The sequence below is a fragment of the Sporosarcina sp. P32b genome (genome assembly GCF_002743335.1).
Classification (GTDB): domain Bacteria; phylum Bacillota; class Bacilli; order Bacillales_A; family Planococcaceae; genus Sporosarcina.
Map to the genome: position 1 here is coordinate 1 of NZ_PDZB01000019.1, position 57,671 is coordinate 57,671.

Annotated in this window: 54 protein-coding genes and 1 other annotated feature (1 of these 55 running past the window's edge); of the genes, 22 read left to right on the plus strand and 32 right to left on the minus strand. The window is 41.5% G+C overall.

Annotated elements, in window-relative coordinates; translation table 11 throughout:
* The first annotated feature begins 590 nt into the window (after nt 1-590).
* Both CSV64_RS12465 and mscL read left to right on the plus strand, forming a co-directional pair.
* Nucleotides 591-1,220: a phosphatase PAP2 family protein gene (locus tag CSV64_RS12465; RefSeq protein ID WP_158233043.1), complete on the plus strand. Its 630-nt coding sequence runs from the start codon at nt 591-593 to the stop codon at nt 1,218-1,220.
* 46 nt (nt 1,221-1,266) lie between these two features.
* Nucleotides 1,267-1,653, plus strand: a complete 387-nt coding sequence (mscL, locus tag CSV64_RS12470) for a large conductance mechanosensitive channel protein MscL (RefSeq protein WP_099634911.1) — start codon at nt 1,267-1,269, stop codon at nt 1,651-1,653.
* A 285-nt stretch (nt 1,654-1,938) separates the two neighbouring features.
* On the opposite strand, the gene CSV64_RS12475 is transcribed toward mscL, so the two are convergent.
* From CSV64_RS12475 to CSV64_RS12535, 13 genes are all read right to left on the minus strand, one after another.
* Nucleotides 1,939-2,631 (minus strand): ABC transporter ATP-binding protein, encoded by a 693-nt coding sequence (locus CSV64_RS12475; protein WP_099634912.1) that lies wholly within the window; start codon nt 2,629-2,631, stop codon nt 1,939-1,941.
* Entirely contained in the window at nt 2,624-2,992 is a 369-nt protein-coding gene (locus tag CSV64_RS12480) for a GntR family transcriptional regulator (RefSeq protein WP_099634913.1), read from the minus strand. Before CSV64_RS12480 ends, CSV64_RS12475 begins: the two co-directional genes overlap by 8 nt.
* A 2-nt stretch (nt 2,993-2,994) precedes the next feature.
* Nucleotides 2,995-3,792, minus strand: coding sequence for a hypothetical protein (locus CSV64_RS12485; RefSeq protein WP_099634914.1), 798 nt, complete (start codon nt 3,790-3,792; stop codon nt 2,995-2,997).
* A 129-nt stretch (nt 3,793-3,921) separates the two neighbouring features.
* Nucleotides 3,922-4,401, minus strand: coding sequence for an acyl-CoA thioesterase (locus tag CSV64_RS12490; RefSeq protein WP_099634915.1), 480 nt, complete (start codon nt 4,399-4,401; stop codon nt 3,922-3,924).
* 90 nt (nt 4,402-4,491) lie between these two features.
* Entirely contained in the window at nt 4,492-5,376 is an 885-nt protein-coding gene (locus CSV64_RS12495; protein WP_158233044.1) for a C40 family peptidase, read from the minus strand.
* Nucleotides 5,369-6,478, minus strand: coding sequence for a mandelate racemase/muconate lactonizing enzyme family protein (locus tag CSV64_RS12500; protein WP_099634917.1), 1,110 nt, complete (start codon nt 6,476-6,478; stop codon nt 5,369-5,371). Before CSV64_RS12500 ends, CSV64_RS12495 begins: the two co-directional genes overlap by 8 nt.
* Nucleotides 6,479-7,408 (minus strand): S66 peptidase family protein, encoded by a 930-nt coding sequence (locus CSV64_RS12505; RefSeq protein ID WP_099634918.1) that lies wholly within the window; start codon nt 7,406-7,408, stop codon nt 6,479-6,481.
* 254 nt (nt 7,409-7,662) lie between these two features.
* Nucleotides 7,663-8,454 carry a tryptophan synthase subunit alpha gene (gene trpA / locus CSV64_RS12510; protein WP_099634919.1) on the minus strand — a complete coding sequence of 264 codons (792 nt, stop codon included), beginning with the start codon at nt 8,452-8,454 and terminating at the stop codon, nt 7,663-7,665.
* On the minus strand, nt 8,451-9,641 hold the full coding sequence (trpB, locus tag CSV64_RS12515) for a tryptophan synthase subunit beta (protein ID WP_099634920.1): 1,191 nt from the start codon (nt 9,639-9,641) through the stop codon (nt 8,451-8,453). The genes trpA and trpB overlap by 4 nt, the downstream gene beginning before the upstream one ends.
* On the minus strand, nt 9,625-10,257 hold the full coding sequence (locus CSV64_RS12520) for a phosphoribosylanthranilate isomerase (protein ID WP_099634921.1): 633 nt from the start codon (nt 10,255-10,257) through the stop codon (nt 9,625-9,627). The genes trpB and CSV64_RS12520 overlap by 17 nt, the downstream gene beginning before the upstream one ends.
* Nucleotides 10,254-11,042 carry an indole-3-glycerol phosphate synthase TrpC gene (trpC, locus tag CSV64_RS12525; RefSeq protein WP_099634922.1) on the minus strand — a complete coding sequence of 263 codons (789 nt, stop codon included), beginning with the start codon at nt 11,040-11,042 and terminating at the stop codon, nt 10,254-10,256. Before trpC ends, CSV64_RS12520 begins: the two co-directional genes overlap by 4 nt.
* Entirely contained in the window at nt 11,039-12,070 is a 1,032-nt protein-coding gene (trpD, locus tag CSV64_RS12530; RefSeq protein ID WP_369823532.1) for an anthranilate phosphoribosyltransferase, read from the minus strand. Before trpD ends, trpC begins: the two co-directional genes overlap by 4 nt.
* Before the next feature lie 64 nt (nt 12,071-12,134).
* Entirely contained in the window at nt 12,135-13,517 is a 1,383-nt protein-coding gene (locus CSV64_RS12535; protein ID WP_233190462.1) for an anthranilate synthase component I family protein, read from the minus strand.
* Between the two features lie 88 nt (nt 13,518-13,605).
* Nucleotides 13,606-13,825: a binding site (T-box leader), on the minus strand.
* Nucleotides 13,826-13,999: 174 nt separating this feature from the next.
* Here CSV64_RS12535 and CSV64_RS12540 point away from each other — a divergent pair.
* The 3 genes from CSV64_RS12540 (at nt 14,000) to CSV64_RS12550 (ending at nt 18,856) form a co-directional block, all read left to right on the plus strand.
* Nucleotides 14,000-14,704, plus strand: coding sequence for a pseudouridine synthase (locus CSV64_RS12540; protein ID WP_099634925.1), 705 nt, complete (start codon nt 14,000-14,002; stop codon nt 14,702-14,704).
* A gap of 255 nt (nt 14,705-14,959) precedes the next feature.
* Entirely contained in the window at nt 14,960-17,377 is a 2,418-nt protein-coding gene (locus tag CSV64_RS12545; RefSeq protein WP_099634926.1) for an EAL domain-containing protein, read from the plus strand.
* Between the two features lie 177 nt (nt 17,378-17,554).
* Nucleotides 17,555-18,856, plus strand: coding sequence for a uracil/xanthine transporter (locus CSV64_RS12550; RefSeq protein ID WP_233190463.1), 1,302 nt, complete (start codon nt 17,555-17,557; stop codon nt 18,854-18,856).
* 27 nt (nt 18,857-18,883) lie between these two features.
* On the opposite strand, the gene CSV64_RS12555 is transcribed toward CSV64_RS12550, so the two are convergent.
* From CSV64_RS12555 to CSV64_RS12585, 7 genes are all read right to left on the minus strand, one after another.
* Nucleotides 18,884-19,495, minus strand: a complete 612-nt coding sequence (locus CSV64_RS12555) for an SAM-dependent methyltransferase (protein WP_099634927.1) — start codon at nt 19,493-19,495, stop codon at nt 18,884-18,886.
* 49 nt (nt 19,496-19,544) lie between these two features.
* Nucleotides 19,545-21,116, minus strand: coding sequence for a sensor domain-containing diguanylate cyclase (locus CSV64_RS12560; RefSeq protein WP_099634928.1), 1,572 nt, complete (start codon nt 21,114-21,116; stop codon nt 19,545-19,547).
* A 137-nt stretch (nt 21,117-21,253) separates the two neighbouring features.
* Nucleotides 21,254-21,871 (minus strand): NAD(P)-dependent oxidoreductase, encoded by a 618-nt coding sequence (locus CSV64_RS12565; protein ID WP_099634929.1) that lies wholly within the window; start codon nt 21,869-21,871, stop codon nt 21,254-21,256.
* Between the two features lie 112 nt (nt 21,872-21,983).
* Nucleotides 21,984-23,432 (minus strand): phospholipase D family protein, encoded by a 1,449-nt coding sequence (locus CSV64_RS12570; protein ID WP_099634930.1) that lies wholly within the window; start codon nt 23,430-23,432, stop codon nt 21,984-21,986.
* Nucleotides 23,433-23,551: 119 nt separating this feature from the next.
* Complete coding sequence (locus CSV64_RS12575; protein WP_233190464.1) at nt 23,552-24,328, minus strand: ABC transporter ATP-binding protein; 777 nt, start codon at nt 24,326-24,328, stop codon at nt 23,552-23,554.
* A 64-nt stretch (nt 24,329-24,392) separates the two neighbouring features.
* Entirely contained in the window at nt 24,393-26,078 is a 1,686-nt protein-coding gene (locus tag CSV64_RS12580) for a BCCT family transporter (protein ID WP_099634932.1), read from the minus strand.
* Between the two features lie 184 nt (nt 26,079-26,262).
* Nucleotides 26,263-27,510 (minus strand): EAL and HDOD domain-containing protein, encoded by a 1,248-nt coding sequence (locus CSV64_RS12585; RefSeq protein WP_099634933.1) that lies wholly within the window; start codon nt 27,508-27,510, stop codon nt 26,263-26,265.
* Between the two features lie 282 nt (nt 27,511-27,792).
* Between CSV64_RS12585 and CSV64_RS12590 the strand changes: the two genes are divergently transcribed.
* The 5 genes from CSV64_RS12590 to CSV64_RS12610 all read left to right on the plus strand — a co-directional run bounded on the left by CSV64_RS12590 (nt 27,793) and on the right by CSV64_RS12610 (nt 32,789).
* Nucleotides 27,793-28,008: a spore coat associated protein CotJA gene (locus CSV64_RS12590; RefSeq protein ID WP_085427534.1), complete on the plus strand. Its 216-nt coding sequence runs from the start codon at nt 27,793-27,795 to the stop codon at nt 28,006-28,008.
* Nucleotides 28,008-28,271 carry a spore coat protein CotJB gene (locus CSV64_RS12595; protein ID WP_099634934.1) on the plus strand — a complete coding sequence of 88 codons (264 nt, stop codon included), beginning with the start codon at nt 28,008-28,010 and terminating at the stop codon, nt 28,269-28,271. The genes CSV64_RS12590 and CSV64_RS12595 overlap by 1 nt, the downstream gene beginning before the upstream one ends.
* A 36-nt stretch (nt 28,272-28,307) precedes the next feature.
* Nucleotides 28,308-28,877 (plus strand): manganese catalase family protein, encoded by a 570-nt coding sequence (locus CSV64_RS12600; protein ID WP_099624866.1) that lies wholly within the window; start codon nt 28,308-28,310, stop codon nt 28,875-28,877.
* Between the two features lie 106 nt (nt 28,878-28,983).
* Nucleotides 28,984-30,660, plus strand: coding sequence for an ABC1 kinase family protein (locus CSV64_RS12605; RefSeq protein WP_233190469.1), 1,677 nt, complete (start codon nt 28,984-28,986; stop codon nt 30,658-30,660).
* A gap of 71 nt (nt 30,661-30,731) precedes the next feature.
* A complete protein-coding gene (locus CSV64_RS12610) occupies nt 30,732-32,789 on the plus strand; it encodes a catalase (protein WP_099634936.1) in 2,058 nt (685 codons plus the stop codon).
* A gap of 169 nt (nt 32,790-32,958) precedes the next feature.
* On the opposite strand, the gene CSV64_RS12615 is transcribed toward CSV64_RS12610, so the two are convergent.
* A complete protein-coding gene (locus CSV64_RS12615) occupies nt 32,959-33,843 on the minus strand; it encodes a LysR family transcriptional regulator (protein ID WP_099634937.1) in 885 nt (294 codons plus the stop codon).
* 112 nt (nt 33,844-33,955) lie between these two features.
* On the opposite strand from CSV64_RS12615, the gene CSV64_RS12620 reads away from it, so the two are divergent.
* From CSV64_RS12620 to CSV64_RS12630, 3 genes are all read left to right on the plus strand, one after another.
* Nucleotides 33,956-35,146: a coenzyme F420-0:L-glutamate ligase gene (locus CSV64_RS12620; protein ID WP_099634938.1), complete on the plus strand. Its 1,191-nt coding sequence runs from the start codon at nt 33,956-33,958 to the stop codon at nt 35,144-35,146.
* Nucleotides 35,147-35,273: 127 nt separating this feature from the next.
* Entirely contained in the window at nt 35,274-36,086 is an 813-nt protein-coding gene (locus tag CSV64_RS12625; RefSeq protein WP_099634939.1) for an alpha/beta fold hydrolase, read from the plus strand.
* Between the two features lie 3 nt (nt 36,087-36,089).
* Nucleotides 36,090-37,034 carry a GGDEF domain-containing protein gene (locus tag CSV64_RS12630; RefSeq protein ID WP_099634940.1) on the plus strand — a complete coding sequence of 315 codons (945 nt, stop codon included), beginning with the start codon at nt 36,090-36,092 and terminating at the stop codon, nt 37,032-37,034.
* Between the two features lie 44 nt (nt 37,035-37,078).
* Here the strand turns inward: CSV64_RS12630 and CSV64_RS12635 are convergent, their stop codons facing one another.
* On the minus strand, nt 37,079-38,266 hold the full coding sequence (locus CSV64_RS12635) for an MFS transporter (protein WP_099634941.1): 1,188 nt from the start codon (nt 38,264-38,266) through the stop codon (nt 37,079-37,081).
* 12 nt (nt 38,267-38,278) lie between these two features.
* The gene (locus tag CSV64_RS12640; RefSeq protein ID WP_158233045.1) at nt 38,279-38,698 is read right to left on the minus strand and encodes a MarR family winged helix-turn-helix transcriptional regulator; all 420 of its coding nucleotides are present in this window, start codon (nt 38,696-38,698) and stop codon (nt 38,279-38,281) included.
* 185 nt (nt 38,699-38,883) lie between these two features.
* Here CSV64_RS12640 and CSV64_RS12645 point away from each other — a divergent pair, with 185 nt between their 5' ends.
* Complete coding sequence (locus CSV64_RS12645) at nt 38,884-40,116, plus strand: dicarboxylate/amino acid:cation symporter (protein WP_233190465.1); 1,233 nt, start codon at nt 38,884-38,886, stop codon at nt 40,114-40,116.
* 102 nt (nt 40,117-40,218) lie between these two features.
* On the opposite strand, the gene CSV64_RS12650 is transcribed toward CSV64_RS12645, so the two are convergent.
* The 4 genes from CSV64_RS12650 to kynU all read right to left on the minus strand — a co-directional run bounded on the left by CSV64_RS12650 (nt 40,219) and on the right by kynU (nt 44,633).
* The gene (locus CSV64_RS12650) at nt 40,219-41,850 is read right to left on the minus strand and encodes an S-layer homology domain-containing protein (protein ID WP_099634943.1); all 1,632 of its coding nucleotides are present in this window, start codon (nt 41,848-41,850) and stop codon (nt 40,219-40,221) included.
* A 67-nt stretch (nt 41,851-41,917) separates the two neighbouring features.
* On the minus strand, nt 41,918-42,736 hold the full coding sequence (kynA, locus tag CSV64_RS12655) for a tryptophan 2,3-dioxygenase (protein WP_099634944.1): 819 nt from the start codon (nt 42,734-42,736) through the stop codon (nt 41,918-41,920).
* Entirely contained in the window at nt 42,733-43,365 is a 633-nt protein-coding gene (gene kynB, locus CSV64_RS12660; protein ID WP_099634945.1) for an arylformamidase, read from the minus strand. Before kynB ends, kynA begins: the two co-directional genes overlap by 4 nt.
* On the minus strand, nt 43,362-44,633 hold the full coding sequence (gene kynU, locus CSV64_RS12665; RefSeq protein ID WP_099634946.1) for a kynureninase: 1,272 nt from the start codon (nt 44,631-44,633) through the stop codon (nt 43,362-43,364). Before kynU ends, kynB begins: the two co-directional genes overlap by 4 nt.
* 123 nt (nt 44,634-44,756) lie before the next feature.
* Between kynU and CSV64_RS12670 the strand changes: the two genes are divergently transcribed.
* On the plus strand, nt 44,757-45,071 hold the full coding sequence (locus CSV64_RS12670) for an MGMT family protein (RefSeq protein ID WP_099634947.1): 315 nt from the start codon (nt 44,757-44,759) through the stop codon (nt 45,069-45,071).
* Nucleotides 45,072-45,295: 224 nt separating this feature from the next.
* Here the strand turns inward: CSV64_RS12670 and CSV64_RS12675 are convergent, their stop codons facing one another.
* Genes CSV64_RS12675 through CSV64_RS12685 form a run of 3 tightly spaced genes read right to left on the minus strand, consistent with a single transcriptional unit; the run spans nt 45,296 to nt 47,557 of the window.
* Nucleotides 45,296-46,033 carry an amino acid ABC transporter ATP-binding protein gene (locus CSV64_RS12675; RefSeq protein ID WP_099634948.1) on the minus strand — a complete coding sequence of 246 codons (738 nt, stop codon included), beginning with the start codon at nt 46,031-46,033 and terminating at the stop codon, nt 45,296-45,298.
* Nucleotides 46,030-46,746, minus strand: a complete 717-nt coding sequence (locus CSV64_RS12680) for an amino acid ABC transporter permease (protein ID WP_099634949.1) — start codon at nt 46,744-46,746, stop codon at nt 46,030-46,032. Before CSV64_RS12680 ends, CSV64_RS12675 begins: the two co-directional genes overlap by 4 nt.
* Nucleotides 46,736-47,557, minus strand: coding sequence for an amino acid ABC transporter substrate-binding protein (locus CSV64_RS12685; protein WP_099634950.1), 822 nt, complete (start codon nt 47,555-47,557; stop codon nt 46,736-46,738). The genes CSV64_RS12680 and CSV64_RS12685 overlap by 11 nt, the downstream gene beginning before the upstream one ends.
* A 235-nt stretch (nt 47,558-47,792) precedes the next feature.
* Between CSV64_RS12685 and CSV64_RS12690 the strand changes: the two genes are divergently transcribed.
* Nucleotides 47,793-49,304: an APC family permease gene (locus CSV64_RS12690; protein ID WP_099634951.1), complete on the plus strand. Its 1,512-nt coding sequence runs from the start codon at nt 47,793-47,795 to the stop codon at nt 49,302-49,304.
* 107 nt (nt 49,305-49,411) lie between these two features.
* Here CSV64_RS12690 and CSV64_RS12695 read toward each other — a convergent pair whose 3' ends face one another.
* Entirely contained in the window at nt 49,412-50,908 is a 1,497-nt protein-coding gene (locus tag CSV64_RS12695) for a DASS family sodium-coupled anion symporter (protein WP_233190466.1), read from the minus strand.
* A gap of 600 nt (nt 50,909-51,508) precedes the next feature.
* Between CSV64_RS12695 and nhaC the strand changes: the two genes are divergently transcribed.
* A complete protein-coding gene (gene nhaC / locus CSV64_RS12700; RefSeq protein ID WP_099634953.1) occupies nt 51,509-52,888 on the plus strand; it encodes a Na+/H+ antiporter NhaC in 1,380 nt (459 codons plus the stop codon).
* 6 nt (nt 52,889-52,894) lie between these two features.
* Here nhaC and CSV64_RS12705 read toward each other — a convergent pair whose 3' ends face one another.
* Nucleotides 52,895-53,845, minus strand: a complete 951-nt coding sequence (locus tag CSV64_RS12705; RefSeq protein WP_099634954.1) for a hypothetical protein — start codon at nt 53,843-53,845, stop codon at nt 52,895-52,897.
* Nucleotides 53,846-53,962: 117 nt separating this feature from the next.
* On the opposite strand from CSV64_RS12705, the gene CSV64_RS12710 reads away from it, so the two are divergent.
* From CSV64_RS12710 to CSV64_RS12730, 5 genes are all read left to right on the plus strand, one after another.
* On the plus strand, nt 53,963-54,577 hold the full coding sequence (locus CSV64_RS12710) for a DUF421 domain-containing protein (protein ID WP_099634955.1): 615 nt from the start codon (nt 53,963-53,965) through the stop codon (nt 54,575-54,577).
* A gap of 407 nt (nt 54,578-54,984) precedes the next feature.
* Complete coding sequence (locus CSV64_RS12715) at nt 54,985-55,581, plus strand: N-acetyltransferase (protein ID WP_099634956.1); 597 nt, start codon at nt 54,985-54,987, stop codon at nt 55,579-55,581.
* 149 nt (nt 55,582-55,730) lie between these two features.
* Nucleotides 55,731-56,831, plus strand: a complete 1,101-nt coding sequence (locus tag CSV64_RS12720) for a helix-turn-helix domain-containing protein (RefSeq protein WP_099634957.1) — start codon at nt 55,731-55,733, stop codon at nt 56,829-56,831.
* Nucleotides 56,828-57,055 (plus strand): PLDc N-terminal domain-containing protein, encoded by a 228-nt coding sequence (locus CSV64_RS12725; RefSeq protein WP_233190467.1) that lies wholly within the window; start codon nt 56,828-56,830, stop codon nt 57,053-57,055. The genes CSV64_RS12720 and CSV64_RS12725 overlap by 4 nt, the downstream gene beginning before the upstream one ends.
* A protein-coding gene (locus CSV64_RS12730) for an ABC transporter ATP-binding protein (RefSeq protein ID WP_099634958.1) crosses the window boundary here: on the plus strand, nt 57,039-57,671 show its 5' portion. The gene runs 264 nt beyond the window's last position; only the first 633 of its 897 coding nucleotides appear in the window; it begins with the start codon at nt 57,039-57,041; its stop codon lies beyond the right edge, outside the window. The genes CSV64_RS12725 and CSV64_RS12730 overlap by 17 nt, the downstream gene beginning before the upstream one ends.

A 57,671-nucleotide genomic window follows, 5' to 3' on the forward strand; every position in this document is an offset into this window, starting at 1 on the left:
TGGCTCCTCGCGAAAGCCATCCACCAGCGCCGTAGTGGGGACAATGGACTTGCCACTTACACTGTCAGCTAAACCACAACCTCCTGGATTAAACAGGAACAGAAAAAGCACGTGCAAGAACCACAACTCAGTGCCGCTTATTACGTACTTTAAACAGAAACGTAATCCGACAGCACTTCAACAAGTAAAAACAACTACTCGAACTGCCATACACCCAATCCAACGAAGGCGCCTGCTGTGGTAGGCGTAGCGAGGAGACAAAGACAGGCGAACTTCCTGTCTCTGGCTCCTCGCGAAAGCCATCCACCAGCGCCGTAGTGGGGACAATGGACTCGCCACTTACACCGCCAGCTAAACCACAACCTCCTGATTAAACAGGAAAAAGAAAATGCACGTGCAAGAACTACAACCCAATGCCGCTTCTTACGCACTCTTAATAGAAATGTAATCCATGGTCACTTACGCACTAATTCCTTTTGAAAAAGCTACCCGAACTGTCCTACACCCAATCCGACGAAAACCCCTACATTTCACTGTACATTCTTTTTACAATCGTTCAGAATATACAACTATAGAAAGGAATGTATACCGTGCGTGAATTATCATTTCGTTTATTATCCGTTTGGATTATTTGTATTTTATTTACCGGCTTTTTTGCCTATATTGCCAGATCCATTCACTTGCAAACAATCTCTAGTTTTGATGAACCCATTATAGACTTCGTGCAAAGCGCAGAATCCCCAGGACTGACGTCTATTATGAAACTGTTTACTACCATCGGTTCTACAACATCGGTTACTCTATTGGCCATACTGACGCTCGGAGTTCTGTTATGGAAGAAACATCGTGCGCAAGCAGTACTATTCGGCATAGCACTGGCTGGGACAGGCATTCTTAATCAAGTACTCAAGTTCATCTTCAAACGAGAACGTCCTGATTTTAATCGGCTGATCGACATTGGTGGCTATAGTTTTCCTAGCGGACACACGATGATGGCGTTCAGTTTCTATACGATACTTGCTTACATCATATGGAGAAATTTAAAGACTACAGGAAGCCGAATCGCTATCACCATTCTTGCAGTTATAATGATTGCAATGATTGCAGTCAGTAGAATCTATTTGGGTGTTCATTTCCCAAGCGATATAGTCGGTGGCGTACTAGCTAGCTCAGTCTGGTTGTTCGCATCTATTGCCTTATACCAGCGTTTACAGCGCTAATAACTGGGTAAAAGACATAGAAAGATGAATAAAGGAGGTTATGTGAATGTGGAAGGATTTTAAGGAGTTTGCGTTTAAAGGGAATATTTTCGACTTGGCAATCGGTGTCGTAATTGGTGCGGCATTCGGCACGATCGTTTCTTCTTTAGTTGAAAATATCATGACACCACTTATTGGAATCTTATTAGGTGGTCTGGACTTCTCTACATTAAGTTATACAATTGGTGATGCTGCAATCAAATACGGTCTATTTATTCAATCTATCATTGATTTCTTGATTGTTGCAGGTTCGATTTTCGTCTTCTTACGAGTACTAATGAAGTTGAAAATGAAGCCAGCAGATATAGTTGAAGAAGAAGAGGAAGAAAAACCCTTAGATATAAAAGAGGAATTACTTACTGAAATTCGTGATTTATTAAAAAGCGAACGATAAAATTGCGAACACTCATTCATCTGGTCGTCCAGCCGCCACAGTTGTCTTACAAAGTCCATTGCAACGCGCCTGTCAAGGTGTTACAATTATAGGCAGGATACTGATCAAAGGAGTGGATATTCATGTGGTTCGTCTATATCATGTATGCATTGTTTGCATTTATTCTTGGTGGAACAGTACTTGGACTAGTCCGTACGTTCAGCAGTAATAACTAATACAACTTAACAGCAGTGAATGAGCGGGCTATGGCCTATTCATCCACTGCTGTTTTTATATACATGGGCATCACTGACGAAACAGAGAAATCATCCACGAGGTTGCATCTATTCCATATACATCGCGAATCTCATCGATTTCTTTATGGGCAAGAACTTGACCTTCTTTTAATACAATCAACTCATCCAACAACGGCTCTACTTCCTTGATCTCGTGAGTGGAGAGTAAAATAGTTTGCCACTCAGTATCCGTAAAACGAATGAGACCTCTCGCTATATCTTCCCGTACCATTGGATCCAATCCCGAAAACGGCTCATCTAGCAAATAATAGGCTGCATTTCTTCCAAGCGTTGCAGCAATCTTCACTCGACCCCTATTGCCCTTTGACAGTGTGCTGATTTTTACTTCTAGTGAGATAACAAGGTATTCAGCAATCTCTTGCGCTTTCTTCATGTCAAAATCCTCAAATTGCGAATCGTAGAATTCAAATAATTGTTTCACTGTAAAATAAGGATAAAACAAATCGGTATCCGGCATATAAGCTACAGACGAAGCGACTCTCCTCGTAATTTTATTATTATCTAAAATCGCGAGTCCAGTAGTAGGTTTCAATATTCCTGCTAATACCTTTAGCAACGTTGTTTTTCCACTGCCATTTTCCCCTACCAATCCAATGATCTTTCCACGAGGCAATGCAAGTGATACTCTGTTAAGTGCCCGTTTAGATCTATACTTTTTGGAAACCTCCTGCAATTCAATCATCCTGTTCACCCCTTCTCTGTAAATAGTGAACCATCTCGTTCGTCGTAAAGCCTAACGATTCCACATTTTGAATGAATGACTGGACGAGTTGTTCTTTCATTTCTTCACGAAGTTCTAGAATTCTCATCTTATTTTCCGTCACGAATGATCCCTGCCCCCTTCTCGTTTCAGTAATTCCCAAGTTTTCCAGTTCCTTATAGACCCGTTGCATCGTGTTGGCGTTCACACCTACTGAAACGGCATAGTCACGGACAGATGGCAACTTCTCCCCTGCTACAAGCGTGGCTCTTATGATGTCACCGATGATGTGTTCAACGAGCTGTTGGTAAATTGGTTTGTCTGGAAGAAACTCCATACCCATCGTTACACCCTCACTTTCTTCTCAAATAACGCAGATCCTATCATTAATAATACAAAGCTGATGATTAGATAAAACACTACATTCCCTAATGAAAAAGCAATACCATTTGGCACAAAGCCCATGAAGAAGTAGCTTGTATGTTCATTGTAAAATGACTCATTTGTTAATCGCACAGGCACTATCGTACGGAGCCAGTCAAAGAATCCATTCAGTCGTAGTTGTTCCCATAAAGTTAACGTGATTATAAAGAATATAAAAATGAGCGGTACAGAAAAGAAAAGGATTCTCGAATTAACCACTTTATACACACTCCAGAAGAACCAGCCGACCATTGTTATAAAAACTAATTTAATGGATATCGCTAGCACTACACTAATTAAAGCCAATACCCCACTCCAAGCCAATTCCATCGTCCAATCTCCTATGACATAAAAGACGATACTTGCAAGAAAACAACTAAAGAACAAGCTACCAAGGGCTATCAAAATAGCAAACATCACTTTAGCTCCAACTAGTTGAACCATAGGATGCGGGGAGTGCAACCACATCTCCAAATTCTTCATTTCTTTCTTTAAACTGACGAACAACATAAAGGCACCGCTAAATACGTGCAGAGCAAACCAAGTGCCGACAATGATATGTGTATTGTCGTAAAGTGTATCCGGATTCCCTACAAAATTTGTAGTCAAAAGAGGCGCTAAGGTAATCATCACTACGTCCAACAGCAAGATCAAAGCCAGCAACCATTTCAACACAATCCACTCTTTATTCATTAATCCACCAAATACCGTATTCCTCATAAAACCAGCTCCCTTCGTTCTAGTGTATTAGTTATATAGTACACTATGCAAAAAGAATTAACAAGGTGATTACTTTAAATAAAAAACGCAAGGTAGAAACGAGAAATCCGTTTCTTCCTTGCGCTACTATTAATGTTTCATCAATCTCCGCTGCTTACGAAGTTCACGTCGTGCCGGTGCGGTATCGAAAAGACGTTTTTCTAATTCCGTTTCAGGATACACTTCCGCCACTGGTATCGGACGATTTGTGTCATCTACCGCTACCATGGTGCAAAATGATTCCGTCGTCAACCTCACTTCACCTGTTACCAAGTTTTTGGAATGAACGGAAATAAAAACTTCCATAGATGTGCGACCAACGGAAGTAACTACCGCTTCGAGTTCAATGACATCGCCAAGCAAGGCTGGAGAAACGAAATCGACTGAGTCGATCGAAGCGGTGATTGCAGCTCTCGTCCCTGCGTGTTTCATAGCAGAAATAGCTGCGATCTCATCGATATACGAGAGGACTTTTCCTCCAAAGATTGATTCAATATGGTTCGTGTCCGGCGGTAAGACCAGCTTACTTTGGATTGTTCTCGACTCGCTCATCGGTTTTGGTTCTGACATTACGACAACTCCCTTTTTAGTACGTTCATTCAAGTATACATAAAAGAAGGGAGTCAATGCTAATACTTGCTTGATGTGTTGCGTATTCGATTAAATAATCCTACGCACACTACAGACATTTCCGGCATATGCGGACTTCTTTAACTCGATTTGCTCAATTAATTTCCCAGTTGAAGGTGCGTGAAGAATTATTCCGTTACCCACATACATCGCTACATGATGAATACACTGCTCTTCATTCTTGAAAAAGATTAAATCACCTTTTTGCCAATCTGCAGAATCGAGTGAGACTGATCTACCCTCTTCTGCCTGATCAATCGCATCACGCGGCAAGCAAACTCCACACGCTTTCCATATAGTACGGATGAATCCTGAGCAATCAAATCCCCAGGCAGACATGCCACCCCATAAATACGGCAAGCCAATGAAGCGTCTTCCCACTGTTAGCGGACGGTGAATCGATTCTTCTCCCACGCGCTCGACATCAGATGCATTTAATAGTTTCCAACCATGCGGTGTCCATACACGTATCTTCTTGCCGCGTCGTTCAGCGAAAGGGAAAATTGTATTGAAAGAAACTCGTAAAAAGAAGGCACCTGATTCGTCAAACAGAGCTGCTTTTGAATTAGTTACTCTGACAAACTCTTCTGTCTGTAGTCGCTTCTTCATGGAAAGTTGTACTAGTGGCACCCAGCCAGGATAGCCTCGCGGATTTTTCCGAGTCGACTGAGAACTAGCAATGATACGTGCCCAGTCACCAACCACTTCTTCGACAATTACAGATTCACCGTATAATAATTGGGTTTGAATTTGATCCTTGTCACTCAGCGCTAGACGTTCTTCATAAGATAACTGGGATAGCCACCTATCGATTTGTACGGGATGATCCAAAGCAGGAAGATCAGCCACACGAGGAGAATCAGGATCAGTCCATACTGTCGCAACGCTTACCGCGCACATCCATTTCTCATTCACATGCATGCTCCTTCACCCATTGCATCATCCGTTTCGAATCAAATCCTAGTCCAGACTCCTTACTAAATTCCATATGCGATCCGTGATACAGCACGCCACCCGCAGAAAACTTCTCTGCCAATAATAGTGGTGCGTCTAAATCCACTCGCGTTATATTCGGCTGACTCGCTGCGATATGGGCAGCTGCCGTCACACCAATTGCTGTCTCCATCATACTTCCGACCATACACTCTACGCCATTTAGTTCAGCCAATGCATTGATTTTCAAGGCTTCGCGGATTCCCCCCGACTTCATCAATTTGATATTCAGTACATCCACTGCGCGCATCTCCAGCATTTTTTTTGCATCCCTTGCTGAAAATAATGATTCATCTGCCATGATCAGCGTGCTTGTCTGTCTCGTCACGTCTCTCAAGCCTTCTACATCATATGCGGCAACTGGCTGTTCTATTAATTCCAAATCTACTCCGTCATCTTCCAACTGGCGAATGAGGCGAATGGCTTCTTTTGGTTTCCAACCTTGATTGGCATCGAGGCGAATCGTGATATCTTGGCCGACGGTTCGACGAATAGCGTGAATCCTTTCTCTTTCCTGTTGAAAATTACCTGTACCTACTTTCACTTTTAGCGTATCGAAGCCTTTGGCAACATGTTCTGCCGCTTCCTTGGCCATATGAGCAGGTTCTCCGACACTGACTGTCAAATCTGTTTTCAAGTTTTGATGGTAGCCACCCAACACTTGTACTAAAGGTAAACCGCAAAGCTGTCCGAATAAATCATTCACTGCCATATCAACTGCAGCTTTTGCACTCGTATTACCTATAATAGCTCGTTGTATTCTCTCCGTTAATACTTCCCGCCGTGAGATGTCTTGGCCTATCAATATGGGCGTAAAAACGTGATGGATGACATAACGAATTCCACCTATGGAATCTCCCGTTATGACGTGTGTCGGCACCGCTTCTCCCCAGCCGATTAGGCCGTCGTCAGTTGTTAATTTGATAATAACCGATTGCACAGTTTGAACCTTTCGCAATGCCGTGATAAACGGTTTACGTAATAAGGATGACACGAGGAATGTTTCCACCGTGCGAATTTGCAATTACTCCACTCCCGGTAAAATAGTCAGCGTCTTACTATTTGCATCCAAACGTCCTTTCACACCAAATGGAATCGCTATATTCGGTTCGCAATGGCCGATACGGAATCCTTTTACGACAGGCTGATGTAGTTTGCCAAAATAATGGTCAAACACTTCATCCATTGTCAGTGAAGCATTCGGCTTCGTTGGTGTCGATTTCGCGAAATTACCAATCACGATACCTGCTGCTTCGCGAAGCTTACCTGCGAGACGTAATTGATTGAGTAAACGATCCACTTTATAAGGCTCTTCACCCACATCCTCAATAACAAGCAACCGATTATTCGTCTTTATCTCAAATTCACTGCCTAGGCTGTTGACTAATTGCGTCAAATTACCACCGACCACTTCGCCTTCTGCCACACCGCCTACAAGTGTTTCGAGTGGCGAGATAGCTTCAGAATAATGAACTTCTACAGGCGTAAATAATTGCCCGAACATTTTGCCTGACATTTCATGAAACTCTTCTTTTGCGACACATGATGCAAGCATCGGTCCGTGGAATGTAACGAGTCCTGCCCCCTGACGAATCGCGGTATGTAGATACGTAATATCACTGAACCCCCAAAACACTTTTGGATGGTCGTGGATCAAATCGAGATCCAGTTGTTCTGCGTAGCGCGCCGAACCGTAACCGCCACCCGCACAAAGAATCCCTTTCACTTCGGGATCTTTAAACATCCCATGCAAGTCAGCAAGCCGTTCTTCATCAGTCCCTGCCAAATAACCATGTTTCTTATACACGGACTGACCTACTTTATAGCGCAGACCCAATTGCTCCAAAAATTGAAATGAACGCTCCAATACTTCACGTTCTACAGGACTGGCAGGTGCCACGATCCCAATTACATCACCTTGTACTAAATGTGCTGGACGAATCATTCTACTCATCACCCTTTCTACGTCCTACTTTATCATATTCAGGAAACACTACCTTCATCACGAGATTTATAAGACATTTGAAATAGATTGTGGGTAATCTTTGAGTTATCCCCTTTATGAACAGCTAATCCCCAGATGTTGTGCATACATCATACAAAATTACTTAAATAACAGAAAAAGTTATTCACAATTCTCCTATTGTGGATAGTTTTATTTATACAAAAAAACGGACAACTGAAATGTATCAGTTGTCCGCAAAATGATTAGCTATTAGTCAGTTGATTTTTGGATGCATTAATTAACGTCCGAACCTTTTCGTATTCTCCTTCATGAAGTGCCGTCACGATCGCACTTCCAACGATGACGCCGTCGGCAAGTCCGCCAAGTGTGCGAACATGTTCCGGAGTAGAAATACCGAATCCTGCGAGAACTGGAACGGAACTTGCTGCCTTTAGACGCTCCAAGTGACCTTCAAGTCCTTCTGTAAATGATGAACGGACACCCGTGATGCCGTTTACTGTCACTGCGTAAATAAATCCTTCTGCTGCTTTCGCGATGGCTTCAATACGCTCAGCTGGACTGGTTAGAGAAACTAATTGAATTAACGCTACTTCGCTGTTTTTCAGTGCTTCTTTTAGTAAACCACTTTCTTCGAGTGGTAGATCCGGAACGATTAAACCGTAGACACCGCTTGCTTCACAATCTGCCGCAATTGATTGCAAGCCATAGCTAAGCACAGGATTCAAATACGTCATGATTACTAGGGGAATCTGAACTTCTTCTTTGAATGAAGCAAGTTCTGTCATAATCTTTCGTAATGTAATGCCTTCAGCTAACGCACGCTCACCAGCTTGCTGAATCACATCACCGTCAGCTACCGGATCGGAAAATGGTATACCTACTTCAATAGCCGTTGCGCCCGCTTCTTGCAGGAATAATATCGTCTTCTTTAACGTCTGTAATCCACCGTCACCCGCCATTATATAAGGTACAAATGCTTTATCTCCTTGTTCATTACATTGCACAATTGCTTGTGTCACTAGTTTTTTCGTCATATGGATTGACCTCCCAGCGCATCACGTACTGTTTGCATGTCTTTATCGCCACGCCCCGATAAACAGATAACGAGTAGCTCATCTTCCTTCATTTCTTTCGCTAACTGCACTGCATAATAAACAGCGTGTGCACTTTCAAGAGCTGGAATAATTCCTTCTACACGTGACAGTAATTGCACCGCTTCAAGCGCTTGCTGATCCGTGACAGAATCATACTGCACACGCTTGATATCAGCTAAATGGCAATGCTCAGGTCCTACTGCAGGATAATCGAGGCCCGCGGAAATGGAATGCGCTTCTTGAATAAATCCATCCTCGTCTTGCAATACGTACATATACGCACCGTGCAATACTCCTTCTTGTTTACCTGCAATGGCTGCTGCATGTTTGCCTGTTGAAATACCGCTACCCGCGGCTTCTACTCCGTACAACTTCACGTCTTGATCATCAACGAATGGGTGGAACATACCGATCGCGTTACTACCACCACCAATGCAAGCTACAACTGCATCAGGCAGACGTCCTTCGTGCTCCACGATTTGCTTACGTGTTTCATCACCAATCACTCGCTGGAAATCACGAACGATTTGCGGGAATGGATGCGGGCCTAAAGCCGATCCAAGAATATAATGTGTATCTTCTACATTGGAAACCCAGTAGCGCAATGCTTCATTGACTGCATCCTTCAATGTACCTGAACCTTTATCAACGGAAACTACTTTCGTACCGAGCAGTTCCATGCGGAAAACATTCAGTTCTTGACGACGGATATCTTCTTTGCCCATGAATACAACGCATTCGAGACCGAGTAACGCACAAGCAGTAGCTGTTGCCACACCATGTTGACCCGCTCCTGTTTCGGCTACAATTTTCTTCTTACCCATACGAATCGCAAGCAACGCCTGGCCAAGAGAGTTGTTAATCTTATGAGCACCTGTGTGATTCAAATCTTCACGCTTCAAATAAATTTTTGCGCCACCTGCATGCTTCGTCAAACGCTCTGCAAAAAACAATGGAGTTTCACGACCTACAAACTCTTTCAAATAATAATCCAATTCCTTTGAAAATGCGGGATCTTGCTGCGCTTCTTCGTAAGCAGTTTCTAACTCCTGCAATGCTGTCATCAATGTTTCCGGAACGAATTGACCCCCGAATTTACCGTAGCGTCCTTTAGTTTCTGTTGTCATGACGATCTCTCCTACCCTTCGCTGTATGAATAAACGTTTGAATGCGTTCCGTGTCTTTTTGCTTCTCTATCTCTACTCCACTTGATACATCGACCATATATGGTTTCACTTGCCCTAGCGCTTCCTGTACATTTCCTGCATGCAGTCCTCCAGCTAAAATAATTTGTTCTTTTGATACTCCTGCATTTTCAAGTAACGACCAGTCAAATGTTTTACCACTACCGCCTTTATATTCAACACCTGGTGTATCAAATAAATAATAATCCACGTCATATGTGGTAGCGAGTTTTACGTCGTCTTCATTTTCAATAGCAAGTGCTTTAATAGAAGGTAATCCTACTTGTTGAATGAAGGCAGGTGTCTCATCGCCATGATACTGGATGTAATCGAGCGGCACCTCATCGTAAATCTTTTGTAACTGCTCTTTCGTTTCATTCACAAAGACTCCGATCTTTAGTACGGACGATGGAATGAGTTTCGCAAGTTTCTGTGCCTGCTCTACTGTCACTTCCCTACGGCTTGGTGCAAATACAAAACCTATAGCATCAGCGCCCGCATCCACAGCAGCTTGTACATGTTCAGGCTTCATCAGCCCGCAAATCTTTACTTTTGTCATGGACGAGCCACGCGCTTTTCCACTTGTAATGCTTGCAGGGCTTCTTTTACTGAATCACTGCGCATCAAAGATTCTCCGACAAGTACTGCACTTGCTCCAGCTTTTGCTGCACGCTCTGCATCCTCAGGTCCCCAGATTCCGCTCTCACTGATGAACACACGCTCTTCATCAAACGGGAAGTGCGATGCGATCAATTCTGTCTGTGCTAGATCCACTTCGAATGTATGCAAATCACGGTTGTTGACGCCGATAATTCTCGCGTCAATCGATAATGCGCGTTGCAACTCTTCGATGCTATGCACTTCTACTAGCACATCCAAGCCTTCTTCGTTGGCATACGTATACAGGCTTCCGAGTGTTTCATCATCGAGTGCAGCCACAATCAATAATATGACGGATGCACCCGCGCTTTTCGCTTGGTCAATCTGTATTTTATGAATCATAAAGTCTTTGCATAATAATGCGATCGGTACAGCATCCGCTACTGCAGACAAGTCTTCAAATGATCCTTTAAAGAATTCCTTATCCGTCAATACGGAAATACACGCAGCACCAGCTTCATAATAAGCTGTCGCCTGTTCAACAGGGTTCGCACCTTCTGCAATCAACCCTTTAGAGGGAGATGCACGTTTCATTTCAGAAATGACTTGTAGTTGTTTCGCTTTCACCAGTGTTTGATAGAGTGACGGACGTGTAATTTCCCGTTCCGGAAACGTCACGTTACTCGCTAGCAATTGATCTACTTCTATTTTCTTCTGTGCAATAATTTTATCTAAAATCGTCATTGGATAACCGCCTTTTGCCGAATCTTTTCGCTGAATGCGACGACGGCATCTAGTTTTTCTAACGCTTTGCCTGACAGGATACTTTCCGTAGCAACTTTCACGCCTTCTTGGATTGTGGTAACTTGGCCATTTGCAAATAAACCAATTCCTGCATTCAACACCACTGTATCAAACTTCGGGCCTCGTTCCCCACCTAAGATTGACCGAGTAGTCGCAGCGTTTTCCACAGCGTCTCCACCTTTAATCGCTGACAACGGTGCATATTCAAGCCCTACATCATCCGCAGTCAATGAAAATGGAATTAAATCACCATGATCGAGTAATACAAATTCATTCTGGCCCGCAAGAGACGCTTCGTCCATTCCGCCTGCCCCACTCACGACAATCGCTCTTTCACGTCCTAGCATTCTGAGTACTGACGCATATTCCATAATGAAATCCGGACGGTTAATACCAGTGAATTGAGTTTCAAGTGATACGGGATTCGTTAAAGGTCCAACTAAGTTGAAGATGGTCGTCTTCCCGATTTTGTTTCGTATAGCTCCAATCCGTTTCATTTTCGGATGAATAGATGGTGCGAATAAGAATGCAATCCCTTGCTGTTCCAGTAAATTCTGCATATCAGGTATTTGGAAGTCGGAATGAATGCCAAGTGCATCCAGGACGTCCTGGCTTCCTGATGCGCTCGAAATTTTACGGTTACCGTGTTTCGCAACTTGGACCCCAGCACCCGCTAAGACGAATGCAGCTGTCGTACTAATATTGAACGTATTGACACCGTCTCCACCCGTTCCGCAGTTATCCAGATAACGCGCCTCTGTAGGCGTCAGGTCATTTGCATATGATTTCATAACAGCTGCCAACGCAGCTACTTCATGTGATGTTTCACCTTTTTTCGATAACGCGATCAAAAACTGTGCAATTTGATCTTCATCTGTCGCTTCATTAAACATCAGCTCAGCTGCTTCTCTCATCTCTTCATACATCAGGTGGCGTTGCTTCTCTACTATGCTTAAAAACCTCTCCATACTCATCTCTTCCCTTCTCGTCTGGATGTTTACGCGATCTCTCGATAAGGCTTGAGCCTGCCAATTACTTGGTCATTTCTGTTGCTTCTAGTAAAGAACGGGCTTTATTGGATGTTTCTTTATATTCTAACGAAGGAACAGAGGCTCCTACTATTCCAGCGCCTGCCTGAACATACGCTTTGCCTTCTTTTACGAGCATTGTACGGATCGTCAATGCGAAGTCGATATTACCGTTAAGACCAATATACCCGATAGCACCTCCGTAAATCCCACGATGCTGATCTTCCAGCTCATCAATCATATCCATAGCAACCGGTTTAGGGGAACCTGTTACAGTCCCTGCTGGCATTGTCGCTTTCAGTGCATCCAGTGCATGTAAGCCTGGCGCAAGGTCACCGGTCACTTCGGAAACTAAGTGCATAACATGTTCATAGCGAACGGTTTCCAAATAATTTGCGACTTCAATCGTTTCAGGACGACAGATTTGTTGCAGTTCTTTCTTGCTGACTTCCACTAGCATATCGTGTTCGGATAACTCTTTCGGATCATTGCGTAATTCGATTTCAAGCGCTTTGTCTTCCGCTTGATCTCGTCCTCTTCTGCGAGTGCCTGCAATTGGGTTCGTTAATACTTTATCTCCGGTTACACGCACGAGACTTTCGGGTGACGTTCCGATTACTGTATGATCTTCAAACTCCATGTAATACATATAGGGAGATGGATTACGGCGACGCAGTTTACGATACAACGCAAACGGATCACCTGTAATATCTGCTTCAAAGCGACGTGACAGAACGACTTGTTCCGCCTGTCCCTCTTTAATCGCATCTATGACAATTTGGACACGACGCTCAAACTCTTCTTTGGAAATGGCACAACGATAATCAGAAAGGGAAACACTATCTTCTTTATCGACTGAACCATTGACGATCATATCCTCGATAGCATCCAAGTCAGGTGCTTCGTATACTGGATTGATTTCTGTATGCAGCAACGTCACTTCGTGCAATTGATGGTCATAGATCACGATAGTATCGTAAATATTGAAGTAGACATCCGGCATCTGGAGGTCATCAGCTGTTCGCTGTTCACCATTTCTTGCTGCTCCATACCCCACATAACCAACCGCACCGCCTGTAAACGGGAAACCTGCATCTTCCGTAATACGTGGCATGAGACGCTTCAATAACGTATAAAGATCCCCTTCATGCGTATACGTTCTATTCGTTGAGTAGACAATCTCTTCTACCACACCATCCCGACCACGATAGGCTTTTTGAGGATTCAGTCCAATGAATGAATAGCGTCCTGACCCACCTGCTTGCGAAGAGCTCTCCAACAGGAACTTATGATTTCCTTTCAATCTTCTAAATATCAAAATAGGGGTTAAGGAATCTCCTTCAATCTTTCTCGTCGTTACCCGTAAGTTCTTCTGCTCTGTCATCATGATCATTCTCCTCTTCTCTATGGACTACCGTATAATTCATGTGATTAAATAGAAAAAGCCCTCTGCAAACAGAGCCAGTTAGCCTGTTGCAGAGGACGATTATGTAACCGCGTTGCCACCTCAAATTGAAGCACCGAAGTACTTCCACTTTATGTGTTTTCACACTGCCCTTAACGCGAGCAAACGTCTGTTTTTCATCAAAACAGCTGCCATAAGTCCATTCACGAACGATGTGTATCAGTTTTCACCAGCCACTGACTCTCTAGGAAGCACATGCAATCGCTACTCTTCTTATTCATATCTTTTCGCTATTCTCTTCTCTGCTAACTCATCTCATCTGCCGGGACGATTCCGCTATCGAAACCTTCTGTCCATCTAGTTATTATATTTATCTTAATATGCAGAATCTTTAATGTCAACAATTTCTTACGGAAAAAATGCTATAATTAGCTTATTGCGACAAGTGCGGGAGGAGAATCTTTATGCGAATCAATAAATTTCTAAGTGGTGCAGGAATTGTATCCAGACGAGGTGCAGATCAGTGGATTGCTGACGGTCGCGTGAAAATCAACGGACAACTCGCGGAACTAGGAAGTAAAGTCGAGGTCGACGATCAAGTAGAAGTCGACGGCAAGCTAGTCGAACAAGAAGAGCAGTTAGTTTATATCGCACTGAATAAACCAGTAGGTATCACTAGCACAACAGAACGTCATATTGAAGGCAATGTTATAGACTTTGTTAATCACCCATTACGTATTTTCCACATCGGACGTTTGGACAAAGATTCAGACGGTTTATTACTATTAACGAACGACGGCGATATCGTCAATGAAATCCTTAGGGAAGAATATGGTCACGAAAAGGAATACATCGTTACAGTGGATAGTCCCCTAACCGCTTCGTTTATTTCACAAATGGAAAACGGAGTGAAGATCCTCGATACTGTAACGAAACCTTGTACGGTGAAAAAGCTCGGGCCTAAAACTTTTTCTATCATCTTGACACAAGGTTTAAATCGTCAAATCCGTAGAATGTGCGCAGCGCTTGGCTATCATATACGTCGCTTGCAACGTGTACGAATACTTACTATTGAATTGGGTGATCTCCCAATTGGCGAATGGCGTGAACTAACAGATGCAGAGCGTAATAAGTTATTCAAAACACTTCATTACGAACCGAAAAGATAAAAAGATCATGGAAGAGCTTTACAAAGCCTTCCGTGATCTTTTTTACTATGCAAGCACTCAAATTCCAACACCTCTAATAACCTATATATATTCCCTTCAATAACTAGTTCAAAACTCTCTCATTCATGCTATAATCAGACAGTTAATATATTTAATTCTATCTATTAGGTATTTTTATTTAATTTCATAATACTTAGCATTCAAATAAAGGTCTATTCTATTTCCATAACTGCTTTTAAGAAAGGATGTGCATTTATGCCGTTACATACTCCTAGTATTTCTTCACATCTATCCACGCTACTTGATGAAAAGTTCTGCATATCACTCATTGACTTAAATGGTCATCTGACCTATGTAAATCAGAATTTTTGTGAGCTGACAGGTTATAGCGAAGAGGAGCTAATTGGTAGAACCTGGGCAATGTTAAATAGGGAATTCTCTATTGAAGAGACGCTTTATACGCTTTCGAAGCATTTTATCCATGAAACCGTCTATCAAGAATCTATACAGATTTACTCTAAGCCAGGCACAGTACACTGGTTGGATATTACTATTGTACCCATTTATGATACTGCCGGAAATTTAACTAGTTATCTCTCTCTTGATATAGATGTAACCGGATCGAAATTGGTCTCAAACGAGTATGACAAAACACGTGCCGACTTGCAAAACTTTAAATATGCACTAGATGAATCAGCAGTAGTCGTCATCACCAATCCACAGGGTGTAATTACGTATGTCAATAACCGCTTCTGTACCCTTTCGGAGTACTCACGTAATGAGCTGATCGGCAAAACACATAGGGTAGTCAACTCAGGCACACATCCTAAAAGCTTCTTTGCAAATATGTGGAAAACAATTCAATCCGGTCGAGTATGGAGAGGCGTAATCCGTAATAGGTCGAAGTCCGGAAATCTTTATTGGGTCCATACGACAGTCGTTCCGTTTATTGGTTCTGATGGTAGACCGTTCCAATACATTTCTATACGCCAAGACGTGACTTCCCAAATGGAAGCAGAAAAGTCATTAGAGTTAGCATTAAAAAATGATTTTACTACGACAGTGAAAAACCTTCAAAACGCTATTTTTAAATATTCTTTTGATGAAAATGATCAAATCAATATTACATTACTAGAAGGAAAAGTAGCCGAACAACTTGGAATTACTGCAGATATGCTTAATCAATTCACATCCAGTAAAAGTTTCACTTTGTCTACATTCAAACGACAGCTTCTTGGGGCTTTACTTGGCCGTGTTGGACAGTTTGAAATTGACTATCAATCTAGAACCTTTCTAGTTTATTTGTCTCCTATTTTCGAAGGTAAGAATGTAGTCGAAGTTGTCGGTACCGCCAGTGACATTACCGACCGGAAAGAAGCTGAACGTTTAGTCGAACATATGGCATTTCACGACCATCTAACCGGATTACCTAACAGAAGGTTACTTAAGCAGACAGTAGAAGACTTGATTAAGAATCGTTTAAACAACCGGGAACCTTTTGCTCTGCTTTATATGGACCTGGATCGATTTAAAAATATTAATGATTCTATGGGTCACTATGTAGGTGACCAATTGCTAAAAGCGGTTGGTGCAAGATTACAGACGCTCGTTAGACAAAATGACTTGGTCGGTCGACTTAGTGGAGATGAGTTTCTTATTCTATGTTCTTCCACGACGAAACAAGGCGCACGAATGGTCGCCCAGCGAATCGTCGATGAAGTATCAAAATCATTCCTCATTGATTACTTGGAAATCTTTATTGCGCCAAGCATCGGAATCAGCATGTTCCCAGACGACGGAGCCCAATACGATACACTTATTCGTAATGCGGACTCTGCTATGTATTTAGCAAAACAATCGGGTAAAAGCACATATCAATTTTTCACAGAAGAACTTTATAAAGACTTGATGGAACGAACTTTAATTGAGATGGAATTACGCCAAGTCCTTCATAAAAAGGAATTGTCTCTACATTACCAGCCGCAATATGAATTTAATACAGGAAATATGATTGGTGTAGAAGCATTGGTACGCTGGCAACACCCTTCGCGAGGGATGATACCTCCTGGTCAATTCATTCCGATAGCAGAAGAAACTGGGATGATTCTTGCTATTGGTTTGTGGGTGCTAGAGACTGCTTGTAGACAAGCTAAAGAGTGGCAAGACTTAGGCTACACTTCACTATTAATGAGCGTCAACGTTTCCTTACGGCAGTTTAAAAGTATTAGTTTTGTGACCGATGTCAAAGACACCCTTCATAAAACGGGTCTGCTGCCACGCTATTTGAATATCGAAATTACAGAGAGTATGACCTCCGATGTTGACTATTGCCAAAACATTTTACAAGATCTTCGTGAAATCGGCATTAAAATTAGTATCGATGATTTCGGAACGGGTTATTCCTCATTAAGTTATTTAACTAAGTTTCCTTTAACTCATCTTAAAATTGATCAATCTTTTGTTAGAGAATTACATTCAAATTCAGTTATTGTCAAAGCTATTATTGATTTGGCTAAGAACTTACACTTACGAGTGATTGCGGAAGGGGTCGAAACTCACGAACAGGCCGAATTTCTTCGTAAACTTGAATGTGATGAAGCACAAGGTTTCTTGTATTCGAGACCTGTGCCTCCCGATGAAATTTTACAGTTATTCACTACTATAAAACCATAATATGTAGCCAACAGACAGACGTCTGCTGGCTATTTTTTTATAATGACAGCTGATGAACTACTTTTCATCGACATATTACTAGAAATATTATTCTTCCTATTAATTTTGTGCTATAGTTTTCTTTATATTTAAATTATTTTGATATACATAGATAACTAGTTACAGGGAGTGATGTGAATGGGTACTACACAAATGCGGTATTCAATTACCGCATTGGCCGGATTTCAATGGCTATTCTTTATGTTCGCTAATACAGTTGTAATACCCATTTCAGTCGGTACTGCTTTTGAGCTTGAGCAGATTGAAATCGTTTCAGCCATACAGCGTTCATTTATTTTTACAGGAATGGCTTGTTTACTGCAAGGAGCACTTGGACATCGACTGGCATTGATGGAAGGTCAGTCGGGTTTATGGTGGGGTGTTGTACTTAGCTTGGCCGGAACTGCCAGCGCGATGGGCTTAAGTTTAGCTACGGTTGGCGGCAGTATTGCAGTAGGCGCCATGATTTCTGGTGGACTGGTTGCTACTCTCGGTATGCTCGGCATGGGTGAAATTCTGAAGAAATGGTTTACACCCGCTGTCATGTTCGTGTTTTTACTACTATTGGCCAATCAATTGATTACCATCTTCTTAAAAGGAATGATCGGTCTCAATGACGGTGAATTTATTAGTCTGTCGAAGACTATATTTTCATTCGCTCTAGCAGGCCTCACGATTCTGGTTCATGTCAAAGGAAAAGGGATCATCAGTAGCTTGAATCTGCTCATCGGTATGACGGTAGGTTGGATTAGCGCTGTGCTGATTTTCCCGCAAGCAGCTACTGAAACGATTAAAACCACGCCATTTATCCAATGGTTTCCTTGGGGTGAACCGACACTCGAAATCGGTATAGTGGTTACAGTGGTTATTACAGGTTTATTGAATACGACGAACACAATAGCCACTCTAAAAGGTGCGGAAGATATATATGAAAAAGAAACAACTAAAAGTCAGTATAAAACTTCGTTCCTCATTACAGGTGGACTGAATATCGGAGCGGGTGCGCTGGGCCTCGTTCCGTATGCGCCTTATGCGTCTTCCATTGGGTTTCTGCAGTCCAGCGGAATAAAGGATAGAGCTCCTTTCTTTATCGGTTCCATACTGTTCATAACCCTTGGGCTCGTACCGCCATTAAGTGCATTCTTTTCCACTATCCCTCAAAGCGTAGGAAACACGGTATTATTTGTAGCCTATTTACAGTTATTCCGTTCTGCCCTACGAAACGTGGAAGGATTAACTTTCGAACCTAAAACTATATATCGAATTGCATTACCTGCACTTCTCGGATTATCTATCATGACATTGCCAGCCACTGTATTTTCTACACTTCCTGAGCTAGTTCAACCTCTATTATCAAGCGGATTATTAGTGGGTATCCTAGCTGCGCTCTTGATGGAATTAATTTTCTGGATGGGTCAGCGGTTCAGTCATTCTACATGAATATACAAACAGCCTTGATCTACATGTTCAAGGCTGTTTGTACGTATAGACTAAAAAGCGCTCTGCTTTGTCATGAATTTGCAAATGTGTAATCGGTATCTCTGCCACTTTTTCGAATAATGGGTGTCGATGCATGAAATAGACATATTCATCAGTCGGATAATATAGAATGATTTCCAATGCGCGGGGGGTGTTTTCTGCTGACTTTAGAATCCGTTGAACAACAGATCGAAAAATGTCCAAAGAAAATGGATTGAAAAAATAGAACGTCACCGCATCTGCCGGAATGATGTAACTCTCTGCTATACAGCATTCAAATGAAATGGATCCAGGCCTCTTAGGGAAGGCTTGTCGATACTCCATTAGGTTAGTCATTGCATTTTGATGTAACACACCATTCATTTCTATACCTATCGTGTCCAAACAAAAAAGATGGTTTACATAAAAAGGAACTCTCCCTTTTCCACATCCAAAGTCGATCAAGCTCCCCTCTTTTAAAAGGTCATGTTCAGTAAATAAATAATCTAGCATCTCGTAAGGCGTCGCTTCATAACGATTATAATGAGATGACTGATGAATCCACTCTTTAACACCAAGTGTTTTGATGTGTAAGCGTTTATCCATAGATTGCTCTTGCATTATTCTAACCCCTTTCCATTCATCTACTGCTAAAGAAAACCTCGGCATATTACTCATGCCGAGGTTCTTCGGAAACGACGATGGTCTTATTACGTCCTGTACGTTTAGCTTCATACAGGCTTCGATCAGCTAACTCGATAAGTCGTGCTGGGTGGTTTGCGTGAAGTGGGTACGCGACTACCCCAGCTGAAATTGTAATGACTTCACCACAAGGACTAACTGTGTCCTCCAACTTTTCACGAAGGCGTTCCGCCCTTAGATACGCAGTGACTTTATCCGACTTCGGCAATAAGATGACGAATTCTTCTCCACCGTAGCGACAACAGATATCTTGCTCGCGAACGGTTCGTTGCATCAAGTCCGCCAAGTAAATAAGTACTTCATCTCCTACTGCATGACCGTAGCGATCATTGACACGTTTAAACTTGTCTATATCAAAAATAATTAGAGCGAATGGCGTCCCATCGTCCACCCATTGCTTCATGTAACTATCCATCATTCGGCGATTCATTAACTTCGTTAAAGGGTCCGTTGTTGATTGATGAATGAAATAGTTCATCTCGTTCTTGAAGTAATCCAAACTATGTAACATAGCTCCTTTTAATTGTCTCACTTCATAGTACCAATCAGAGATTCCTTCCATCTTTTCTTTTTGATCAGACTCTGTACTACTTTCCGTATAGTATGCCAACTTCTGGAGAGGCAGAGCGATCTTTCTTGAAAGATAGCTCACTAAAAAGAATGAAAGGAGTAGTAACGGAAGAGACTTTACTGCCATCTCCAGCACCATTTTTTTTGCTGGAGCAACAGAAATATCTAGTTGTCTTTGCGCTACGATTCCCCATTCAGCAATGGGTACATAGGCATATCCGGCTAACATAGGTATCCCCTTTGTGTTGACTAGCTGTGTAAAGTCACTTTCCCCTTTAATTACTTTTTGAACCGCTAAGTTGCTCGAGACATCCTCTTTCAAACGCTCTTTTTCTTGATGATAAATTAGTTTGCCTGCATAGTCTACTACATATACATATGAACCATTTTCATAATAATGGTTTCCTAAAAGCTTCTCTAATATATTGGGCTTATCGAGATAAATGGCGCCTCCTAAAAATCCTTTATACTCGTCACCTTCAAAGAGTGGAACACTGATGAATATAATTGGTTCTCCTTCAATTCCAACGTAAGGGTGAGAGACTATTTCCCTCTTTTCCTTAATTGCTTGCATTGCTCCAATCGAAGTCAACTTTTCCCCAACCAACTCAAGACTCGGAGAGGAAGCACCTAGTATGGTGCCTTCTGGAGAGGCAATCGCGACAGAATCAAATGTATTCGTTTCTAATCTAATCCGCTCTGCCACTGCATTTATTTGCGTTTGTGAAGAAGGGTCATCCAGGAGAGTTAACACTACTTCCGCATTAACTTCTAATGTGTTTAATATTTCACGTAAATAAGTATCTGTAGTAGAAGTCAATTTTTGGACATATGCGTAGTTCGTTTCTAAAGTTGAATTGATTAAGGTTTTTTTATGCACTTGATATGCTACCGTAGTACTCGTTAGAAAGGTCAACACAATTGCCAATATTGCCATGACTTGAATTAAGTTTTTCAAGGACCATCTCATCTGTCTCCCAATCTCCTTTTCCCTGTGGTGCTATCCTCCTATTATATCATAGAGTAAAGAGATTTTATGGGATATTTCAAGCTTTATAACATAATATACCAATACCTGCTGTTCACTCTTACTTTGATTGACATTACTTAATAGGATATCCCAACTCTATACCCCTTATGATCTTGTTTACATAGTTCATCATAAGCGAATGCAGCAGTATCACCAGTAGAGATCTGGGCACCATCAATCGGCAAGTACTCTCTTTCCGTCCGATAATTGCCGACCGCTTCCCCGTCAGGTAAATAGGTTGGGCAAACTATCGTCCAGTCTAAGCCGGAATCTTTCAACATAGTAAATACTTTATGGTGCTCCTCTGCGGCAAATGTCAACTTTCGATGAGATTCATTCGATTGGTAACGTAACTTGGACGGTTCTGTTCTGCTATTTAATATACCCGCTGTTCCAATCGTTACGATTCTTTTGATCCCGTGTTCTTTCATCCCTTCAATAATAGCCGGAATCGCTTCTGTCAGTGTGGTTGTTTTATCAGTGCCAAGCGCACTAACGACTGCGTCAGCCCCAACCAATGTATTTTTCACTACAACCGGATCCCGTACGTCACCTGCAATGATCGTCAATTTTTCTTGAGGTTTGCACTTCTCAGGCGATCGAACTACTGCCGTGACCTCGTGATCGTCAGCTAATGCACGACGAACGATCTCACTTCCTGTACGGCCTGTTGCTCCAAATATTACAATCTTCATCTACTACATCTCCTATGTTCAATTTATTGTTAGAAACTTCTCATACTTTATACTTTGTGCTATGAGAAAAAACTAGTGAAACCCCGCAACGATAAGCGGTGCTTCTCTAATTTTAATATGATGTAAGCTTCGCCCAGCGTTGCAATGCGTAAATTCCTCGTTGGAAGAATGTCAGGTTATTTTGGTATTCTTCTACGTCTAGAGTATATAGCGCGTCTTCGTTTTTCCATATACGATCGAAATAGGCGTTGATTTCATCTGTCAGCTCGCTGTCAGTTGGTGCTATAATACGCAGATTCGCTTCCAAGTTGTAATCACGTAACGTGCGCTCCGTTATATTCGAAGAGCCATTTGTAATATACGTATCTTCTGCGGTCTGTACGGTTACCAACTTAGTGTGATATTGACCGATTACGGTATTGTACCAACGTACTTTGATTTTATCGTCTGTGTTTTCTCTTATTTCTTGAACAACTGGACGATTAGGTAAACCTGATTTTTTACTACCGAATGAATTTTCGTTCGGATCCAAGACAATCTCTACATTTACACCCCGATTGGCTGCTTCTTCTAAAGGCTGGATTACTTGTTGCTCAGAAAGATAAAACATGCCCATACGGATCATATCATCTTTTTTCGCTTTTTTAATATCGCTCACTAAGGCATCCATTACCTTACTTTCGGTCAAGTACTGGACTTGATAAGGTCCCTTTTGCTCTTCCGCTTCGATACGTGGCAACTTTCCACCCGATGAATACTGAAGCACAGCTTCTTCCGATTCCAATATATCATTCTGGATTGGGCCTTTCACTTTAAATGCCACATTGCCGTGACGGCCACTCGCTGCGTGAGGATTAGAAGAGGTAACTAACGCTGCTTGTTCTGTCACGAGTGTCTTTCGATGATTGGCTTTAACATTCAACAACTTCAGATAAGATGAAAACTTCACGTCAGGCGCTTCACTTGCCAAGAAGTTGGGGAAACGGTTTTTCCCATTAAAATCAAACCACTGAAGAAAGATGCGATATACCCCAGAATATAGGGGCATCGAATCACGCAATGGCTCCAAGTCTGTATACACTACTTGTACGCCTGCTTTTTCCAATGCTTTAAACCATTCCGACTCATAGGATTCATAGCCGGTATTCACTGGATCCGTTATGTAGACGATCGGCATATCAGGAAACTCTTCTTTTTTCTTCACTAATACATCTGTTAGTTGATCTGCAATTTGAGGAAAGTCTTCCTTTTCATCATAGTAATCATCCATTAAAAAGAAGTCGAGTACGACAAACTCTTGTGCATCTTCAATCATTTGAAATACTTCTTTGAATATGCGAAGCTCTGATTGGTAGTGATCTTTTAACTTCGTCTTGGAGTATGTCAAATCATAAATGAACTCTACATCTTCTACTTGATGAAGGTCTCCTTTATAGGAAATACCAGGTGGCAATGGCTTATATGTTTGCCAAAGCATGACACCTGCATAAAGTAATGCAACAAAAAGCAATACATAGGAAGCTATGCGCTTTTTGGTCATTTTACGTTTCTCTTTCGCCACAAGCTCTCTCCTCCTTTCATTAGTCCATTTGATTTATGTGTCCCTGAACACTTCGTATTGCGATATTATGCTTTATATAATATCCCCTCTCTATCTTGCAATAAACTGTATAAATCTACTTATTTCATTGAAAGATAAGGCCGTTCAGCATGCCACTCGATCGTTACAGGAACCTGATACGTTTCGGATAGCAGTTCATCCGTCAAAACTTCTTTTTTAGGGCCACTCGCTACAATTTTTCCTTCTTTTAATAATAATGCGTGAGTAATTTCGGGAACGAGCTCTTCTATATGATGTGTGACATAAACAAGATGCACATTACTTTTTGTAGCCGTTTCAAGCGCTTCAAGAAATTGTTCTCTTGCCAAAATGTCCAACCCCGAACACGGCTCGTCCAAAATCAATAAATCTGGATCACCCATTAAAGCCCGCGCGATCAGCACACGACGTTTTTCACCTTCAGAGAGCAGTCTGAATTTCTTGCCTTTGACATGCCCCAATCGAAATTCCTTCACTAAATAATCCGCACGTATCCAGTCTTCAGCTATTATTTTATCGTAGATGCCAAAGCTCGCAAATTTACCACTGATGATGATCCGCTCGATCGATTCATTCCAGAAATAGTCCGAGAACTTTTCTAAAGAACTACTGACAAAGCCAATTTTTTTACGTAATTCAGGTAAATAGGAACTCCCAAACCGTTTGCCGAGTACTTCCACCTCACCACTGGAAGGAATTTCATATGTAGAAATAATGGATAATAGCGAAGTCTTACCAGAACCATTAAGCCCAAGCATCCCCCACTGCTGCCCTTGCTCAATCTCCCAAGTTATGTCTTGTAAGATTTGATTGTCTTCTCTTTTGAACTGAACGTCTTTAACTTTTACAATCGCCACGTACATTCTCCTCTCTATGATAAAAGACCGGTTCGCGCTAAATGCTACGAACCGGCCTTTTCTTCTATTCGTTCTTTTCTTTTTCTACTTCACGATACTTTTTCTTTTCAAGCTCTTGATATTTTCTGTCGTTTTTTTCTTTTATCCTTCTCGCTTTTTCTGCTTCTCTACGCTCTTTCTTTTCTTTTTCACTTTCTTTCCGTTTACGTCTCTTTTTGACTTCGCCCTCTACGTGTTCAAATTGGCGAATATCCGTCGGCCTGACAGTAATCGGTTCTCTAGCCAGTAGCTTGGCCAACGAGAAGATCAGTAATAGAAGAAGTAAGGTAAACGGTAAGGCAGATACGAGTGACGCTGATTGCAAGGCTTCTAATCCGCCTGCATATAATAATACAGCCGCGATTGCAGTCATTAAGAATCCCCAGACAAATTTCACGATTAATGGAGGGAACAAACTACCACGCGTTGTCATACTCGCTAGAATATACGTTGCTGAGTCAGCAGACGTGATCAAGAATGTAAAGATTAGCACTATAGCCAGAAACGATACGATACCTGTCATCGGCAAGTGTTGAAGCGTCGCAAAAATGGCCGACGTAACATCCTTGTCTACTTCTTGTGCGATTTGCGTACCATTACGCAAGTCGCTATAAAGTGCAGTTCCACCAAGCGTAGCAATCCACATACAAGAAAATGCAGGCGGGATGACCATGACCCCCATGATAAATTCTCGGATTGTTCGTCCCTTCGATACACGTGCAACGAATGCACCGACGAAAGGTGACCAAGCGATAGTCCAAGCCCAGTAGAATATGGTCCAGTCTTTCACCCAAGTGCCGCCTTGATAAGGTTGTAAACGTAAACTGTACGTAATAAAATTATTAATATAATCCCCAATTGCTAGCGTAAAGGTTTCCAATATAAATACTTTTGGTCCTACTATAAAGAAAAATAGCAATAACGCAATCGCCATACCCAAGTTAAAGTTACCTAGATATGCGATACCTTTACTCAAGCCTGTAGAAGCACTCGTCATGTAGGCGACGAACACAACAGCAATAATTAGTAGTTGAATCGTAAACGTACTCTTAATATTAAAGACATACTCCAGTCCACCACTCATTTGTAAGACACCCATACCTAATGAAGTGGCAATACCCATGACAGTTGCTATAACCGCAAATGAATCGATGCCCGTCTTCACATGGCGATTACTTCCGATCAAAGGCTCAAGCGCCGTTGAAATCAAACCATCCTTCTTCTTTCGGAATTGTAGAAACCCAATAACCAGCCCTACTATACCAAAGATGGCCCATTGTGAAACACCCCAGTGGAAGAATGAATAACCCATCGCAACACGTGCTGCTTCTTCCGTCTGTGAATCAACACCTGCAATAGGCGACTTGAAATAGTGACTCATTGGTTCCGCCACGCCCCAGAACACCAACCCTACACCGAAACCAGCAGAAAAGAGCATGCCGATCCATGTGAAAAATGGATATTCTGGACGTTCTGTATCTCCACCCAAACGAATAGCCCCGAATTTACTAATTGCCAGTCCTACTAAAAATATAATGACAATAAATACAGTAAGTAGATAGAACCACCCAAAGTTATCTGTCGTGAAATGATAGAGCCTTTCGGAAACCACACCAAAGGGACCCGGTATCGTTGATCCTAATATGACGAGGATCAATATAAATACGGCAGAAATAGAGAACACGGGATTTTTCCAGAACTTTTTGTCCAAACTTATCGACTCCTAGTGTTCATTTGGTAACTCTCTTACTACACTCTTTACCCCAATTTCAAGAGATATAACGTTCTTCTGCCTATATAAATTACAGAATAAGAAATTACCAAATAGATTATAACTGTCTATCTTACACATCAAAAAAGACATCTTCAAGAGAAAATGTCTTTTCCATATGTAATCAATTCATTTCATGCTCTATTCCACGCGACCAGCGCAAGGCTTGTAGAAAGATATCGCTTAACTCTTTTTTAGGAATTGCTAGTTCACGTGAAAGCCGCTCGACTGTTTGCCATTCAAAACGCTCTACCGATTCTATCAGTTCCATATATGGACTCATTTCAGTTTGTTTTCCATTTAACGTATCCATAATGACGTCGGATAAAGAAAGTAATGGCAATATATCTTCCCATTTACGCCGCATCACTGCATCGATCAATGAAAACATACCGGTAAGAAAGTACTCGTCTTTATTTGGCTTTCTTTTATACTTCGCTAGCAGTTCACATGCTCGTGCACGACGAAGTGATAATTCAACAAGTGCTTCCACACGACCATCTTGTAGATCTGAACCTAAATCATGCAACATCAGGACTTGTAGCCACTTCTTCGTTTCATTTAGCCCAATAAACATAATCGCTTGCTTGATGGAGCTAATTTGACGCGGTATATCAAATGCTAATGAGTTGATAAAGCGTAATAGTTTATAGGAAATTGATACATCCCGCATAATTAGATCGGATAGCTGATTGATAGACTGAGAATCCTGTTGGAAATAATCAATAATTTGCAGATGTATTAATGTGTTGGATGGAATTTCAGCACTTTTAATAATGTCAGGTTTCGCAAAAAAATAGCCTTGGAACAAATCATAGCCACTCTTTAATGCAAGCTGATAATCTGCCTCTGTCTCTACCTTTTCCGCCAATAAAATAATCGATGGATATCTTTTCAAAAATGTGGTGATGCGATGTTTCTCCGCTATGCTCGTTTGTATGAAATCCACTTTAATAATGTCCACGAGTTCAAATAACTGAGCATTTGTGACATATTGATCTTGTAGAATAAAATCATCTAGCGCCAGCGTGAATCCCGCTTCCTTAAACATCCGCAGCCGACGCAACAGAGCAGGTGTTATTTCCACATCTTCCAGAATCTCAATCACTACTTGATCAGGATTCAGACTCATAAATATATCCTGCGCAAGCAGTTCACCTGAAAAGTTTATGAAGGAACGCACACCGCTCGTTACCTGATCTATTCCAACGGAGAGAAAAGTATTGATTAATAGACCGATTGTAGCCTGTTCAGGATTTATATCAGGAAAAAAGTTTTTTTCACTATTTCGGTACAGTAGTTCATATGCATAAATCTCTCCTAATCTGCTTAGGATCGGCTGTCTTCCGATAAATATGGAGTAATCATTCATTTATTCCATCTCCGCGTTTCATTTGAACGTCTCCTTCATTGTATGTATTCATCCTAGCGTATTACCGAAGCTGCATATCCCCTCAATTCATTCAGTTAGACATTAATTACTCCTTCCATTGTACTAGAATACTCTCTATTAATAAATATATTAATTAGATATAACTATTATATTACATAAACTTTAGACTACTAATGTTCATTTATTTGTTGCACAAAGTAATTATGTTTAGTCATACGACATTAGAAAGTTACATATCTTGCGTAGAGGAGTTGATAACGAATGGATTATACGTTCACAGGCAGTTATGAACCGTATATTTCTCCATGGGATCCGTGTCCACCTGTCAAAGTCAAAACGTTTTCCTTGCCGCCTCAGCTGTTTATGAATTTCCAGCCCGCTTCACTTCCACAATTTTCACCTGCTGAAGCTTTACAACACGGGTCGCTGTGGCCGGCCCTAGTCGATGGCTATTCAAAAAGGGAGGGGATCTCCTGATGGATGCAACTGAGCGAAGAGACATGTTAAAGAATGTGCAGCAAGCCGATTTTGTAGTAGTTGAACTGACTCTCTATACCAACACGCATCCTGACGATCAAGAAGCTCTTACGCAATGGCGACTTGCTATTAAAGAAGCGGCTAGGCTACGAAAGTTGTATGAAAAGCATTTCGGACCGCTTTCGTTGCATTCCATACCGTCGGAACAGGCAATTGATACAGGTTGGCGGTGGAATCAAGCGCCTTGGCCATGGCAAATGTAGTTCTAAATACACACTAGGTTACTGGAGGGAATATGGATGTGGGTCTATGAGAAAAAGTTATTGTATCCGGTAGAAGTCAAAGAGTGTAACCCAAAACTTGCGAGGTATATTGCCGAGCAATATGGTGGTGCAGACGGCGAACTCGCTGCTGCATTACGCTATATGAATCAGCGCTACACCGTTCCTGACAAAGTGATCGGCGTACTGAATGATATTGCAACCGAAGAGTTTTCCCATTTAGAAATGCTAGCTACCATGATTTACAAATTAACGAAAGACGCTACACCAGAACAACTTGAAGAAGCTGGTCTTGGTGCACATTACGTCAATCACGGTCATGCGCTGTTTTATGAAAATGCGGGTGGTGTACCCTTTACGACAACGTACATCCAAGCAAAGGGAGATCCGATAGCTGATTTGTACGAAGATATAGCAGCGGAAGAAAAAGCGCGCGCTACGTATCAATGGATTATCGATATTTCAGACGATGCATGGATTAATGATTCTCTAAAGTTTCTAAGAGAAAGAGAGAACGTCCATTCACTGCGTTTCCGTGAAGCGGTCGAAGTTTTGAAGGATGAACGTGACAGGAAAAAAATCTTCTAAAATAGAAGGGTCTCCTATTCTCTATTCAACAGAGAAGACGGAGACCTTTTTAGTGTTTAATTATACGAGTTCAATGGTATCTTTTGTAGAGAGGGTAGATACGGAGGTGTTCTTTTTGTTAAAACGAAGAATGAAAAATGCACAACGTTCACAAGAAATCATCAATGTCTTTTTAAGAAATGGATTTAGTCACATCTTATTTCGTCTTGGACTGACAGATCGTAAATTTGCTTCTGCAGATGAACAAGTTGATTTGAATTTGTATCATGTCGGTAAAAAATTACGAACTGCATTAGAACAACTTGGACCGACTTTCATTAAGCTTGGACAAATTGCCAGCGGCCGTCGGGATTTAGTGCCTGAGGAAATTGCTTCAGAGCTTGAGAAACTACAAGACCACGTAGAATCTTTTCCATTTGAAGTCGTGAGGGAAATCATCGAGCATCAATTAGGTGGAACGATTGAAGAGCTCTTCTTGGAATTCAATGAAAAACCACTCGCTTCAGCTTCTATAGGTCAAGTGCATACCGCTCGTTTGCCTAGCGGTGAACACGTAGCGGTGAAAATCCAGCGACCTAATATCCAACGACAAATAAATACTGACCTAGCCATCTTGCACGACTTGGCAGGGTTTCTCGAGAAGAATATGGACTGGGCGAAAGCATATCATATAAAAGATTTAATCTATGAATTCTCTCATTCACTACGGGAGGAACTAGATTACCAACTGGAAGGCCGTAACGCTGAACGGATCTCGCAGCAATTTGTGAAAGATCCTACGATTCAAGTCCCAGTAGTCTACGATGAATACACTACACGTGTTGTCCTAACAGCGGGACTGGTCACAGGTATTAAAGTGAGCAATGTCGGACAACTAGACCACGAAGGGTATGATCGTAAGGTGATCGCAGAAAGAATTGCGAATTCTATGCTTTCTCAAGTAATGGAAAACGGCTTTTTCCACGGCGATCCCCATCCCGGTAATATCTTCATTGCACCTGGAAACGTTATTCATTATTTAGATTTCGGTATGGTCGGTCAACTAAGTAAGGAAATGACTTATCATTTCATTTCCTTACTCGTCGCCTTACAAAGAGGAAATATCGCTCGATTAATCGATGTATTCGAAGCTATGAATATCTTACATGAAAAAACTAACACAGATGCATTGTATCGTGACTTGCAGATTATTCAGCGGAAATATTATGAAACATCACTTACAGACTTAAGATTAGGTGATGTATTCATGGAGATTTTCTCAATTGCTTATCGACACCGCATACGTCTGCCGAATGAAATCGCCATTCTTGTAAAAGTGATTCTTACACTTGAAGGTGTACTAGGAAAGCTGGATCCTTCTTTCAGTATTATGAAAGCCATCGAACCGTATGGTAAAAAGATGGTGTTCAAACAATTCGACCCACGCTACTTACTCGAAAACGGTTGGCATACCTTTGTAAAGAATGCTGAAATTTTATCCGAGTTACCAAACGATATGAAAAAAGCTATCAAAACTATACAAAAAGGTAAAGTAGAATTAGACGTCGGCTTGAAGCAAACGAACATTATATTCCGCCGTCTTGATAAGATTGCCAATCGCTTATCCTTAAGTATTGTGTTGTTGGCATTTAGTATTCTCATGGTTGGTCTCATTATCGGTTCTGCCATTGCTGGACAAACTGCTCTCTTCTTAAAGTTACCCCTCATTGAAGTCGGCGCGGTCATCGCAACCTTAATGTTTACTTACTTATTATTTTCCATCATACGTTCCGGTAGAATATAGTCTTCAGTTTATCCTCTCATAATTGGGGAATAGGAAAGGCAGACTACTATTTTACGATGGGAGGATTTTATGTGAAGAAAGATCACCAAGTAAATGAAGAAAGTAAAAACAAACAATTGGAGACGTTTCGCGCATATGATGGCGAACACGCTATGACAACGAATCAAGGTTTAAAGATTTCAGAAGATGAACACTCCCTAAAAGCAGGGACGCGTGGTCCGACGTTGATGGAGGATTTCCATTTCCGAGAGAAAATGACGCATTTTGACCACGAACGGATTCCGGAGCGGGTAGTTCACGCACGAGGATTTGCAGCGCATGGTGAATTCGAAGTGTACGAGTCCATGAAGAAATATACGAAAGCAGGTTTCTTACAGGAGCCAGGTATCAAAACGCCTGTATTCACTAGATTCTCTAGTGTAGCAGGGAGTAAAGGTTCCGCTGAAACCGTACGTGACGCGCGAGGTTTTGCTGTAAAGTTTTATACACAAGAAGGAAACTACGATCTAGTCGGAAATAATATACCGGTATTCTTTATTCAAGACGCTATTAAATTTCCTGACTTAGTACATGCTGTGAAGCCTGAGCCTCATAATGAAATGCCGCAAGCCGCTTCAGCACATGATACATTTTGGGATTTTGTTGCGAACAACCAAGAATCTGCACATATGGTCATGTGGCAAATGTCCGACCGCGCCATTCCTCGGAGTTTCCGAATGATGGAAGGTTTTGGTGTTCACACGTATCGCTTTGTAAACGATCAAGGTGAAGCGCACTTTGTGAAATTCCATTGGAAACCAAAACTCGGTGCCCACTCATTAGTTTGGGATGAAGCGCAGAAGATTAACGGAAAAGATCCTGATTTCCATCGTCGTGATTTATGGGAATCAATTGAAAATGGAAACTTCGTGGAATTTGAACTTGGCGTACAATTGCTAGAGGAAAAAGATGAATTCAAATTTGATTTTGACATTCTAGACCCTACTAAGCTATGGCCTGAAGAAGATATTCCGGTAAAGATCATTGGGAAAATGACTTTAAACCGCAACGTAGACAATGTATTTGCTGAAATGGAGCAAGTAGCATTCCACCCGGGTAGCGTAGTACCTGGAATTGATTTCTCGAATGATCCATTGCTACAAGGAAGACTGTTCTCTTATACAGATACGCAGTTGATCCGTCTAGGCGGACCTAACTTCCATGAGTTACCTATCAACCGACCGGTCTGTCCATTCCACAATAACCAACGTGACGGATATGGCAGACAAACGATCAACGTCGGACAGACTCACTATCATAACAATTCATTATCCAATAATAAACCGGACACGAGTTCCGAGGAAGATGGCGGTTATGTACATTACCAAGAGAAGGTAGAAGGTCGCAAAATACAAGCCCGAAGTGATTCCTTTAAAGATCATTTCTCACAGGCCCGTCTATTCTGGAATAGTATGTCCGACGCGGAAAAAGAGCATATCATCGCAGCGTTCAGCTTTGAAATTGGGAAAGTGAATGATATGAATGTGAGAAAACAAGCGGTAGATATGTTTGCTAATGTTGATATGGATATGGCGACTCAAGTTGCAGACGCGGTCGGTGTGGATGCACCAACAGATGTTACGCAGTCCACCGAATCCAAGTCATCCCCAGCCCTTAGTCAGGAAAACATGGCGAAAGTGCCTGATACGCGTACAGTAGCCGTATTAATTGCAGACCAATTTGACGATGAAGCGCTTGAGCCATTTTTGAAGGCTTCACTGGACGCGGGTATGACGGTTGATATTGTGAGCGAGAAGTTCGGCAAGCTGACCGGAAAAAACGGAGCGACAGTCGATGTCGACGAAACGCTACTGACAGTACATTCGGTTCTTTACGATGCGTTGTATGTTGTGGGCGGAAAAGCGAAGCAACAACAGAAGTTCGATGCAGATGTCGCTGATTTCGTTAATGAAGCGTATATGCATTTCAAGCCAATCGGCTCTGCTCCAGCGGCAAAAGAGTTGATGGACAAGTCGAAGGTAAAACCAGGTCCTGGTATTTTGAAGGACTTGACGGTTTCAGGCGAAGGCGAGCAATGGGTTGAGGCTGTTGCACACCACCGTTTCTGGGATCGTAATATTTATGCATAATCAAACGAAGGCTTTCGCAAGAAGATTCACTTCTTGCGAAAGCCTTTTTATGGATAGTTATAAGTTAATGATTAATAAACGTGTGTTCATAAATAGTAAATTAGTGAGTACGCGTTGGGAACACATCTATGCATTACAAAATCCCACCCCAACACCACTGCCAGCCTATCTAGTTCCTCTCCAATATCCCAATAAACTTTGAAGCCGCTGGTGATAGCGACACTCCTTTTAGATAGCACACGCCGATGCTACGCTTCGGTATGGGCTGTAGAAATTCTACTTCCTGAAGCATGCCACGTTCCAAATACTCTTCCGAAAACTCTTTTACCACACACGCAATGCCCAAATTAATTTGTGCAAATTCCAGCAACAGCTCATGTGATCCCAATTCAAATTCAGGATAAATCTTTACACCTTCCTTTAACAGAAAGCCTTCTACATATTGGCGCGAATTGGATTTAGACTCCAACAGAATTAACGGTAATCTTGAAAGCTCCTGCAGAGGCACAGGTTTTAAGAAAAGTTTTCGGAACCGTTCTCCGTATACAAACGTGTCTTGCACGTCAAAACATGCACGCTTCTCTAGAGAATCATCTTCAATCGGAAAGTTGCAAATGGCAATATCCACTTCGCCTGATTTTAGCGCAGCAATTAGCTCTAAAGTTGTGCCATTAATTATTTTGAATCGAATACCCGGAAAACTCGTATGGAAAGCTTCCAAATAAGGTAGCAGATAATAACGGGAAATCGTGTCCCCTACCCCTATTTTTAATTCACCTGAAGATAGATTCTTCAACTCCTGCAACTTTTCATTGCCCGCATCGATTAAATTTAATGCCGAATTGACATACTCGTATAACAAGGAGCCTTCATCGGTCAATGTCACCCCTTTGGATGTACGATTGAACAGACGTGTATCCAATGCTCCTTCTAGCTGCGATATGATTTGACTGACAGCTGGTTGTGTCATAAATAAACTTCGAGCGGCTTTCGAAAAGCTTTCTTTATGAACGACGGTACGGAAGACTTTATACCACTCTAAGTTAATTGACATATAACCTCTCCTTATACCACCTATTAAGTATATTAATTTTACTTATACCATAAATGAACGTTATAATACAAAGAAGAGTGATCAAATTGAGTTTCACTAAGGAGCGATTGTTTTGGGAAGAGTTGTAGGAACGGTTGTTAGAGGATTACGTTGCCCGATTATCAATGAAGGTGACAATATTGAGCAAATCGTAGTGGATAGTGTATTAGAAGCTTCTGAAAAAGAAAATATTACGTTTCAAGATAAAGATATCGTATCCATTACGGAGTCGATCGTAGCACGTGCACAAGGAAATTATGCAACAATCGATGATATCGCAAAAGATATCGAAGCGAAATTCGGTGATGATACTGTTGGTGTCATTTTCCCTATTCTTAGCCGTAACCGTTTTGGAAACTGCTTACGCGGTGTCGCAAAAGGTGCAAAGAAAATCGTTTTAATGCTTAGCTACCCTTCCGATGAAGTCGGTAACCACTTAGTTGAACTAGATCGTCTAGATGAAAAGGGAGTTAACCCTTGGACTGACGTATTGACTGAAGCTGAGTTCCGCGAGCACTTCGGTGATAACAAACACCCATTCACAGGCGTTGACTATATTGAATACTATAAATCATTGATGGACGAGTTCGGTGTAGAACATGAAGTCATTTTCTCCAATAATGCGAGAACGATTTTAGATTACACAAAAACTGTATTGACTTGCGATATCCATACACGCTTCAGAACTAAGCGTATTTTGGAAGCAAACGGTGCCGAAAAGATTTACGGTTTGGATGATATCTTAGCTACTTCTATTAATGGCAGTGGCTATAACGAAGAATTCGGCTTACTTGGTGCAAACAAAGCTCAAGAAGATAGCATTAAACTGTTTCCTCATAGCTGTCAGCCTATAGTAGATACTATTCAGGATATGTTAAAAAAAGAAACAGGCAAACATATCGAAGTAATGATCTACGGAGATGGCGCGTTCAAAGATCCTGTAGGCAAGATTTGGGAACTGGCCGATCCAGTCGTATCTCCTGCCTATACCGATGGACTTGACGGTATACCAAATGAAGTGAAACTGAAGTACTTAGCTGATAATGACTTCTCTGAATTACGCGGAGAAGAGTTAAAGAAAGCTGTGTCAGACTTCATTGAGAATAAAGATACTAATTTAATGGGCTCCATGGCTTCCCAAGGGACAACTCCTCGCAAGCTAACGGATTTAATCGGTTCGTTATCCGATCTAACTTCAGGTAGCGGAGACAAAGGTACACCTATTGTCTTCATTCAAGGATACTTTGATAACTTTACAAACTAAGAAGTTACACCTGTGAGAATACTCACGGGTGTTTTTTATTTTACCGTCTAAATATAATAAACGAATCTTTTTTCTATGCTACAATGGTAATAATTTACGTGAAGTTTAGAAGAAGGGAATGAAGTTTATGAAGCTAGATATTAATAGAAGAAATGCTGTACATATAACAGGATCGGGTGAACAAACCATAGTCTTTGCACATGGTTTTGGCTGTGATCAAACGGTATGGAATCATGTCGTTCCTGCATTTGAAAAACACTATCGGGTTGTGACGTTTGATTATGTGGGCTCTGGCCAAAGTGATAAAACGGCATATACAGCAGAGCGCTATGCAGCATTACCTGGCTACGCACAAGATGTGATCGAGGTATGCGATGCACTAGAACTAAAAGATATTATCTACGTGGGTCACTCAGTAAGTGGAATGATTGGTGTGCTCGCTTCCATCCAAAGACCTGACTTGATGCAAAAGCTTATCATGATCGGTCCATCACCTCATTATTTGAATGAAATCGATTACCATGGTGGATTTGAACGTGAAGATATTGATGAATTACTCGATATGATGGAGATGAACTATAAAGAGTTCACTAAATACTTAGCACCCATTGCGATGAAAAATGAAGATCGCCCACATCTATCTGAAGAGTTCGAGTCTATGCTATGTACGAATGACCCTCGCATCGCGCGTCGCTTTGCAGAAGCAACATTCATGTCAGATGTTCGTGAGGAATTATCTAAGGTTCTAACAAGAACGCTTATTTTACAACCAACTGAAGACTCTATTGTACCGCTCGAAGTGGGTCATTATATTCGAAAACACATTCCGGATAGTGAACTAGTCATCATGGAGGCAAAAGGACATAATCCACACATCAGTCATCCTCAAGAAACAATGGAAGAGATTAAGCGTTTTATCGAAGAGGATAGGAGCGTATAAATTATGGACGAGCGGTTGGACTTATTGCCTTGCGGATATTTCGTCTTAACAAGTGACTGGGAGTTTGTTGAAATGAATAAGACGATGCGAGACGTACTACGCCTAGACAAAATGCCGCGACATATGCATGACGTGCTAACAGTCCCATCTAAAATCTATTTCCAAACCTACTTTGTGCCGTCCATTTCTGTGCACCATGAAATACGGGAAATGTATTTGAACTTTAAAGTAGATAAACGACCCCTCCCTGTACTAATGAATGTCAGTAAACGTAATGGATTGTATGAAGGGATTGTTGTCCAAATTAAAGTACGAGATGAATATGAGAATCAGTTATTGAAATCAAAAAAAGAAGCAGAGCAGATTCAACAACAGACAGATGAAGCGTACAATAAATTACTTGGATTGCTTGAGGAAGTGGAATACAAGCAACAGCAACTTCTGGCATTGAATGGAGAACTTCAGGAACTAGCTACTCTTGATGAATTGACAGGTCTTTATAATCGTCGTGTATTCCGAAGAAGTCTAGATGCTGCGATTGATCGTGCAACACTCTTTAAGACACGTTCATTCTCTTTATTACTGTTTGATATTGATCATTTCAAAACAGTCAATGATACATATGGTCATCAGGTAGGAGATGATGTACTGAGGGAATTAGCACGTAAATTGGAGCACAAAATTTATTCCCCTGACATGGTTGCTCGGGTTGGTGGAGAAGAGTTTGCAGTACTATTTGATGATCCAGATCATCAAAAGAACTGTGTGAGGGCAGAAGAACTTCGATGCCATATAGAGAACTCCGAATGGAATAGCATCGCGATAACCGTCAGTATGGGAATCACAAGTTTCCAAGAAGGCGACCAATCAAGGCATATTTACGGCAGAGCCGACGAAGCCCAGTATACTTCAAAACGTAACGGCAGAAATTGTTTAACACATATATAAAAAGACACTCCATACTGAAATGGTAGTGTCTTTTGTATAGTTTATTAATTTTGTTCAATTATAGGACGTTGGCGCGTCCGACTGAATAACATGAAAAAGCCGAGTGCAATCAGCACTATTACCATGAGAACCAAATACAGTTGCTGATAGCCAATAATCGGTATAAGTAATCCGAGTACATACGGACCAAAGCCAAAACCAAAGTCTAAGAAAATGAAGAACGTTGACGTAGCCACACCTAAACGCTCAGGTTTCACACCTTGTAAAGCAATAGCTTGTGCACATGATTGGAAGTTACCAAACCCAAGCCCAAGAATGCCACCTGCTAGAAGTAGCATCCAACCTGCATTTGCCCCGCTTAATAATAACAAACCACCTGCAAATAATAATAACGAAGGATAGACAACAAACTTGTTACCCTTTACATCCAATAACTTACCGGTATAGGGTCTCGATAGCAGTACAGCAATGGCGTATACTAAAAAGAAGAAACTAGCTGCACTGACTAAGTCGATTTCCTCGGCATAGAACGAAATGAATGAAAGCACACCAGGATAAGCAATAGCAGCTAACAACGTCACGAACGCGATCGGTAATGCTTGCACTTCCAATAATCCGCGAACTCCAAATTTCTTCGCTGTCGTCTCATTCTTTTTAGGCATGACAGCAGGTTTTTTCTTAACAAAAAAGAACATAGCCGCACAACTTATACTGATTGTCAGACAAAACATAAAGAGTATGTTGAAATGATAATGCTGACTTAAGAATATGCCTAAAAAAGGTCCCACTGCTGTAGCAAGAACTGTACTTAAACTAAAATACCCAATCCCTTCACCTCTACGTGAAGGTGGAAGCATTTGCGCTACCATCGTACCTGTTGCGGTAGAAGAAATACCAAGCCCAATTCCATGAAAAAATCGGTTCGCCATCAATAACGGTAAGTTTACTGCACCAAAATAAAAGAAAGATGCCAATACAGTGACTGACAATCCTATCAATAGAATATTTCGGCTTCCGATTTTTTCTATTAACCCACCTATGGCAAGGCGGGCAATTAATGTTCCAATGATGAAAATACCCGATACAAGACCTGCAACACTTGTTGATATACCATACTCTTTTACCGAATATGGCGCTATCGTAACTATAAGTAAATACATAACTAACATTAAAAAGAAGTTAATAATTGATGTAACAATAAAGTCCTTTGTCCATATTTTTTTATTATCCATTTAACCACTCTCTCATTTATGAAGATTCTTATTTGCTAATTGTAATATGCGAATTCCTGCTTCAAGATCTTCTTCACTTGCCCCTTTAAGTAAATCCTCATAAAACACTTCCAAATCAGCCATAATATTTGCTACTGTAACTTGTCCTTGTTCTGTCAGACCAATCCATTTTTCCCTACGATCTGTTCCCGGACGAATGCTTACTAAACCCATTTCCAATAGACGCTGGACAATTTTAGTGACACTTGGCTTTTCCACTTGCCTACGTATAGCAATTTCTGCTGATGTCATTTCACCGTCTATCCGTAATAGCTTCAGTATTCCCCATTGTGAGTGAAATAATTGATACGGAGCCAGTAAATTATTTAATCGATTCAACAATGGACGATAGAGTTGAACGTATTCTGCAAAAAACTGTTGTGATTGCTTCATAAATTTACACCTCTTATACATTTAGTTAGTCTGGCTAACCATTAATTTTATATTAAATCTTTTCTAATCGAAAGTAAAGCAATATCAAGATACTTAACGCAACCAATTTATACGGATATGATATGATAAAATAATATTCTCGCACCGTAATTCACTAACTGAGGGAATAAGTAACGAACAGGAGAGTGATACCCATTTGGAATAAGTATAAGAACGTACCTTTTGTCGTCAAAATCACAATTGGATTTATTGCGGGCACATTGCTCGGAATATTTTTTCACGAATACACGACTTTCCTGAAACCATTCGGAACATTGTTATTAAATTTACTCAGCTTGATTGCTATTCCTGTCATCTTCCTGACGGTTGTATTAGCTGTTAATCAAATGAATTTAGCCCAACTAGGGAAAATGGGCGGTAAATTAATTCTCTATTATACGGCAACTACAGCCGCCGCTGTATTAATCGGACTTTCTTTGGCGATGTGGATCAAACCAGGTAAAAACTTAACTTTACCAACTGACGCAGTAGTAGAGCCTCCACATGCACCTGGATTTTCAGAAATCCTATTGCAAATTGTGCCAAAGAACATCTTCGAAGCTTTTACGTCTGGAGATCTGATGGCCATTTTATTCGTAGCAGTCATCATTGGTATGGCCATGTCTTCTATGAAGTTTTCCAAAGATACGAAACTCGTTGAAATGGGCGATGTTCTTGATCATTTCTTTAACGCACTAAATACGATGTTCTATAAAATTCTTGAAGGTGTATTGTTATATGCTCCAATTGGTGTTTTCGCGATCAGTGCTACCGCATTTGGTGAGCAAGGATGGGAAACATTACTTGGATTGCTATCATTCGTCGGCGTTTTCTATCTTGGCGTTTTGATTCTCTGGTTGTTTGTCTACAGCGGGTTCCTAAAACTTTTCGGAAATCCAGTATTGCCTTTTTATCGTAATACGAAAGATGCCTACACAACGGCATTCTTCACTTCTAGCAGTATTGCGACGTTGCCAATTGCGATTGAATCTGCTAAAAAAGCGGGTGTCTCCGAGAATACAGCGAACTTCGCTTTACCACTAGGCGCAGTCTTTAATTCCGACGGTGGTGCATTGCGCATGGGTATTTCTCTCGTCTTCGCAGCGAATATTACGAACTTGAACTTATCTGCTGTAGATTTTATCGTCATCATCGCAATTGGAACTTTGCTTTCTATTGGAACGGCTGGCGTTCCTGCTGCCGGATTGGTTACGCTATCTGCAGTACTTACTATGTTCGGATTACCGCTCGAGATCGTCGCCCTGATTGCTGGAGTTGATGCATTGATTGGTATGGCGGGTACCGCTTCCAATGTCATGGGGGATATCGTCGGTGCCGCTGTGGTGGATAAGAAAACACCACGTAAGAAATTTGCATAAATCGCACTCTTGATCGAAGTTCGACTAGTGGCTATTCCTGAAACTGAACAAACACTAAAAGGCAAACCTCAATGTGAGGCTTGCCTTTTAGTGTTTACTTTATTATTGTGCAATAGCCTCCATTGAATTCACGATCATCTTTGCTGCATGCGCTCGCGTCGTGGATTGGTTTGGCATGAATTGCCCATTATCCCCTGTTGCGATATTCAATTGGTAAAGGCCTGCTATTGCCCACTGCGTGTCTTTTGAGAACTTCTTAATATCCGTAAATGGTGCAGCTACTGTTGGTGTGAAGGGCTTTCCAGTTGCTACTTCATACGCTCGGCTAAGCACTAATGCTAACTGTGCACGAGTAATGGGCTTGTTTGGCATGAAGTGACCATTTACTCCACTTACTAAACCATGATCATAAGCCGCTTGTATATCCGTCTTGGTGCTGTCCGCATAGTCTGCTAAATCAGTAAAAGTCCATTTTGTGCTTTTAGGCTCTAAATCCAACGCACGGACGATGATTGATGTAGCTTGTGCACGTGTCAGTGATTTTTCCGGTCGGAAAGTATGATCTGAATAGCCACTAACGATACCTTTCATTGCCGCCATTTCAATTACATCTTTAGCCCAGTGATCTGTAATATCTGTAAACATCACTGTTGGTCCTTTATCTATTGTGTAATTAGTAGTTAAGTTCTGCATACTCTTTTTGCCGTTCTGATTAACAGCTTGAACAGAGAAGTGATACTCTTTATTTGGCTCGAGATCTGTAATTTCATAAGATAATACAGGTGACAATACTTCGCCCACCATTTTATCCTCATTAAAGATTTGATACGTCGAGATCATACCCGTATCAATGACAGGTTTCCAATTTAGTTCTACCGTCGTCTCATCTTTAGCCGTGACAGTAAGTGTATCTTTAGCAAACCATGAATAGTTCTCCATCAATGATTTGTGAAAAGCCTCCATGACTACTTTATAGCCCGCTTGACTTAAATGAATATTTTCAGGATTAGGCAGGTACGTATAAGGATCTTCAGCGATTTTCTTCGATGTGTCTACAAACTGCGCTGTAGTGCCTGTCATACCTTTTTTAATCGCATCGTTTAACATTACGACAAGCTGATTTACTAATGGTTGATTTTGTGGACTCAAGTAAGGGAATGGATTGTAATAGCCCATTATATATACTTGTGCACTCGGGTTCAGTTGATAGATTTTAGCCAATATTTTTTGCGTGTTCATCCCGACTTTCATAATAGCTGCCTGTAATTCTTCCGAGTTGAATTGCGGCGTACCTTTGTCATCAAATGTAAACTTCGGCAACACGTCATTTGCACCAATTGTTAACGTAATGAGATGTGCTTCTTTAACAGATTGGTGAAGAGTAGCTGTTTTGTCGGAATGTCCGATTCCTACAATCGGCTTCGTGACGTCCATCTCAAAATCCTTCAAGACATCGTCTGTCTTATAGCCCGGGTACGAAAACCCTTTATTGCTTGCCTGTAACACTTCACTTTTAGCCAGTTCCTCCGCTAAAAAGTCTGTATAGCCTTTACCCAGTTCGTTATTTGGTGTAACACCTGCTGCTAATGAATCCCCTAGCGCTAAGTAGTTAATAGGAGTAATCCACGTAGGTGCTTTTTCAGTATCCGCAGCAGATGCTTGTAACGGCATAACAGCAATTTGCAAAACTAAGACAAATGCCATCAAAACATAGCTAATCGACTTTTTGGTCATTATACATACCACCTTTCCATTTTCAGATTATTGTAAATTTAATCATAATTGCTAGCTTGCCAGTCTGTCAAATTTTAGTACGGACGTCCCATAGTTCTGGAAAGAAGCGATGATCAAGCACAGATTTCAGATAGTGAACACCCGAAGATCCGCCTGTGCCTTGCTTAAAGCCGATAATGCGCTCGACTGTTTTCATATGCCTAAAACGCCATTGCTGATGGCTGTCTTCAATATCCACTAACTTTTCTGCCAATTGATATAAATCCCAATAACGATCTACATCACGGTACACTTCAAGCCATGCAGCTGCTACACTCGGATCTCCCTCATAAGTAATTGAAAAATCGCGTACTAGTAAGTCCTTATTGATAGCAAAGCCTGCACGTGCCAAAGCTTGGATCGCCACATCATAAATTCCCGGTGCCTCATACGCTTTCGCCAGTCGTTCTGATAGCTCGGAATCCTTTTCATAGATTTTAATGATTTGTGGTTGCTTATAACCTAAGGCAAACTCAATCAAACGGTTTTGATAGGATTGAAATCCGGAGGCCTTCCCTAAACTGTCGCGAAACTCCATATACTCGGCAGGCGTCAACGTAGCCAAAACATCCCACGCTTGAATTATCTGAGTCTGAACTTTTGAGACACGAGCTAGCATTTTGAACGCTTCCGGCAACTCATCTTGTTGAATCGATTCGATTGCTGTCTCTAACTCATGTAAAATCAGCTTCATCCACAATTCATTTACTTGATGGATAATGATGAACAGCATTTCGTCATGATGTCCGGACAGACGCTCTTGGCTCGATAGCACCTGATCTAAATGTAAATACTCTCCGTACGTCATCGATTCACGAAAATCGATGTGAATCCCCTTTTCCTTCATGACTGCAACCTCCTGACGACTGCACGGACAGGACTTCCATCCGCATCTTCCAATGCTAAAGGCAATGCAATCAACTCATAATTTCCTTCTTCCAACGAATGCAATACTAGATTCTCGATGATGATCACATCATTGCGATATAACGAATGATGACCTAGTAAATCTTTACTAGTCTCCGAATCAACAGATGGCGTATCTACACCGATTAGACGTACACCCCGTTCTTTCAATAAAGGTCCGACATCCTCCCCGATGACAGTGAAGTTCTCAGGAAATTTCGTGGGTGTAGGGTGGCTTCCCGTTTTCAATAAAAGTCGTTCTGCACCGTCGAAGTCAAATGGCTCCAAATCCGCGCGTGTCACACAACTAACCCCTGTCACGTCTACCAAACAAGCTTTGCCTATATACAAATCCACCGGCAACTCCAAGATTTTCAATCCATTATCATCATAATGAAAAGGAGCATCCGTATGCGTGCCGATATGCGTACTCATCGTTAATTTACCAATGTTGACCGAACCAGACTGCTCTTTCGAAATGGCTACTTCATAGCTAAACGGTGTGTCTCCTGGCCATTCCGCAATACGTTGATTCAATGGTTGTGTAATATCGATCCACTGATTCGTCATGCCACCACCCCGCGTTCATTCGGAAATTGTTTGTATATATCTTCTTGCATAATATTTTTGAGGACTTGTATCGTTTGCCAGACGTCTTCGAATGAATTATACAATGCAACAGGCGCTAATCGAATACCGTCAGGCGCACGAAAGTCTGGCACGACACCTTGTGCTTTCAACGCTTGACATATTCTTGCGGCTTCCTTGTGCTGTAGTAATAAGTGACCCCCACGTGAATCGTCTAGTGGGTTCCCAATACCAAACGAATACTCACCTAGTTCATTCTTTATGCAACTCAACATAAAGCTTGTGAGTTCCAATGACTTCTGACGAATTTCCTCCATTCCGATTTCCTCAAACATTTCGAGTGAACCGAGTAGCGGAGCCAGGCTCAATATATGCGGTGTTCCGATTTGGTATGCACCTGCATCTGTTGCAGGTGTCATCGTATGATGCATATCAAATTGCTTGTTCTTATCAGAGCCGAACCATCCTGCAAGCCCTGCTTCTTTACCGAAATGTCGTTCATTGACGAATAAACCGCCAACAGATCCAGGTCCGCCATTCAAGTGTTTATATGTACACCAAAAAGCAAAATCTACGTCCCATTCATGAAGTGCATGCGTTACGGATCCAACCGAATGGGATAAATCGAATCCAATCGGGATCCCTCTTTCTCTCGCCTCTCGCGTAAGCGTTTGCATATCTAGCACCTGACCACTGCGATATAAAACGGATGGCAGTACAATCAGCGCGACGTCTTCTGTCATTGCCCCAATGATTCGACTTTCATCTAACGTCAGGCCATCGTCACTTTTAACACGAATGAGATGCTCGTCGGGATCAAGCCCCTGTATACGAATCTGACTTTGTAACGCATAAATATCTGAAGGGAAATTCAATTCATCTGCTAGTATTTTCGTTCGTTTCCCCGAAGGTCGATAAAATGTGGAAATCATTTGATGTAAATTTGTCGTAGTAGAACCGGTCGCAATTACTTCAGACTTCTTTCCCCCGACTAGCGGTGCCATTCTTCCCCCTATTTGTTCTGTCATGTAATACCACGGATGCGTTCCTTCCGTCCAGCCGTCAATCGCAAGTGTTTTCCAAGTGTCTAACAGTTCGAATAGCTTCTTTTCTGCGCGCTTTGATAATAACCCAAGTGAATTACCATCCATATAGATTTTCTCTAGCGGTAAATAAAATTCCTCTCTGTAAGGCGCAAGTGAATCTTGCTGATCTAGTACTTTTGCATACTCTAGTGTAGTGGAGCTCATATACATTCTCCTTTCTATCTGTATATAAATAATACCATACTCGCATTCGATGTCTTCTGACTACTAGCATAACGTGTCCTATATTCTATGCTAGACTTTATTAAAAAGGAGGTTCTCACCACTATGGAAAAGTTTACTGAACAGGCCGTAGCCATTATTCAAGCAATTCCTCCGGGTAGGGTAATGACATACGGACAAGTAGCTGCAGAAGCCGGAAACCCTCGTGGCGCACGACAAATCTCACGTATTTTACATTCGATGAGTGCTAAATATGAATTACCTTGGCATCGCATCATCAATGCACAAGGTGGAATTTCGACTCCCGAAAATGCAGAAGGTAAAGGCGAGACGCAACGTGAGCGATTGATCGCCGAAGGGGTTCAATTTAATGCAAACGGCCGCGTCTCACTCGATACGTATCGCTGGCATCCCGACTAAATGGAAGTAGGTTACTGGGATATGAGCGGTTAGGACGTCGCTTTGAGCACTTCAGCAAGCCGATTGAGCGCTCTCGGCGATTGATAGAGCGCTTTCTCGGCCGCATGGAGCGGTTAAGGACGAACTATGATCACTTATAAGAAGTTATGAGCGCATAAGCTGATTTCCACTAAGCTCAACACAGAAAAACGCTTGGCATATTAGATGCCAAGCGTTTCGTCTATCTATACTTGTAATAAACTCAAAAACTTTTTCGTTCGCTCCTGCTTTGGATGATTGAAGAGCTCAGCTGGTGCACCTCGTTCAACGATGACACCATCATCAATAAAGATTACTTCATCAGCCACTTCCTTAGCGAACCTCATTTCATGTGTAACGACAGCCATTGTCATACCTTCATGTGCTAGATCCTTCATGACTCGAAGTACTTCTCCAACAAGTTCAGGGTCTAGAGCGGAAGTCGGCTCATCAAACAACATGACTTTCGGATCCATCGCAAGTGCCCGCGCAATCGCAACACGCTGCTGCTGACCGCCGGAAAGTTGGAAAGGATGCTTGTCCTTATGATCAGCCAGTCCTACTTTATCTAGTAGCAGTTCTGCCTTCTTCACGGCTTCCTTATGTGATAATCCTTTGACTGTAGTGAGTCCTTCCGTCACATTACCTGTTGTTGTCAGGTGCGGAAATAGGTTATAGCTCTGAAATACCATTCCCGTCAATCGTCGAAAAGCCCCGATAGCTTTTTTCGAAACTGATGAATTAAAGTCTAGCTTCTGGCCGTCTATAGACAGTACGCCACCATTTGGTGTTTCGAGCACATTCAAACAACGTAACAACGTGGATTTACCAGAACCTGATGGGCCGATAATTACGACCACTTTTCCTTGCTCGATTTCTAAGTCTACATTTTTCAGCACTTCTTGCGATCCGAAAGACTTTTTCAATCCTTGTATAGAAATCATGATAATCCCCCTGACTTACCGACAACACGATCAAGGCGTATTTCAATTCTACCTTGGATGATCGACAAGATGAAACAAATCACCCAATAAACAAGAGCTGCCATGATATAAACGAATAAAAACTCATAGTTCATAGAGGCAATTTCTTGCGCCCGTCTAAATGTCTCAGCTACTAAAATTGTAGCTGCGAGCGAAGTATCTTTCACCAGTCCAATAAAGGAATTTGAAAGAGGTGGTACGGAAACTCTGGCAGCTTGTGGCAAAACAATCTTCCGCAATGCTTGCGAGTAATTCATACCAATGGAATATGCTGCTTCCCACTGTCCTTTTGGAATAGACAATATAGCCGCTCGAATGATTTCCGAGGCATAGGCACCGACATTCAAGGAAAATCCTATGATGGCAGACGGGAAAGGGTCAATCGTAATACCAATTGTCGGTAGCCCGTAGAATATGATAAATAGTTGTACAAGCAAAGGTGTTCCTCGAATGATCGATACATACACCCGTGCGATTGCTCGCAATAATTTATTAGATGAAATTCTCGCTAATGCAGTAAAGATTGCAATGATCAATCCAATACTAAATGCGATGATTGCTAGGGGAATCGTATACTTGATAGCCCCTTCAATCAATGGCCCGATGGATGTTGATGCGATTTCTTGGAATCTCTGTATCCGTTCGGGACTTAGTGCAATCGTATTAAGATACATCTTCGCCGAACCATTTTTCGGAGATCTTCTTCAATGTACCGTCTTCACGCATCGCATCCAACGCTTTGTTTACTTCTTCTATTAAGTCTTCATTATTTTGTCTGAACAAAAAGGCGCTCTCTGATTGATTGTCTTCAGAGATTTCTTCTTCCTCAACTACTTTTATAGGTGCATCAGGTTTTTGTTTTAAGTAATCGAGTGCTGAAAGTTTATCATTGTACGTTCCATCTACTCGTTTTGAGATGACTAAGTCAACGCCCTGGTTAAATCCATCAATTTTTATGATTTCAGCACCATTAGCTTTTGCAAGTTCTCCATAGTTACTTGTTAATGTTTGCGCAGCTTTCTTTCCTTCCATTCCATCAAACGCGATATCTGCGTCTTCACGAACGACTAAGACTGAGTTCGAATGCGTATAGGCTTGAGAGAATTCATACTTCGCTTTGCGTTCTTCATTTACACCAACCTGGTTAGCAATCATGTCAAATCGTTTCGCATCTAATCCTGCGAAAACAGCATCCCACTGTGTTTCAAAAAACTTTGCTTCCACGCCTAAACGTTTAGCAACTTCTTGTGTAACTTCCACATCATACCCTGTGAGCTTTCCTGATTCATCATGAAAAGAGAAAGGTGCGTATGTTCCTTCTGTTCCTACGTTGAGCACTCCGTTTGCAAGAACTTCTTCTAGCAGACCGTCTTGCTCTGCCGGTTTTTCAGCGGAGTCGTTGGGCTTACTTTCTTCTTTACCACCACATGCTACCAATACAGCAGCCAATAAAACGATCATAAATGGTAGAAGTACTTTCTTCATCTATAAAACCCCACTATTCTTATAAGTATTTGTTGTTTAGAATCATAAAAGATTGTGCAGACTCTGTCAACATGTAAAGCTTGCATCATATGTTATTACACTATACAGAATCCAACGTCAAAACTAAATACTTCTGTCTTACGATAGTAAAATAATAATATGGCGCCCGATACGTTTCAAATGACTAAAGAAGGGGCATACAATCGCTATACTACTAACTTAGGGGTTGGATCGCATGGATCAAGGATCTGAAAATGCACGAAGGAAATTAAATAAAACATTAAAACCATCATGGGTGTTTGCTATCGCACTCGGCTCATCTGTTGGTTGGGGAGCGTTCATCTTACCAGGTGATTGGATTCAATCTTCAGGACCATTAGGCGCAGTCATCGGGTTAGGAATCGGTGCACTCGTGATGATGATCATCGCCTCCAGTTACGGTGTCATGATCAAGAAGTTTCCAGTTTCCGGAGGCGGATTTACATATGCTTTTATAGCAGCAGGCAAAATATGGGCGTTCATTTGCGGTTGGTTTTTGTCACTTGGATATATATCAATCGTTGCATTGAATGCTTCTGCACTCACTTTATTATTGAAGTTTTTAGCACCCGGATTTATGAAACAAGGGTTTCTATATAACGTCGCAGGTTGGGACGTGTACATACCGGAAATTATTGTCGCCAGTTTACTGATTTTAGCATTTGCGTTTATTAACACGACCGGAACAAGTATTTCAGGTCAAATTCAATTTTATTTCAGCGTCTTGCTTGTTGCCGGTGTCATCGTACTTGGTATCTTCACATTCGCTGGAGCTGAGCAACCGCTTGCCAATTTGCAACCATTGTTTAAAGGTAACCAGTCGATTATTACTTCTATACTTGTAGTATTGGCCATTGCACCATGGGCATACGTCGGATTCGATAATGTCCCACAAGCCGCGGAAGAATTCAACTTCTCTCCCCGTAAAGCAACTATGCTAATTGTTGCTTCCCTATTCACTTCTTTCATCATCTATGCCATCATGATCGGTTTAACTAGCTGGACATATCCCGCATCGGCTAATATTGGAAGCGGTGATTTATGGGTAACTGGTGATGTGGTCCGATCCGCATTAGGAGTTGGTGGATTAGCTGTGATGGCAGTAGCGATTGTCATGGGAATCTTCACTGGTTTGAATGGATTCTTCATGTCCTCGAGTCGTTTATTATTCTCTATGGCGCGCGCACGGGCATTACCGAACTTCTTCCGTGAGATGACGGCAAACCAAACGCCTAAATGGGGGATCTGGTTCGTAGCATTAATTACTTTGCCTACGCCATGGTTTGGTCGCCAAGCATTAACATGGATCGTTGATATGTCTTCTACAGGCGTATCCGTAGCCTACTTCTTCACTTGTCTCGCAGCATTTAAAGTACTGGCTTGGGGTAAAGAAGAAATAGGTCGCGAAATTGCACCTTTGAAAAAGTTTTTGGCATTACTAGGTATGGTGGCAAGCGGATCGTTCTTGGCATTACTACTTGTGCCAAATTCTCCAGCAGCACTTACAACGCCTTCTTACTTGTTATTGCTCGTCTGGGCGATCGTAGGTGTGATCTTCTACCTGTCTATACGTAAGCGCTACAACAGCCTGACGCAAGAAGAGACCGAGTACTATGTATTAGGTAAATCCATCGATTCAGAAGTAATGGATGCAGCGACTGTAGAACCAGATACCGATCTGCCCGTTCCAGAAGCTACTCGTTCATAAGCGTACTAAATAAAAGGACCGCCACAAGAATGCACTTCTTGTGGCGGTCCTTTATTTCGAGTAAAAAGCAGAGACGGTTGCGGTCTCTGCTTTTATTACGTCTAGTCTTATAGAAGTCCAATCCACTGCCAGTAAGTCGCACTGAGTAGCAAGATGAGCAAGTAACCAATAATTGTTAGCGGAACACCTGTCTTCAGGAAGTCCTTCACTGAGAAAGCACCCGTTCCATATGCCAACATGTTCTGTGGAGCACTGACAGGCAACAAGAATCCGAAACTGATGACGAACTGCTGAATCAAGACAAATCCGACTTCATTAACATCAAGTGAAATCGTTGTGGCCAATGCAATAAATATCGGGATCAGTGCAGATGACAAACTCGTCGCACTGGCAAACCCGAGGTGAATCAAAATATTAAACAGTGACAGCAAAGCAATGGTTGCGAGTAATGGCATCGTATCCAAGCCCATTGCGCCGAACACTTTATCAGACAGCCACTGTGCACCTGTTGTATCTAGTAATAGTGTACCCATTGAAATACCTACTGCGAAGACGACGATTGTCCCCCATGGAATCATTTGCTGGACAGTTTTCCAATCGAATACACCAATCTTCGGTGTTAGTAAAATTGCAATAGCGACAATGGTGACAGTCGTTGTATCAAATGGGTGTAATTTTTCTTCCGTTGCCCATAAGAAAAGTAATGAAACGGCAACGATAATCAAGCGAAGTTCGGAAGCTTTGATTTTGCCTAGTTCTTTTAATTGGCCTTGAATCAATTCCTTACCGCCTTCTACTACTTGTGTTTCCGGTTTAATAACCAGTTTCATGATGAAGAATAAAGCGATCGACATGAGAATAGACCATGGAGCTGCATACAAGAACCAAGAACTCCATGCGACGGATACACCAAACTCTTTCTCGATAAAGCCAAGTGCGACCATATTCTGTGCAGCACCGGTCTTAATACCAACGTTCCAGATCGAAACAGATTGAACAGCCGTAATGACGAGCAATGCTCCTAGTCGACTGTTTGTCGGCAATCCGAATGCAGCGACCATACCAAGCAAAATCGGCACGACCGCTCCGGCACGTGCGGTTGCACTTGGTACGAAGAACGCCAAGACAATCGATACGACGATGGAACCAAAGATAATAGCACCCGTCTTAACGCCAACTTTCGACAGAATGAAAAGTGCCAATCGTTTATGTAGATTGGTGGTCTGCATGGCGGTTGCAAGGAACAATGCAGCTGCAACCAACGCTACAGCAGGACTAGAGAATCCGGCCAATGCCATTCTCAAAGCGTTTTTCGTTCCAAGCAGTTCTTCAGGGTTTTCCATATTTGGAGCGAGTCCAAGAAGCACTGCAGCTAACCCAAGAATCATAGCCGCACTGACAGGATACGGGACGGCTTCAGTCACCCATAAGATTACCGCGAATGCTAGGATGGCTAGAGCTCTTTGTCCCACAACAGGTAGATCAGCAGGGTTAGGAAGTAAAACGATAGTTATGAGTGCAACGAAAGCCAGGAGTATCCATAGCCCTTTCAAATTACGTTTCTGCTTTTCTGGCTGAGGAGCTACTTCTTGTGTTGTTGTCACAAACATTCATCCCTTTCTATATGTAGTTATATTTTAATAATACCCTAAATATTTTACAAATAACTATGTACGCGAAATATGTTGGAAAACGAATGTACAAGGAAAACGACAGATTGCCGTTACACTGCGTTCTAGTCTGACACAGTGAACCAATTTGACGCTACATATACTCTGAACGCTTCACTTTTGCTTGCAAAATCCGTTCTTGGTATTATCATTCACACCATGACTTTCAATCCTCAGTACGTACTTACGTGCTATCGCTGAATCGTTAAGTTTGGATCAGAACTCGAACTTTATTCACTAAAAAACTGTCATCAGAGTTGGATCACTTCTAACAACAGCCGAATACTTGTAATACTATCTATTGCTCCACACCTTTCTACGTGGAGATAATCTGTCTATTCCTCTATTGACTTATCTTTCTGACGTGATAAAATTCAAAACGGTAACTATTTATATAAGTAAAGAGCAATCTATTATATAATGAATCAATATCTTCTATGTTTTATTCGCAACAGCAAAGAGACAGAGCGGAGTACTCCTTCGTCCTTTAAGGGGATGACAGGAGTTTTTCTACATTTACAGGAGGTCATGAGCATGTTTCCAATTAAGGCGATTCACTCGCCAACCGTTAAAGCGTCGGTCATACTGACTGTGCTAATCGTGGCGATGATCAGTGCTAGCATTATAGTATTTGATTCTGTACCACATGTACCTATTTTATTTGCTATTCTTTTATTATTTGGCTACGGATTATGGAAGAAAATTTCTTACAAAGAGTTGGAACGCGGTTTAGTGGAAGGTGCAAGTTCTGGTATGAGCGCGGTGTTCTTGTTCTTCTTCATCGGTGTTCTCGTGAGTAGCTGGATGATGGGTGGAACGATTCCAACCCTAATCTATGCAGGACTTCAAATTATTACACCTACGTTCTTCTATGCCATCGTGTTCATCGTCACAGCTATTATCGGCTTATCTGTCGGTAGTTCATTGACAACTGTCGCTACGATTGGTGTAGCGTTCATCAGTATGGCGCATATTTTAGAGCTTTCTTTGCCTATTGCGGCAGGTGCGATTGTCTCGGGCGCATTTTTTGGAGATAAGATGTCACCGTTGTCTGATACAACCAACTTAGCCTCTTCAATTGTCGGTGTAGACTTATTTGAACATATACGCAATATGGGATGGACAACATTTCCCGCGTTCTTCATCTCACTTATCTTATTTGGTGTGTTATCGCCCAATGTAACATCAAGTGATTTTACGACAATCGAGAAATACAGTGATGCACTAATCGGCACTAACTTAATACATTGGTATACGTTGATCCCTGTAGCCGTGCTGATCATTTTGACATTCGTCAAAGTACCAGCAATTTTGACACTGGCTGTCAGTGCATTGTCCGCCATTATCGTTGCCTATATTCATACATTTTATGGAGCGTCCGAAGTATTAAGTATCTTATTTAGTGGTTATGAAGGATCCACAGGCGTTGCAGTTGTGGATGAATTACTATCACGCAGTGACGGAATGGAAGGCATGATGTTCACGATCTCGCTTGTGTTGCTCGCTCTTAGTATGGGCGGCATGCTGTTTACGTTAGGTATCGTGCAGTGCTTACTTGCGAAAATCGAAAGTGCGTTACGTAAAGTGTCGTCAGTTATTTTGACGTCTGCACTTACTGCAATCGGCATCAACGTTTTGATTGGTGAACAGTATTTATCTATCTTATTAACCGGTCAAGCATTCCAATCTAGCTACGAAAAGGTTGGACTGGCAAATAAAAACTTGAGCCGTGTAATGGAAGATGCCGGGACCGTTATTAATCCCCTTGTTCCATGGAGTGTCGCAGGGATTTTCATCACGACTGTACTTGATGTTCCAACAATCGCTTATTTACCCTTTGCGTTCTTCTGCTTATTAAGCCCAATTTTGACTGTACTTTTTGGCTATTTAGGGAAGACGCTGACACGCATTTAATTAACGTTACGACATAATAATATCATCTTGCTGCTGGTCAAGTCGCCGGATTTCTTCTTCTAAAGCTGCACGTTTTCTTGCAAGTCGGTCCTGTATACGACGGACGTCTTGCATGACTGCGTGTAGCTTCTTTTTACCCTCTGTAATTCGTGTGTGGACCATCCAGTCAGAGAATATATTATCGAAAAACACATCTGTGAATGTAAAGATATCGTTTTTATTTACTTGGAATGAATCTGTCGCAGCATCTTGCACATCCATCAATTCCGTCTCATAATGACGTAGTGCTCGTTGTGCTTGATGAACATGATCATCTGAACTATTGATTTCGGAATACTTTAATGCGGAAACAAACATGCCTCCTCCTAAAAATGTATCCCACATCGAAATCCCTTCTGCTGAATCCAACTTCTTCATTGCACCTGCCAACGCGTATTCCGCCTTCTCCCCCGCTTCGAACGCTTCTCCTATTTCACGCAACATAGAATAGACACGTACACGATCGTCCGAAATCTTCTGGAGCGTTTGATTGGCTACAGAATCATTTAAACGAATCCATGACTCTTTTTCCTTCAAGAAGTATTCCCAATCCTCAGCAATATGCATATAGTCCGGTTTCTCCAGTTCATTACGCAAACCATCTACTTCTGCAGTCAGATCTAGTACGTTTTTTTCTGCTTCATTATATTGCAATTCAACTTCTGCGGCTTCTTCCATCTCCTTTTTCACCTTTTCATCCCATCTACCCGTCCACTCACTGATTTTGTTCGCAAATGAAAACTTGCCAAGCTTCACAACATCCTGCTGTTCTTTCGTCAACTGACGGTGAAGTTGATCACGTTTTTGTTTCATAGTGAGTAGCTTTTCGCTCGTCTGCTCTAAACGTTTCGTTAAACGTCGCTGATTCACTCGTTTTTCCTGTAGACTATTTTGTCGTTTCTGAATATCTTGCCGCATGTTAATCACTCCTTTCTTCATATACGAAGATGTATCAAATAAGGATTCATAGTTTTCATGCATATTATTTACTAATTATCTCATATTAAAGATAAACGTATGAAAGACGTGAGCATAATGGAATTCGATTCAATTTGGAAAGCGGTACTCATTATTGTGGCAGGCATTGTTCTGTTACATATTTCTGGCCGCAAGTCGATTTCACAAATGACAATTGGTCAAACCGTATTAATGATTGCGGTCGGTACATTACTGATTCAGCCTGTAGCAAGCAAGAATTTATGGCAAACCTTACTTCTTTCATTTATTTTAGTGCTGACACTTTTTTTGTTTGAACTATTGGCATTAAAGTGGAACTTTTTCGAAGGTGTTTTACGCGGAAGATCTAAAGTGGTGATTGAAAATGGCATCCTTAAAATATCTACTATGAAAAAACTACGCTTAACCGTGGATGAATTGGAAATGCATTTGCGACAAAGTGGGATTGAAAGAATAGATGATGTGAAATGGGCGACTATTGAAATGAGTGGACAGCTTGGTTATGTCTTAATTGATCGCAAGCAATATGCAACAAAGGAAGACATCGCTCGAATCCAGCTGACGTTAGAACAAATGAGCAATAAACTAGAACTTGATATTCCATTCACACCTAAAACTACGCCTATTACCAATAGTTCTAATCTGTTTACAGAAATAGAACGACCCACTCCAGTTCCTAAATCTCTTGAATAATAGTTTAATGCGCACGTTAAAAGGGGAAGTAACTAATAACAACTCCAAAATCGAGAGGAAGAAGCATATATGATAAGAGTTATAAAAAAATTAATAAAATGGGGAATGGTGTTATATCCTGTCGCAAAAACTGTAATGAATGAAAAGAAGAAAAAAGAGGCATATTCAGGCAGTAAAGGCCGTAGGTAAAACATAAACAACCGATACCAACTATTCGCTTGGCATCGGTTGTTTATATATTATAATGAAAAAGTAAAACTTATTTTACAAAACAGGTTTATTTCTCACTAAAATAAGTGTATACTAAGTGTGAGGATTTTTTTCTGACCTCTTTTTTCCTCACATTGTTTGATCACCAAACAAAAAGCTCCGGGTACATTCATTACCTATGGAGGAGAATTTAACACATGCATTGGTACAACAAATTGAAAGAGTATTTTCCAATTGAAGAGATGAAGTCACAGGAACATATGGAGACATTACTGAATGACAAAGGCAATGTCTACTATAAGGAAGAAGGGCCAAAGCACGTATTGATGTACGTGGAAACGGAGGACTTTGTTTTTGTAGACTATCTTTTCGTATCTTCAGCCGCACGTGGTGAAGGGTTAGGAAAAAAACTGCTGGATTCGTTGAAAACCAAGAATAAACCGATCTTACTGGAAGTTGAACCAGTAGACGAATCCGAACCAGATACTGAAAAACGACTGAAGTTCTATGCACGTGAAAAATTTACGCACGCACAGAAAATCGGCTATAACCGTCGTTCATTAGCTACTGGCGAACAGACTATCCTCGAAATTCTATACTGGGCACCCCCGCAGTCATCACAAGCGGATGAACAAGATGTATTCAACGCGATGAAAACAACCTACGAAGAAATTCACACCTACAAAGACCAAGATTTCTATGGAGATTCATACGATTCCACTGACAAAGTTCTGCAATATCAAGCGAAACCAAAAAAGAATATTTTAGAAGCTTTCGAATCAGTAAGCGTATGACGTGAAGCCGGTCTTTCATAGACCGGCTTTTTTGTGTACTAATACATAATATCTTGTTAGTTGACTCCCCTTCTAAATAATCGCCTAACAGTTGATTGAATCAACAATCGTTTAACCTTACACTGAATATATGAGAAAGGTGTGAGGATATGTTGCAAATAGGTACTGTGATTCTACAACAACGAAAGCGACTTCAAATTACTCAAGATATACTGGCTTCGTATTGCCAAGTATCGAAAGCCTCGGTGTCGAAATGGGAAAAAGGATTAAGCTACCCTGATATCACACTGTTACCGAAAATCGCTTCCTATTTCGAATTAACCGTCGATGAACTACTTGGCTATGAACGGCAACTTTCTAAAGAAGCCATCCAACATCACTACTATGAATTCGCATCCCGTTTTGGTAAAGAATCTTTTGAATCGGTTTTTATCGATGTAGAAGAACAAGTTAAGTTGTACTATCACGATCCTGCATTCCTACTACAGATGAGTATATTGCTGATCAATCATCATATGTTGAGCAGTGATAGTCCCTCTATTTTACAGAAAACCAATCATTTGTTGGAGCGCATTCGACAAGTAAGTGAAGATGTATGGATTTTACGTCAAGCAAACTCCTTACTGGCAACCATTTCACTTATGCAATCAAATCCTGAAACTACATTGGAATTATTAGACGGAGTGATTAAACCGAGTATCGGAGACGAGATTTTGCTGGCCACTGCTCACGAACAACTTGGTGATCAAGAAGAAGCGATGCGCGTCATCCAAGTTATGATGTATCAAAATGTTATTCAACTTGTCGGCAGTAGCCCACTCTATTTACGACTTTCCGCTTCCAATAAACAAGCATTTGATGAAACAATCCACCGAATCGAAGGATTAATTGAGTTATATTCAATGCAGGCACTTCATCCAAATGTGTGCTTACAATTTTATTTTAGCGTAGCACAATGTGCAGCCCTTTCATCTAACCGGTCGTTACTATATGCATACTTGAAAAAGTATGTGGATGTATGTGTTCATCATCTCTTTCCTCTTTCACTACGCGGTGATGAATACTTCGACTTGCTGGAAGGTTGGCTAAAACAATTGGATTTAGGCACACATGCACCGCGCAATAATGAAATCATTAAGCAATCCATCCTAGAGTCAATGGATGCGCCATTCTTTGATACATTTAAACAAGACGACGAGATGCAGGAGTTACGACAACGATTACGCTTTGGATTGGAGGGAAGCTCTTGAATAACGACATAGCTTTACTTATGGAATATCTACCGTTTTTAATTCCTCTTATTATTTTGCAACTGGGATTGGCCATTTTCTCGGCAATACATGTCATTCGCCATCCCCACTACCGCTTCGGCAACCAAGTCATGTGGCTGTTGATTGTGTTATTAATCCAATTTATCGGACCATTAATCTATTTCGTTTTTGGAAGAGGTGATCACAATGGTCGTACAAATTAATGGGGTGACGAAGCGTTTCGGAGATCATGAAGTATTAAAAGATATTCATCTTGATATTCCAGAGCATACCGTTTTCGGATTTGTCGGTGCAAACGGTTCCGGCAAAACGACCCTGATGAAATGCATGCTCGGCTTATTGCCACTCAATGCAGGTTCCATTACTATTGCAGGCCAATCTGTCACCTTTGGCGAGACCAAGTCCAATCAATATGTTGGATATTTACCCGACGTTCCTGAATTTTATCCATTCTATACTGCGACACAATATTTGGAGTTATGTGCAGTCATTACGAATATGACGAAAACAGAACGACAAGGACGGATCCACGAACTATTGGAATTGGTGGGATTAGCCGATACGACCTCACTCATTAGCACCTATTCAAGAGGAATGAAACAACGTCTAGGTATCGCCCAAGCACTTCTAAACCGCCCTAAATTATTGATTTGTGATGAGCCTACCTCCGCTTTGGATCCAGCTGGTCGCGCACAGATTCTTTCTATTTTACACAAGGCGAAAGAGGAAACCACTGTTTTCTTCTCCACACATATCGTTTCGGATGCTGAACAAATCTGTGATCACGTCGCGATGTTGCATGAAGGGACCATTATATTT

What these genes read in the sequence shown, in the direction of transcription:
- mscL (WP_099634911.1), top strand. Translation starts at nt 1,267, where the DNA reads ATGTGGAAGGATTTTAAGGAGTTTGCGTTTAAAGGGAATATTTTCGAC.
- CSV64_RS12475 (WP_099634912.1), bottom strand. Translation starts at nt 2,631, where the DNA reads ATGATTGAATTGCAGGAGGTTTCCAAAAAGTATAGATCTAAACGGGCA.
- CSV64_RS12480 (WP_099634913.1), bottom strand. Translation starts at nt 2,992, where the DNA reads ATGGGTATGGAGTTTCTTCCAGACAAACCAATTTACCAACAGCTCGTT.
- CSV64_RS12485 (WP_099634914.1), bottom strand. Translation starts at nt 3,792, where the DNA reads ATGAGGAATACGGTATTTGGTGGATTAATGAATAAAGAGTGGATTGTG.
- CSV64_RS12490 (WP_099634915.1), bottom strand. Translation starts at nt 4,401, where the DNA reads ATGTCAGAACCAAAACCGATGAGCGAGTCGAGAACAATCCAAAGTAAG.
- CSV64_RS12505 (WP_099634918.1), bottom strand. Translation starts at nt 7,408, where the DNA reads ATGAGTAGAATGATTCGTCCAGCACATTTAGTACAAGGTGATGTAATT.
- trpA (WP_099634919.1), bottom strand. Translation starts at nt 8,454, where the DNA reads ATGACGAAAAAACTAGTGACACAAGCAATTGTGCAATGTAATGAACAA.
- trpB (WP_099634920.1), bottom strand. Translation starts at nt 9,641, where the DNA reads ATGACAACAGAAACTAAAGGACGCTACGGTAAATTCGGGGGTCAATTC.
- CSV64_RS12520 (WP_099634921.1), bottom strand. Translation starts at nt 10,257, where the DNA reads ATGACAAAAGTAAAGATTTGCGGGCTGATGAAGCCTGAACATGTACAA.
- trpC (WP_099634922.1), bottom strand. Translation starts at nt 11,042, where the DNA reads ATGACGATTTTAGATAAAATTATTGCACAGAAGAAAATAGAAGTAGAT.
- trpD (WP_369823532.1), bottom strand. Translation starts at nt 12,070, where the DNA reads ATGGAGAGGTTTTTAAGCATAGTAGAGAAGCAACGCCACCTGATGTAT.
- CSV64_RS12535 (WP_233190462.1), bottom strand. Translation starts at nt 13,517, where the DNA reads ATGATGACAGAGCAGAAGAACTTACGGGTAACGACGAGAAAGATTGAA.
- CSV64_RS12540 (WP_099634925.1), top strand. Translation starts at nt 14,000, where the DNA reads ATGCGAATCAATAAATTTCTAAGTGGTGCAGGAATTGTATCCAGACGA.
- CSV64_RS12545 (WP_099634926.1), top strand. Translation starts at nt 14,960, where the DNA reads ATGCCGTTACATACTCCTAGTATTTCTTCACATCTATCCACGCTACTT.
- CSV64_RS12550 (WP_233190463.1), top strand. Translation starts at nt 17,555, where the DNA reads ATGGGTACTACACAAATGCGGTATTCAATTACCGCATTGGCCGGATTT.
- CSV64_RS12555 (WP_099634927.1), bottom strand. Translation starts at nt 19,495, where the DNA reads ATGCAAGAGCAATCTATGGATAAACGCTTACACATCAAAACACTTGGT.
- CSV64_RS12560 (WP_099634928.1), bottom strand. Translation starts at nt 21,116, where the DNA reads ATGAGATGGTCCTTGAAAAACTTAATTCAAGTCATGGCAATATTGGCA.
- CSV64_RS12565 (WP_099634929.1), bottom strand. Translation starts at nt 21,871, where the DNA reads ATGAAGATTGTAATATTTGGAGCAACAGGCCGTACAGGAAGTGAGATC.
- CSV64_RS12585 (WP_099634933.1), bottom strand. Translation starts at nt 27,510, where the DNA reads ATGAATGATTACTCCATATTTATCGGAAGACAGCCGATCCTAAGCAGA.
- CSV64_RS12590 (WP_085427534.1), top strand. Translation starts at nt 27,793, where the DNA reads ATGGATTATACGTTCACAGGCAGTTATGAACCGTATATTTCTCCATGG.
- CSV64_RS12595 (WP_099634934.1), top strand. Translation starts at nt 28,008, where the DNA reads ATGGATGCAACTGAGCGAAGAGACATGTTAAAGAATGTGCAGCAAGCC.
- CSV64_RS12600 (WP_099624866.1), top strand. Translation starts at nt 28,308, where the DNA reads ATGTGGGTCTATGAGAAAAAGTTATTGTATCCGGTAGAAGTCAAAGAG.
- CSV64_RS12615 (WP_099634937.1), bottom strand. Translation starts at nt 33,843, where the DNA reads ATGTCAATTAACTTAGAGTGGTATAAAGTCTTCCGTACCGTCGTTCAT.
- CSV64_RS12625 (WP_099634939.1), top strand. Translation starts at nt 35,274, where the DNA reads ATGAAGCTAGATATTAATAGAAGAAATGCTGTACATATAACAGGATCG.
- CSV64_RS12630 (WP_099634940.1), top strand. Translation starts at nt 36,090, where the DNA reads ATGGACGAGCGGTTGGACTTATTGCCTTGCGGATATTTCGTCTTAACA.
- CSV64_RS12635 (WP_099634941.1), bottom strand. Translation starts at nt 38,266, where the DNA reads ATGGATAATAAAAAAATATGGACAAAGGACTTTATTGTTACATCAATT.
- CSV64_RS12640 (WP_158233045.1), bottom strand. Translation starts at nt 38,698, where the DNA reads ATGAAGCAATCACAACAGTTTTTTGCAGAATACGTTCAACTCTATCGT.
- CSV64_RS12650 (WP_099634943.1), bottom strand. Translation starts at nt 41,850, where the DNA reads ATGACCAAAAAGTCGATTAGCTATGTTTTGATGGCATTTGTCTTAGTT.
- kynA (WP_099634944.1), bottom strand. Translation starts at nt 42,736, where the DNA reads ATGAAGGAAAAGGGGATTCACATCGATTTTCGTGAATCGATGACGTAC.
- kynB (WP_099634945.1), bottom strand. Translation starts at nt 43,365, where the DNA reads ATGACGAATCAGTGGATCGATATTACACAACCATTGAATCAACGTATT.
- kynU (WP_099634946.1), bottom strand. Translation starts at nt 44,633, where the DNA reads ATGAGCTCCACTACACTAGAGTATGCAAAAGTACTAGATCAGCAAGAT.
- CSV64_RS12670 (WP_099634947.1), top strand. Translation starts at nt 44,757, where the DNA reads ATGGAAAAGTTTACTGAACAGGCCGTAGCCATTATTCAAGCAATTCCT.
- CSV64_RS12675 (WP_099634948.1), bottom strand. Translation starts at nt 46,033, where the DNA reads ATGATTTCTATACAAGGATTGAAAAAGTCTTTCGGATCGCAAGAAGTG.
- CSV64_RS12680 (WP_099634949.1), bottom strand. Translation starts at nt 46,746, where the DNA reads ATGTATCTTAATACGATTGCACTAAGTCCCGAACGGATACAGAGATTC.
- CSV64_RS12685 (WP_099634950.1), bottom strand. Translation starts at nt 47,557, where the DNA reads ATGAAGAAAGTACTTCTACCATTTATGATCGTTTTATTGGCTGCTGTA.
- CSV64_RS12690 (WP_099634951.1), top strand. Translation starts at nt 47,793, where the DNA reads ATGGATCAAGGATCTGAAAATGCACGAAGGAAATTAAATAAAACATTA.
- nhaC (WP_099634953.1), top strand. Translation starts at nt 51,509, where the DNA reads ATGTTTCCAATTAAGGCGATTCACTCGCCAACCGTTAAAGCGTCGGTC.
- CSV64_RS12705 (WP_099634954.1), bottom strand. Translation starts at nt 53,845, where the DNA reads ATGCGGCAAGATATTCAGAAACGACAAAATAGTCTACAGGAAAAACGA.
- CSV64_RS12710 (WP_099634955.1), top strand. Translation starts at nt 53,963, where the DNA reads ATGGAATTCGATTCAATTTGGAAAGCGGTACTCATTATTGTGGCAGGC.
- CSV64_RS12715 (WP_099634956.1), top strand. Translation starts at nt 54,985, where the DNA reads ATGCATTGGTACAACAAATTGAAAGAGTATTTTCCAATTGAAGAGATG.
- CSV64_RS12720 (WP_099634957.1), top strand. Translation starts at nt 55,731, where the DNA reads ATGTTGCAAATAGGTACTGTGATTCTACAACAACGAAAGCGACTTCAA.